This is a genomic window from Actinomyces bowdenii, from assembly GCF_017592395.1.
Classification (GTDB): domain Bacteria; phylum Actinomycetota; class Actinomycetes; order Actinomycetales; family Actinomycetaceae; genus Actinomyces; species Actinomyces bowdenii.
Genome location: NZ_JAGFOU010000001.1, coordinates 114,070 through 171,390, shown reverse-complemented (window position 1 = coordinate 171,390; position 57,321 = coordinate 114,070). Strand labels below are relative to the sequence as shown.

Annotated in this window: 45 protein-coding genes (1 of these 45 only partly in view); 29 read left to right on the top strand and 16 right to left on the bottom strand. The window is 73.5% G+C overall.

What is annotated here, in order from left to right; translation table 11 throughout:
• Nucleotides 1–439 precede the first annotated feature (439 nt).
• The 7 genes from J5X07_RS00710 (at nucleotide 440) to J5X07_RS00680 (ending at nucleotide 11,201) form a co-directional block, all read left to right on the top strand.
• A complete protein-coding gene (locus tag J5X07_RS00710; protein ID WP_243896156.1) occupies nucleotides 440–5,605 on the top strand; it encodes a DUF4011 domain-containing protein in 5,166 nt (1,721 codons plus the stop codon).
• 18 nt (nucleotides 5,606–5,623) lie between these two features.
• Complete coding sequence (locus tag J5X07_RS00705) at nucleotides 5,624–5,842, top strand: SNF2-related protein (RefSeq protein WP_341769360.1); 219 nt, start codon at nucleotides 5,624–5,626, stop codon at nucleotides 5,840–5,842.
• 151 nt (nucleotides 5,843–5,993) lie between these two features.
• The gene (locus J5X07_RS00700; protein ID WP_243896154.1) at nucleotides 5,994–8,183 is read left to right on the top strand and encodes a DUF1800 family protein; all 2,190 of its coding nucleotides are present in this window, start codon (nucleotides 5,994–5,996) and stop codon (nucleotides 8,181–8,183) included.
• A 16-nt stretch (nucleotides 8,184–8,199) separates the two neighbouring features.
• Nucleotides 8,200–9,657, top strand: a complete 1,458-nt coding sequence (locus J5X07_RS00695; RefSeq protein ID WP_208478337.1) for a DUF1501 domain-containing protein — start codon at nucleotides 8,200–8,202, stop codon at nucleotides 9,655–9,657.
• A 466-nt stretch (nucleotides 9,658–10,123) separates the two neighbouring features.
• On the top strand, nucleotides 10,124–10,297 hold the full coding sequence (locus tag J5X07_RS00690; RefSeq protein WP_243896225.1) for a DUF4244 domain-containing protein: 174 nt from the start codon (nucleotides 10,124–10,126) through the stop codon (nucleotides 10,295–10,297).
• A gap of 98 nt (nucleotides 10,298–10,395) precedes the next feature.
• Nucleotides 10,396–10,710, top strand: coding sequence for a TadE family type IV pilus minor pilin (locus J5X07_RS00685; RefSeq protein WP_124934195.1), 315 nt, complete (start codon nucleotides 10,396–10,398; stop codon nucleotides 10,708–10,710).
• A complete protein-coding gene (locus J5X07_RS00680; protein WP_208478336.1) occupies nucleotides 10,707–11,201 on the top strand; it encodes an Rv3654c family TadE-like protein in 495 nt (164 codons plus the stop codon). The genes J5X07_RS00685 and J5X07_RS00680 overlap by 4 nt, the downstream gene beginning before the upstream one ends.
• Nucleotides 11,202–11,303: 102 nt before the next feature.
• On the opposite strand, the gene J5X07_RS00675 is transcribed toward J5X07_RS00680, so the two are convergent.
• The 3 genes from J5X07_RS00675 to J5X07_RS00665 all read right to left on the bottom strand — a co-directional run bounded on the left by J5X07_RS00675 (nucleotide 11,304) and on the right by J5X07_RS00665 (nucleotide 18,054).
• Nucleotides 11,304–13,370: an ABC transporter ATP-binding protein gene (locus J5X07_RS00675; protein WP_208478335.1), complete on the bottom strand. Its 2,067-nt coding sequence runs from the start codon at nucleotides 13,368–13,370 to the stop codon at nucleotides 11,304–11,306.
• On the bottom strand, nucleotides 13,367–15,100 hold the full coding sequence (locus tag J5X07_RS00670; RefSeq protein ID WP_208478334.1) for an ABC transporter ATP-binding protein: 1,734 nt from the start codon (nucleotides 15,098–15,100) through the stop codon (nucleotides 13,367–13,369). Before J5X07_RS00670 ends, J5X07_RS00675 begins: the two co-directional genes overlap by 4 nt.
• Nucleotides 15,101–15,510: 410 nt before the next feature.
• Entirely contained in the window at nucleotides 15,511–18,054 is a 2,544-nt protein-coding gene (locus J5X07_RS00665) for a DEAD/DEAH box helicase (protein ID WP_341769355.1), read from the bottom strand.
• Nucleotides 18,055–18,848: 794 nt separating this feature from the next.
• On the opposite strand from J5X07_RS00665, the gene J5X07_RS13200 reads away from it, so the two are divergent.
• The 3 genes from J5X07_RS13200 to J5X07_RS00655 all read left to right on the top strand — a co-directional run bounded on the left by J5X07_RS13200 (nucleotide 18,849) and on the right by J5X07_RS00655 (nucleotide 19,901).
• Nucleotides 18,849–18,977, top strand: a complete 129-nt coding sequence (locus tag J5X07_RS13200; RefSeq protein ID WP_279595965.1) for a hypothetical protein — start codon at nucleotides 18,849–18,851, stop codon at nucleotides 18,975–18,977.
• Nucleotides 18,978–19,091: 114 nt separating this feature from the next.
• On the top strand, nucleotides 19,092–19,604 hold the full coding sequence (locus tag J5X07_RS00660; protein WP_208478332.1) for a hypothetical protein: 513 nt from the start codon (nucleotides 19,092–19,094) through the stop codon (nucleotides 19,602–19,604).
• Between the two features lie 90 nt (nucleotides 19,605–19,694).
• Nucleotides 19,695–19,901 (top strand): hypothetical protein, encoded by a 207-nt coding sequence (locus J5X07_RS00655; protein ID WP_208478331.1) that lies wholly within the window; start codon nucleotides 19,695–19,697, stop codon nucleotides 19,899–19,901.
• A gap of 251 nt (nucleotides 19,902–20,152) precedes the next feature.
• Here J5X07_RS00655 and J5X07_RS00650 read toward each other — a convergent pair whose 3' ends face one another.
• The 4 genes from J5X07_RS00650 to J5X07_RS00635 form a co-directional block, all read right to left on the bottom strand.
• Nucleotides 20,153–20,992 carry a hypothetical protein gene (locus J5X07_RS00650; RefSeq protein WP_208478330.1) on the bottom strand — a complete coding sequence of 280 codons (840 nt, stop codon included), beginning with the start codon at nucleotides 20,990–20,992 and terminating at the stop codon, nucleotides 20,153–20,155.
• 11 nt (nucleotides 20,993–21,003) lie between these two features.
• On the bottom strand, nucleotides 21,004–21,189 hold the full coding sequence (locus tag J5X07_RS00645; protein ID WP_208478329.1) for a hypothetical protein: 186 nt from the start codon (nucleotides 21,187–21,189) through the stop codon (nucleotides 21,004–21,006).
• A gap of 469 nt (nucleotides 21,190–21,658) precedes the next feature.
• Nucleotides 21,659–22,687, bottom strand: coding sequence for a metallophosphoesterase (locus J5X07_RS00640; protein WP_208478328.1), 1,029 nt, complete (start codon nucleotides 22,685–22,687; stop codon nucleotides 21,659–21,661).
• A 10-nt stretch (nucleotides 22,688–22,697) separates the two neighbouring features.
• On the bottom strand, nucleotides 22,698–24,818 hold the full coding sequence (locus J5X07_RS00635; RefSeq protein ID WP_124934204.1) for a transglycosylase domain-containing protein: 2,121 nt from the start codon (nucleotides 24,816–24,818) through the stop codon (nucleotides 22,698–22,700).
• Between the two features lie 356 nt (nucleotides 24,819–25,174).
• On the opposite strand from J5X07_RS00635, the gene J5X07_RS00630 reads away from it, so the two are divergent.
• A complete protein-coding gene (locus tag J5X07_RS00630) occupies nucleotides 25,175–25,510 on the top strand; it encodes a WhiB family transcriptional regulator (protein WP_124934205.1) in 336 nt (111 codons plus the stop codon).
• 119 nt (nucleotides 25,511–25,629) lie between these two features.
• The gene (gene sp36, locus J5X07_RS00625) at nucleotides 25,630–25,794 is read left to right on the top strand and encodes a Sp36 family protein (protein ID WP_124934206.1); all 165 of its coding nucleotides are present in this window, start codon (nucleotides 25,630–25,632) and stop codon (nucleotides 25,792–25,794) included.
• Between the two features lie 216 nt (nucleotides 25,795–26,010).
• Here sp36 and J5X07_RS00620 read toward each other — a convergent pair whose 3' ends face one another.
• Nucleotides 26,011–26,688 carry a Crp/Fnr family transcriptional regulator gene (locus tag J5X07_RS00620; RefSeq protein WP_124934207.1) on the bottom strand — a complete coding sequence of 226 codons (678 nt, stop codon included), beginning with the start codon at nucleotides 26,686–26,688 and terminating at the stop codon, nucleotides 26,011–26,013.
• A 402-nt stretch (nucleotides 26,689–27,090) separates the two neighbouring features.
• Here J5X07_RS00620 and nth point away from each other — a divergent pair, with 402 nt between their 5' ends.
• A complete protein-coding gene (gene nth, locus J5X07_RS00615; RefSeq protein WP_208478395.1) occupies nucleotides 27,091–27,726 on the top strand; it encodes an endonuclease III in 636 nt (211 codons plus the stop codon).
• A 25-nt stretch (nucleotides 27,727–27,751) separates the two neighbouring features.
• On the opposite strand, the gene J5X07_RS00610 is transcribed toward nth, so the two are convergent.
• The 5 genes from J5X07_RS00610 to J5X07_RS00590 all read right to left on the bottom strand — a co-directional run bounded on the left by J5X07_RS00610 (nucleotide 27,752) and on the right by J5X07_RS00590 (nucleotide 33,401).
• Nucleotides 27,752–28,657: an alpha/beta fold hydrolase gene (locus J5X07_RS00610; protein WP_124934208.1), complete on the bottom strand. Its 906-nt coding sequence runs from the start codon at nucleotides 28,655–28,657 to the stop codon at nucleotides 27,752–27,754.
• A gap of 103 nt (nucleotides 28,658–28,760) precedes the next feature.
• Nucleotides 28,761–29,084 (bottom strand): branched-chain amino acid transporter permease, encoded by a 324-nt coding sequence (locus J5X07_RS00605; protein ID WP_208478327.1) that lies wholly within the window; start codon nucleotides 29,082–29,084, stop codon nucleotides 28,761–28,763.
• Nucleotides 29,078–29,794, bottom strand: coding sequence for an AzlC family ABC transporter permease (locus tag J5X07_RS00600; protein ID WP_208478326.1), 717 nt, complete (start codon nucleotides 29,792–29,794; stop codon nucleotides 29,078–29,080). Before J5X07_RS00600 ends, J5X07_RS00605 begins: the two co-directional genes overlap by 7 nt.
• 54 nt (nucleotides 29,795–29,848) lie before the next feature.
• The gene (locus J5X07_RS12760; protein ID WP_243896152.1) at nucleotides 29,849–32,398 is read right to left on the bottom strand and encodes a hypothetical protein; all 2,550 of its coding nucleotides are present in this window, start codon (nucleotides 32,396–32,398) and stop codon (nucleotides 29,849–29,851) included.
• On the bottom strand, nucleotides 32,388–33,401 hold the full coding sequence (locus tag J5X07_RS00590; protein WP_185732061.1) for a hypothetical protein: 1,014 nt from the start codon (nucleotides 33,399–33,401) through the stop codon (nucleotides 32,388–32,390). Before J5X07_RS00590 ends, J5X07_RS12760 begins: the two co-directional genes overlap by 11 nt.
• 139 nt (nucleotides 33,402–33,540) lie before the next feature.
• Between J5X07_RS00590 and J5X07_RS00585 the strand changes: the two genes are divergently transcribed.
• Entirely contained in the window at nucleotides 33,541–34,605 is a 1,065-nt protein-coding gene (locus J5X07_RS00585; protein ID WP_208478325.1) for a Fic family protein, read from the top strand.
• A 76-nt stretch (nucleotides 34,606–34,681) separates the two neighbouring features.
• On the opposite strand, the gene J5X07_RS00580 is transcribed toward J5X07_RS00585, so the two are convergent.
• Nucleotides 34,682–35,626, bottom strand: coding sequence for an HAD family hydrolase (locus tag J5X07_RS00580; protein WP_124934212.1), 945 nt, complete (start codon nucleotides 35,624–35,626; stop codon nucleotides 34,682–34,684).
• Nucleotides 35,627–36,103: 477 nt separating this feature from the next.
• On the opposite strand from J5X07_RS00580, the gene J5X07_RS00575 reads away from it, so the two are divergent.
• The 6 genes from J5X07_RS00575 (at nucleotide 36,104) to J5X07_RS00550 (ending at nucleotide 43,152) form a co-directional block, all read left to right on the top strand.
• On the top strand, nucleotides 36,104–37,066 hold the full coding sequence (locus J5X07_RS00575) for a cellulose synthase operon protein YhjQ/BcsQ (protein ID WP_243896150.1): 963 nt from the start codon (nucleotides 36,104–36,106) through the stop codon (nucleotides 37,064–37,066).
• A gap of 13 nt (nucleotides 37,067–37,079) precedes the next feature.
• Entirely contained in the window at nucleotides 37,080–38,435 is a 1,356-nt protein-coding gene (locus tag J5X07_RS00570; protein ID WP_185732063.1) for a TadA family conjugal transfer-associated ATPase, read from the top strand.
• Nucleotides 38,432–39,670 carry a hypothetical protein gene (locus J5X07_RS00565; RefSeq protein WP_208478323.1) on the top strand — a complete coding sequence of 413 codons (1,239 nt, stop codon included), beginning with the start codon at nucleotides 38,432–38,434 and terminating at the stop codon, nucleotides 39,668–39,670. Before J5X07_RS00570 ends, J5X07_RS00565 begins: the two co-directional genes overlap by 4 nt.
• 76 nt (nucleotides 39,671–39,746) lie before the next feature.
• Nucleotides 39,747–40,259: a PH domain-containing protein gene (locus J5X07_RS00560; protein ID WP_208478322.1), complete on the top strand. Its 513-nt coding sequence runs from the start codon at nucleotides 39,747–39,749 to the stop codon at nucleotides 40,257–40,259.
• A 111-nt stretch (nucleotides 40,260–40,370) separates the two neighbouring features.
• Complete coding sequence (locus tag J5X07_RS00555) at nucleotides 40,371–41,981, top strand: DUF7059 domain-containing protein (RefSeq protein ID WP_208478321.1); 1,611 nt, start codon at nucleotides 40,371–40,373, stop codon at nucleotides 41,979–41,981.
• 220 nt (nucleotides 41,982–42,201) lie between these two features.
• Complete coding sequence (locus J5X07_RS00550; RefSeq protein ID WP_208478393.1) at nucleotides 42,202–43,152, top strand: phosphatase PAP2 family protein; 951 nt, start codon at nucleotides 42,202–42,204, stop codon at nucleotides 43,150–43,152.
• 106 nt (nucleotides 43,153–43,258) lie between these two features.
• Here J5X07_RS00550 and J5X07_RS00545 read toward each other — a convergent pair whose 3' ends face one another.
• Together J5X07_RS00545 and J5X07_RS00540 are read right to left on the bottom strand one after the other, a co-directional pair.
• On the bottom strand, nucleotides 43,259–44,989 hold the full coding sequence (locus J5X07_RS00545; RefSeq protein WP_208478320.1) for a sensor histidine kinase: 1,731 nt from the start codon (nucleotides 44,987–44,989) through the stop codon (nucleotides 43,259–43,261).
• A gap of 17 nt (nucleotides 44,990–45,006) precedes the next feature.
• Nucleotides 45,007–45,753: a response regulator transcription factor gene (locus tag J5X07_RS00540; RefSeq protein ID WP_124934218.1), complete on the bottom strand. Its 747-nt coding sequence runs from the start codon at nucleotides 45,751–45,753 to the stop codon at nucleotides 45,007–45,009.
• Between the two features lie 416 nt (nucleotides 45,754–46,169).
• On the opposite strand from J5X07_RS00540, the gene J5X07_RS00535 reads away from it, so the two are divergent.
• From J5X07_RS00535 to J5X07_RS00495, 9 genes are all read left to right on the top strand, one after another.
• Nucleotides 46,170–47,528 (top strand): PAS domain S-box protein, encoded by a 1,359-nt coding sequence (locus J5X07_RS00535; RefSeq protein ID WP_124934219.1) that lies wholly within the window; start codon nucleotides 46,170–46,172, stop codon nucleotides 47,526–47,528.
• Nucleotides 47,529–47,692: 164 nt separating this feature from the next.
• Nucleotides 47,693–49,027: a PAS domain-containing protein gene (locus tag J5X07_RS00530; RefSeq protein ID WP_208478319.1), complete on the top strand. Its 1,335-nt coding sequence runs from the start codon at nucleotides 47,693–47,695 to the stop codon at nucleotides 49,025–49,027.
• Between the two features lie 215 nt (nucleotides 49,028–49,242).
• Nucleotides 49,243–52,143, top strand: a complete 2,901-nt coding sequence (topA, locus tag J5X07_RS00525; protein WP_124934221.1) for a type I DNA topoisomerase — start codon at nucleotides 49,243–49,245, stop codon at nucleotides 52,141–52,143.
• A 168-nt stretch (nucleotides 52,144–52,311) separates the two neighbouring features.
• Nucleotides 52,312–52,794, top strand: coding sequence for a DUF3060 domain-containing protein (locus J5X07_RS00520; protein ID WP_208478318.1), 483 nt, complete (start codon nucleotides 52,312–52,314; stop codon nucleotides 52,792–52,794).
• Nucleotides 52,795–52,810: 16 nt separating this feature from the next.
• Nucleotides 52,811–53,536 carry a response regulator transcription factor gene (locus J5X07_RS00515; RefSeq protein WP_208478392.1) on the top strand — a complete coding sequence of 242 codons (726 nt, stop codon included), beginning with the start codon at nucleotides 52,811–52,813 and terminating at the stop codon, nucleotides 53,534–53,536.
• A gap of 284 nt (nucleotides 53,537–53,820) precedes the next feature.
• Entirely contained in the window at nucleotides 53,821–54,909 is a 1,089-nt protein-coding gene (locus J5X07_RS00510; RefSeq protein WP_341769354.1) for an ATP-binding protein, read from the top strand.
• A 10-nt stretch (nucleotides 54,910–54,919) separates the two neighbouring features.
• Nucleotides 54,920–56,191, top strand: coding sequence for an OmpA family protein (locus tag J5X07_RS00505; protein ID WP_208478317.1), 1,272 nt, complete (start codon nucleotides 54,920–54,922; stop codon nucleotides 56,189–56,191).
• A gap of 174 nt (nucleotides 56,192–56,365) precedes the next feature.
• Nucleotides 56,366–57,028 carry a DUF3060 domain-containing protein gene (locus J5X07_RS00500; RefSeq protein ID WP_208478316.1) on the top strand — a complete coding sequence of 221 codons (663 nt, stop codon included), beginning with the start codon at nucleotides 56,366–56,368 and terminating at the stop codon, nucleotides 57,026–57,028.
• Between the two features lie 124 nt (nucleotides 57,029–57,152).
• Nucleotides 57,153–57,321 carry the beginning of a DUF3060 domain-containing protein gene (locus J5X07_RS00495; RefSeq protein WP_208478315.1) on the top strand. 512 nt of this gene lie beyond the right edge of the window, so 169 of the gene's 681 nt are visible here — the first part of the coding sequence; its start codon is at nucleotides 57,153–57,155; its stop codon lies beyond the right edge, outside the window.

The following is a 57,321-nucleotide window of genomic DNA, read 5'->3' as shown; positions in this document are numbered from 1 at the left end:
GGGCGAGTCCTGGCTGGCGGGTGGTGGGGAGGAGGGCGGGGATTCCCGGGTTGTCTGCAGATTGCCGGGGAAGTCAGCAGAGCGGAGGGGTCCCAGGGGTGCGGAGCACTGACAGGACCTGCGGTTTGCAGACAACCCCGGCAATCTGCAGATAACCCCGGCGACGTGGCCCGGTCCCCACCGATGGCGGGGGAGGCACCGCCGACGGCGGGCGCCGCGGCCCGGCCGCCCGAGGACCTGCTCGGGCAGGCCGATAGGGCCCTGCTCCTGCTGGCCCGGGGAGGCCGGGGATGCCGCGGTTCGAGCCCGGCGGAGGTCGAGGGCCCGGAATAGAGCGCGGTGCGATACCTCAGGGTAATCTCGCGCAGAGACCCGGCACGGCCGGGAGGCCCTACGTTCGGCAGCTTGGTGCAGGACCTCAGCGAGTGAAGAAAAACCTATGAGACGAGACAACCGCGACCTGGTGATCCGGGCTGCCCTGAGCATCCTGCCGGCCCACCTGGAGCCCTACGTCCGTTCCACCGTCAGGGGCCTGGCGCCCCAGGAGCAGCGCCGCCTCATCGAGGCCGTCCACATCACCTCCCCCCATGTGGACATCGGAGACGTGACCACCCAGATCCGCGTCCTCACTGCCCGCGATGACGACGGTCACTACCTGCTCCCGCTGCCCCCGGGCCTGGGCAGCGGGCTGCAGGAGGTCCGCCGCCTCCACGACGCCGCCGCCCACGGCCGGTCCTTCGACCCCGAGGCCGCCCTGGCCGCCCTGGTCGCCGTCGGCGAGGTGCTGCGGCGCATCGGCGCGGACGACGGCGTGGCCGAGCTGCGCACCCTCATCGCCGCCATCGACGACGGCCAGCAGGGCCCGGGCCCCGATCCGGCCTCCGCCCCGGAGACCCGCGCGCAGGCGGGCCCCGGGGCTGGCAGCGGCAGCAGTCCCATCATCATCGCCCGGGCCGAGACCGCACCCGTCATCAGCTACGCCCACGCCGTGGCCCGCCTCGTGCCCCGCGTCCGCCTCCGCCTGACCCTCCACAGCCTCCTGGACGAGGATCCCGAGCCCCAGGGAGCCGCCCCCACCATCACCGTGAGCATCATCGAGGAGGGCGAGGGCAACGAGGTCGCGGGTCCCACCGGGCTCGACCCGGCGCCGCAGTGGCAGTGGGAGGACGGCTCCCAGGAGCTGAGCGCCACCATCGACCTGCCCCTCCAGCGCGACCGGCTGCTCCACATCTCCCAGCCCTGCCCCTCCCACATCCGCGTCGAGCTGCGCCTGCCCGACGGCGCCACCCAGGTGCGCACCCTGCCCGGCCCCACCGTCCTGCCCGTGAGGCAGTGGACCCTGGCGGGCCCGGCGCAGTGGTCCGGGGCCTCCCTGGCCACCTTCGTCCAGCCCGCCCAGCCCGCGCTCGCGGCGCTGGAGGCCGCGGCGCGCCGCCAGGACCGCCCCGAGGCCCCCGAGGCCGGGGCCTGGGGCCCCGCACCGGCAGACGCCCTGGTCGGCGCCGCCTGCGCCGCCCTGCGCATCCAGGGCCTGGGCATCCACGCCCCTGAGGGGCCCTGGGCCGGCGCTCCCCAGTCGATCCGCTCCGCCGAGGCCCTCATGGACACCCGCCGGGGCACCACCCTGGACCTCGCCATCGCACTGGCCGGGCTCCTGGAGCGCCTGGAGATCCCGGCGCTCCTCCTGCTCACCCCCGGCTGCGCCCTGGTCGGCTACTGGCGGGGCGGGCCGGCGCCCGAGGCCCCGCCCCAGGACCCCGAGGCGATCGCCGATCTGGTGGCCCAGGACCTGCTGGGCATCGTCGACCCCGGCCTGGTGATGTCCTCGGAGCGGCCCGTCCTCCACCTCCTGCCCGAGGCCGCCCGCCTCCAGACCGCCTCCGCCCTGGGGGACGCGGCCCTGGTCCTGTGGCTCGGGCAGGCCCGCGCCCAGGGCGCCGCCCCCCAGCCCCTCCTGGAGCGCGACGCGGACGGCGTCGTCCACGAGACTGGTCCCGAGGCCCTGGCCGGGCCTCTGGCCCCGGCGGCCGAGGCTCCGCCCGCCGCCCAACCGCCCGCCGCCCAGGCCGGTGGCGCCGACCAGGAGGTCCCCGCGCTCGTGCGCGAGTGGAAGCAGCGCCTCCTGGACCTCACTGCCCACAACCCCCTCATCGACCGCAGCCGGCAGCAGGCCATCCCCCTGGCACTGCCCCCCGGCCTCATCAGCGGCATCGAGCGGATGGTGCTCGCCAAGGACCTGGTGGTCCTGCGCCCGGACGCCGGGCGGGAGGCAGGGGGCGAGGATCCCCAGGAGCGGGCCGCCCGACTGCTGGCCCAGGAGCGCGCCGTCGAGGTCGACCTCAGCGCCGAGGACTACGGCTCCCGCCTGCGCGCCCTGGCCACCAAGGCCCGCGTCATCGTGGAGGACACCGGGGCCAACAACCTCTACCTGGCCTTCGGGACCATGGAGTGGCAGATCGGCGGGCGCCGGGCCCTGTCCCCCCTGGTCCTCATCCCCGTGACCCTCCACCCCTCCGGCGAGCACTACGGCCTGGTCCTGGACGAGGCGGGGGAGTCCACCCCCAACCACTCCTTCCTGGCCCGCTTCGCCGCCGACACCGGCATCGACCTGTCCGAACCGGTCGAGCGGCTGCGCCCCGAGCGCGAGGAGGACTTCCTGGCGGCCCTGGAGGAGATCCGCCAGCGCCTGTCCCAGGCGGGCCGGCCCGAGGAGGTCTCCCCCACCGTCCACCTCGGCCTCTTCCAGTTCTCCACCTACCGCATGTGGAAGGACCTGGAGGACTCCTGGCGGCCCATCGCCGACAACCCCCTGGTGCGCTACCTCATCGAGATCCCCGACCCCGCCGGCCGGCCCTTCATCGACCCCGTGCAGCCCGACGGCGCCGAGGATCCCGAGGGCCCCGAGCCGGCCGGCATCGACGAGGTGGTGGAGAACCTGCCGCTGACGGCCGACGCCACCCAGGCCCGGGTCGTGGCCGACGCCGTGGCCGGGCGCAGCCTCGTCGTCGAGGGGCCGCCCGGCACCGGCAAGTCCCAGACGGTCGCCAACCTCATCTTCCGGGCCCTGGCCACCGGCCGCACCGTCATGTTCGTCGCCGGGAAGCAGACCGCCCTCGACGTCGTCGCCCGCCGCCTGCGCTCCGAGGCCGGCATCGGCGACCTCCTGCTCAACCTCCATGACAACGGCATGAAGCCGGCCCAGATGAGCCAGTCCCTGCGCCGGGCCCTGGAGTTGCGGACCGAGAGCATCGACCTGGGCGACCTGGAGGAGCGGCGCCGCACGGTGCGCGAGCTGCGCGCCCGGCTGGAGGACTACCGCCGCGGCCTCCACGGGCCCGCCGACTCCGGGCGCTCCCGCTACGAGGATTACGAGGCGGCTGTCACCGCCGGCGAGCCGGGGGAGCCGGGCGAGCCCTTCGACGCCGCGCGCCACGACCAGCTGGTGGAGGACTACCGCCGGGCGGTGGCGCGGCTGCGCCAGCTGCTGCCCGCCGAGCTGCTGTGCGCAGTGCTGTCCCACCGCGACCAGGTCCTGACCCGGGACACCGAGCGGACCCTGGCCCTGCACCGGGAGATCAGCCGCCGCAAGGGCTCCATGAGCATCCGCCAGATGCTGACGAGCTACCCCGACCTCATCACCGCCATCACGCCCTGCATCCTGGTCTCCCCCGACTCGGTGGCCCGCTTCTTCCCCGCCGGGCGCAGGTACGTCGACATCGTCATCTTCGATGAGGCCTCCCAGATCCCCGTGCCCGATGCGGTGGGCGCCATCGGCCGCGGCCGCTCCGTGGTCATCGCCGGGGACCCCAAGCAGATGCCGCCCACGAGCATCGCCGCTTCCCTGGGCATCCAGGCCGTCACCCATGACGACCTCGTCGGCGTGGAGACCCAGGAGGAGGCCTCCATCCTCACCCAGTGCCTGAGCGCGCGGATGCGCCACTACCGCCTGCCCTGGCACTACCGCAGCCGGGTGGAGTCGCTCATCACCTTCTCCAACCAGCGCTACTACGACGGCGCACTGCGATCCTTCCCCAGCCCGCTGGCCATGGCCGCCGGCCCTGATGACTCCCCGGGAGGGCACGGCATCATCCTGCGCCGCGTCCAGGGCCACTACTTCCGGCCCGCCGATGCCCAGGGCCGCGGCAAGGCCCGGCCTCGGACCAACCCCCATGAGGCCGAGCAGGTGGTGGCCGAGGTCCTGCGCCACTTCGAGGCCTCCCCCCACGCCACCCCCTCCCTGGGCGTCATCACCTTCAACGACAAGCAGCGCGATCTCATCGAGGAGCTGCTGCGGGACACGGGATCCCCGCGCATCCAGGCAGCCCTGGAGGAGGACGACGGCCTGCTGATCAAGAACCTGGAGAACGTCCAGGGCGAGGAGCGCGACACCATCCTGTTCTCGGTGACCTTCTCCCCCAACTCCCGGGGCGACCTGCCCCTGACCTTCGGGCCCCTGAGCTGCGAGGGCGGCCAGCGGCGGCTCAATGTGGCCATCACCCGCGCCCGCAGGCAGATCATCGTCTTCTCCAGCTTCGACCCCGAGCAGCTCCGGGCCGACCGCTCCAGCCACCAGGGCGTCAAGGACCTGCGCGACTACCTGGAGCAGGCCCGGGAGGCCGGCGCCCCGGCGGCCCTGGCCCCGGCGGGCCCGGCCCCTGACTGGTACCGCCACGCCATCGCCGAGCAGCTGCGCGCCGCCGGCCTGGACGTCCGCGAGGCAGTGGGCCAGTCGAGCTTCACGGTCGACCTCGTGCTGGCGCCGGCCGGCCGGCCCGAGGAGCCGAGGGTCGCCGTCATGCTCGACGGCAGGCAGTGGAACCGGCGCGAGACCGCCGCCGATCGCGACATCATGCCGGCCGATGTCCTCGGCGCCATGGGCTGGCCCCGGGTCGAGCGCGTCTGGGCCCCGCAGTGGGCCGCCGACAAGGAGGCCGTCATCACCCGCCTGGTCGAGGCCTGCGGGCTCAGCCGCGCCGAGGCCGCCCAGGAGGCACCGGCCCAGGGTGCCGCGACGGGCCAGGGGACGCCCGACGGCACGGCCCCCGGTGCCCCGGGGCGCCAGGCGATCCCCGAGTACCGCGAGTGGGTGCCCGATCAGGTCCGGCCCCAGTCGGTGCTGGACGAGGCCGAGGCGGACTCGGCCTCCCGCAATGAGGTGCGGCGCCTGGCCCGCAGGATCTGCGAGGTCGAGGCGCCCCTGAGCCGCCACCGCCTCGTGGTCCAGGTGTGCCGGGCCTTCGGCCTGTCCCAGGTCCCCGCCTCGCGCGAGGACTCCGTGCGCCGGATCCTGGGGGAGGCCTTCGCCCATATCGACGAGCACGATTTCGTGTGGCTGCGCAGGGACCAGGTGCACACCGCCCCGCCCTACCGGCGCCGGGCCATGGACTACGTGGGCATCGAGGAGATCCACCCGCGCGAGCTGGCCGGGGCCATCGAGGCCGTGCGCGTCTCCTCCAGCGCCTGGACCTCGCGCGAGGACCTCTTCCGCCAGGTGCTCACGCACCTGAGCACCACGCAGCACCGCCTGACCCCGCGCGTCTGGGAGGCCCTCAACCGGGCGCTCGCCCTGGCCGACGACGCCGGGGGGAGTCAGGAGGCGCTCTAGCGGCACTCCCCTGGGAGGCTGTCGGCCCTGGCCCGCCTGCGGAGCCGGATGCGGCCCTTCCTGCTGCGGCGCGCCGAGGAGCAGGTGGCCGCCGAGCTGCCCGCCAGGACCGAGCAGGTCCTGAGCGTGGAGCTCGACCCGCGCCACCGGCAGGCCCAGGGCCGCGCCATGACAACGCTCTTGACGAAGCGAACAAGATCACATTTTCCTCGTTGTAGGACCTGCGAGAAAGCGTGACATCGGGGCCTTCCTGCGGCGTCATCGGACAATCCAAGATCGCTGACTAAATCCTGAGCACATGCTGTGGTGATTTCGTTACAGTAGGGTCGAAGGCAGTGAAAAACCACAGGAGAAGACCCGTCTTCTCTGAGATATCTGAGAGACTGCCATGCCTGAACTCGACCCGGACCCCCTGACCGGTCATGACCCGAGCGCCGGTCGTGCGCCGCAGCGCCCGGCGGGCCCCGAGGGCCCAGTGCCGCACCCCTCCCCGGCCGCCGAGACCGCCCGGGATGCTCGCCGCGCCCCCTCCCCCGGCTCGCGGCGCGCCGCCCTGTGGGCGGTCGGCCTGGGAATGCTGGGAGCCGCTGGCTGCACCATCTCCGGGGGCTCCGGCGCCGGCTCCACCCAGGGCGCCGGCGGCAGCGGCTCGGCGGGATCGGGCGGCTCGACCGGTTCCGCAGGGCCCACCGGCGGCCCCGGGGCCGGGGGCGCCGCGCCGTCGCCGGGGGCGGCTCCGACCCCCGGCAGCGGAACGGTGACCGGCAGCCTCAGCCAGCCCAAGGCGGGGGCCGCCGAGGACGACCCCTCCGACATGGATCCCGACCCCTTCTCCGGCAAGCAGCAGGCCGCAGACTCCGTGGCCCAGCAGTCGGCGGAGCAGTCCTCCGGGGGCGGCCGGCCCGACGGCGGCGCGCCCCAGGGCGGCACCGGCCAGGACGGTGCCGGCGGCGGCAGTGCCGATCAGGGGGGCGCTGGTGACGGCGGTGCTGGCGAGGGGGGCGCCGGCGCGGACGGCTCCCAGCAGCCCGGGGCCTCCGGCCAGCCGGACGTCTACGGCAGGACACCGCCGTCGGCCAGTATCGACAGGAGCACCGAGCTCGCCCCGCAGATCACCCTGCGCACCTCACCGGCCTGGCACCTGGCCCGGCGGGCCGCCGCCTGCTCGGCCACCGCGGAGATCGCCGCCCAGATCGAGTCCATGGGGGCCGAGGCCTGGATCGATGCCCAGCTGGCCCCCGAGGGGATCGAGGACTCCCGGGCGGAGGGCTACATCAGCGCCTACTTCCCGTGGGCCAATCTCACGACCGCCGAGCTCGTGGGCCCCACCGGCGGGGAGATCCACAAGGGCTCCAACGCCGCCACCCTGGCGGTGCTCACCCGCCTGCGCTTCGGCAACCGGGTGCTCCAGGAGTCCGTCGTCGAGCTCATCGGCGACCACGTCTACGTGCCCATGCGCAATAAGGCCCAGTCCTTCATCACCGAGTTCGACCAGATCCTGCGCACCCGCTGCCTGGGCCGCTACGCCGACCTCCTCCTGGCCGCCCTGACCCACCCGGCCCTCCTGCTGGAGCTCGACAACGCCGCCTCCACCAAGGACAGCCCCAATGAGAACCTGGGACGCGAGCTCCTCGAGCTCTACACGGTGGGGCGCGACGCCTACACCGAGGAGGATGTCAAGAGCTCCACCATCGTGCTCACCGGGCACGGCATGACCTGGGAGGACCTCGGCGCCTCCAATGCCGCCCCCTACTCCTACGTCTACCGGCCTGAGCAGCATGCCACCGGGGCGGTGAGGGTCCTGGGCTTCGAGGATCCCAATGCCGACCCGGCCGCCGGCCCGGACCTGCTCAAGCGGTACGTGGAGCACCTGTGCGCCCGCGAGGAGACCGCCAAGCGCCTGGCCCTGCGCATCGCCCGGCGCTTCATCGCCGACGAGCCCAGCCAGGCCGTCGTCGACCACATCGCCAAGGCCTACCTGGACAACGACACCCGGATCGCCCCGGCAGTGCGCGCCGCCCTGACCCACCCCGAGTTCGCCGAGTCCGTGGGCAAGAAGTGGCGCCGCCCCATGGAGCTGCTCATGACCATCGCCCGCGCCGCCCACGTGGAGGCCATCAACCCCCGCGGGCGCGTGGACGGCGATGATGCGGGCAACCTGGGCCTCTACGGCTGGCTGCTGGTCAACGCCGGCCACGAGCCCCGCATGCATGCCACCGTCGACGGCTACCCGGACACCGCGGAGCACTGGATGTCCTCCAGCCTCCTGATGAACCTGTGGAACGCCACCCAGACCGCCGTGCGCGGGGACGTGGAGGAGTCCGGTCGCACCGACTGGTCCCGGGTCCTCCAGATCACCCCCGGCGCCAGGGCCAAGGACACCGCCGCGCGCATCGCCTGGCACCTGACCGGCTACGCCTGGCCCGACAACCACCTGGAGCCCGTGGCGGCCCTGCTCGCCGGCGTCCCCGACTCCGGCGGCATCGAGGAGTGGACCGTGGCCGAGGCCGCCCTCATCGACAACGCCGAGCAGGCGGTCCGCCTGTGCTTCGCCAGCCCCTACGGCTTCCTCCGCTGACCACTAAGGACCACCGATGGATCGTTCACGCAAGACGCGCTTCACGCAGGGCTCGGCCCTCATGCGCGAGGACATCGTCACCCCCATGCACCACCACGATGAGTCGCAGGACGCGCTCCTGGTGGAGGTCGACGGCGTCACCCGCCATATGACCGGCTGCCAGGCCGACGGCTACATCACCGAGAAGCACGGCCTGCCCGAGCTCACCGAGGTCGAGCACGTCGAGGGCGGGCCCCGCAATGTCAAGCGCCGCCACATCCTGGCCGGTGCAGCGGCGGGCTTCGGGGCCCTGCTGACCACGACGGCGATGCCCCGCTACTCCTTCGCCGCCCCCTCCACCGGCTCGACCGGCCCCCAGGAGCTGCTCGTGTGCGTGTTCATGCGCGGCGGCTTCGACGGGCTCTCGGCCGTGGTGCCTGTGGGCGACCCCGCCTACTACGCGGCGCGCCCCTCCATCGCGGTGCGGCCCGAGCAGACCCTGGGCCTGGACTCCACCTGGGGCCTGAACACGCATATGAAGGCGCTCAAGCCCCTGTGGGATGCCGGCCAGATGGCTATCATCCAGGGATCGGGCTCCCCGGATGTCTCCCGCTCCCACTTCCAGGACCAGGTCACCGTGGAGCGGGCCGCCCCCGCCTCGGTGCGCAGCGGGTGGCTGGGGCGCCACCTGCAGACCGCCTCCTCGCAGACCGGCACTTTCCGCGGCGTGAGCATCGGGACCTCCACGGTCTTCTCCCTGACCACCAACGCCCTGGACACCCTGGCGGTCTCCCGCATCGACTCCTTCGAGCTGGAGGCCTGGAGCGCTGAGAAGGTCAAGTCGCGGGTCTCCTCGGCCCTGGAGGAGATGTACGGCGGCGCCGGGGGCCAGGCGCAGGAGACCGCGGCGGCGACCTTCGCCGCCGCCTCCACCCTGCGCGACCTGCGCGCCGCCCAGCCCTCCCAGGCCCCCGGCGGATACCCCGACTCCACCTGGGGCAGGGGCCTGGCCGAGATCGCCAAGCTCGCCAAGGCCAATGTGGGCATCGAGGTGGCCTGCATCGACATCGGCGAGTGGGACATGCACGCCTCCCTGGGCACGGCCGCCGATGAGCAGGCCTGGTTCTCCCGCCGGGCGCGGGACTTCGCCGAGGGCCTGGCGGCCTTCCGCGAGGACCTGGGGGAGCACTGGGCGCGGACCACGGTGGTGACGATGAGCGAGTTCGGGCGGCGCGTGGCCGAGAACGGCAGCGGGGGCCTGGACCACGGGCAGGGCAACACCATGTTCGTCATGGGCGGCGGGGTCAAGGGCGGGCGCGTGCTGGGCACGGTGCCGAGCCTGGAGGAGGCCAACCTGTCCCTGGGGGACGTGCCCATCACCCTGGACTACCGCCAGGCGCTCTCGGAGATCGTCTCGACCAAGCTGGGCAACGGGGCCTCCATGGCCGAGGTCTTCCCCGGCTTCACCCCCGGGGAGCCCCTGGGCATCGTCTGAGCAGCCGCCACCACTGCGCCGGCATGCTGCCCGCGATGGTGGCGCCGCATCACGGGCCCACGGAGCGGCTGGGCCGGTTGGGCTGAGCCTGTGCCCGGGGGAGGCGCAGTGCCCCGGGATGGCGGGCCAGGGCCGGCGATCTGATGGCCCGGCCTGCCGGGAAGGCGCGGTGGGCCGGCGCTGAGGCCCGCAGCCGGGGAGGGCTGACGGCGGATCGATAGGGCGGCCGACGGCGCCATCGGCCGGGCGGTCGCCGGGGCGGTCGAAGGCGTGTTGGAGCGCCGTGCTCCACAAGCGGCCGATTGCAGGGCTCCTCCACAGGGCCGAGCGGCCGCTCAGCGGGGAGGACCCGCCTGGGCGAGCCTGGGCCTGCGGGCAGGGCGCCCGCTGGGGCCCGGCAGCAGCGGGCCCCATGATCGGGGAGGAGACCCCCATGAGGAACACCCTGCGCTCCCTGCGCACCTGCATGATCCTGGGCCGCAGCACGGACCTGTCGGCCGAGGAGGGCATGGCCACAGCCGAGTACGCCATCGGCACCCTGGCGGCGGCCGCCTTCGCGGGCCTGCTGCTGGCACTCATCAGGTCCGGCAGCCTGACCGGCATGCTCCAGTCCATCATCGAGTCCGCGCTGTCGGTGTGATGTGCGGCCGCCCCGCACCAGGCGGGTGCGCAGTCCCCCGCCCTGGGCCCGCCAGGCCCCGTCCCGCCCGTTCCCGCAGAGGCTCGGGCGAGGCGGGGATGGTCACCGCCGAGATCGCCGTCTGCCTGCCCGCAGTCGTCCTCGTCCTGCTGCTGGTGCTGGCCGCCATCAGCGCGGGCCTGACCCAGCTGCGGGTGGCCGATGCCGCCCGGGCGGCCGCCCGCCAGGCCGCCATCGGCGACCAGGACTACGCCGGCGCCGCCAGCCGGATCGCCGGGCCCGTGAGCGTGGGGGTGGAGGCCGGGGAGCTGACCTGCGTGAGCGTCTCACGCCCCGTGCCCGGGCCCCTGGGCGGCCTGGGCCTGCACGCCCGGGCACGGGCCTGCGCCTACACCGAGCCGAGCTCCCCATGAGTGCGGCACGCTCCCGCGCGCCCCATCCCCGCCTGGCCGCGAATGACCCGGCCGGACCGGATCCGGCAGGGCAGGGCGCCGAGCGCCCGGTCCAGCCGCGGGGGCGCCCGATCCGGTGCCTGACCCGGCGCCCGGACGGGGATGAGACGGGCGCGGGCACGGTCATGGCCCTGGCCATCATCGCCGTGGCGCTCAGCCTGGGCCTGGGCGCCATCGGCCTCATCCAGGCCCAGGGCGCCTCCGGGCGGGCGCGCTCGGCCGCCGACCTCGCGGCCCTGGCGGGAGCCACGGCGCTGAGCTCCGTGCTCGCACCGGGGGATCCCTGCGCCACCGCTGAGCGCGTCGCCCGGGCCAATGGCGCCCGCCTCACCTCCTGCCGGATCAGCGGCGAGGACGTGAGCGTCGACGTCGTCGTCCCGGTCAGGATCCTGGGGCTGGCCCGGCAGGCGGGGGCCAGTGCCCGGGCCGGCCCGGTCAATCCCCTGCCCTGACGGGGCGCACCAGGCGTGCGGGGCGCCTCCCGCCAGCCGCATTCGCGGAAGGCGCCCCGATGCCTCGGGCCGCAGGATCGCGCCGGGAGGGGCCGGCGCCCCTCAGCCCTCGGGCGCGGCGCCCTCAGCGAACTGGCTGGCATGGAGGCGGGCGTAGGCCCCGTCGCGCTCCAGCAGCTCGGCATGGCTGCCCTGCTCCACGATGTCCCCGTGCTCCATGACCAGGATGAGGTCGGCATCGCGGATGGTGGACAGGCGGTGGGCGATGATGAAGCTCGTGCGGCCCCGGCGCAGCGCGTTCATCGCCTGCTGGACCAGCAGCTCGGTGCGGGTGTCCACCGAGCTGGTCGCCTCATCGAGGATGAGCACGGCGGGGTCGGCCACGAAGGCCCGGGCGATGGTCAGCAGCTGGCGCTCGCCGGCGGAGATGTTCGCCGCATCCTCATCCAGGACCGTGTCATAGGCCTGGGGCAGGGCCCGGATGATGTGGTCGACGAAGCAGGCGCGCGCCGCGGCCTCGACCTCCTCATCGCTGGCCCCCGGGCGCCCGTAGCGGATGTTCTCCCGGATCGTGCCCTCGAAGAGCCAGGGGTCCTGGAGCACCATGCCGGTGCGGCGGCGCACCTCCTGGCGGGGCATGAGCGCCGTGTCCCGCCCATCGAGCAGGATGCGCCCGCCGTCGATCTCGTAGAAGCGCATGAGCAGGTTGACCAGGGTGGTCTTGCCCGCCCCGGTGGGGCCCACGATCGCCACGCTCTGCCCCGGCTCCACCCGCAGGGACAGGTCGCGGATGAGCTCGGTGCCCGGGGAGTAGGAGAAGCGCACATGCTCCAGCTCGATGACGCCGGGCCCGGCGGTCGCAGTCCCGGCGGACTGCCCGGCCGGCTCATCGGTGGGATGCTCGTCGGGGGACTCCTCCTCGGCGTCGAGCAGCTCGAAGACCCGCTCGGCGCTGGCGGTGCCCGACTGGACGGCCGTGGCCATGCCCCCCAGCTCGCCCAGGGGCTGGGAGAACTGCTGGGAGTACTGGATGAAGGCCTGCACATCCCCCAGGCGCAGGGAGCCCGAGGCCACCATCGCCCCGCCGACCACGGCGATGGCCACATAGGACAGGTTCCCGATGACCAGCATGATCGGCATCATCATGCCCGAGAGGAACTGGGCCCTCAGGGCCGCGCGGTAGAGCTCCTCGTTCTCCTGGGCGAAGGCCTCGCGCATCGAGGCGGTACGCCCGTAGACGCGCACCAGGGCATGACCGGAGAAGGACTCCTCCACGCGCGCGTTGATCCGCCCGGTGCGGGCCCACTGGCGGGTGAAGGCCCTCTGCGAGCGCGGGCCGATGAACCCGAAGACGATCCCGGTCAAGGGGATGATGATGAGGGCCACCAGCGCCAGCCTCCAGGAGATGGAGAACATCATGCCCAGCACGCCCACCACCGTCAGGATGGAGGTCAGCGCGCCGGACAGGGACTGCTGGAGGGTGTTGGTGATGTTGTCGACGTCGTTGGTCACCCGGCTGAGCAGCTCGCCGCGCTGCATCTGGTCGAAGTAGCTCAGCGGCAGGCGGTGGATCTTGTCCTCCACGGCGGTGCGCAGCCGGTAGACCGCCTTCATGGTGATGCGGTTGAGCAGGAATCCCTGGAGCCACATCAGGAGGGCGGAGACCAGGTAGAGGGCCAGCACGAGCCCGAGGGTCTGGCCCAGGCGGGTGAAGTCGATGCCCGCCCCGGGGGTGAGCTCCATGGCCTCGAGCATGGCGGCGAAGTCGTCCATGCCCCGTGCCCGCAGGCCCTCGACGGCCTGCTCCTTGGTGGTGCCCTCGGGTAGCATGGAGGAGATGACGCCCTCGAAGATGAGGTTCGTGGCGCTGCCCAGCACCTTGGGGGCGGCCACGGACAGCACGACGCCGAGCACGGAGGCCGCCGCGATGACGGCCAGGGTCCCCCGGTAGGCGCCCAGGAGCCCCACCATGCGGGTGAAGGAGGGCCAGAAGGCGGTGGCCCTCCCCGGGGGCGGGCCGGAGGTCCAGTCATCGGAGGCGGCCTGCGCCTCGGCGGCGAGCCTGAGGTCCTCCTCGCTCAGGCCGGGGTCCCGGGGAGCGCCCCGGCCCGGCTTCCCGGCGGGTGCTCCGGTGGCCCCGTCGCGGTTCTTCCTCTCGACGGCGCTCATGCTGCGGCCTCCGCTCCGAGCTGGGAGGTGACGATCTCGCGGTAGACCGGGGAGGAGGCCAGCAGCTCGCTGTGCGTGCCGCGGCCCACCAGGCGCCCGGCGTCCAGGACGAGGATCTGGTCGGCCTGGGTGATGGTGGAGATGCGCTGGGCCACCACCACCTTGGTCACTCCCTCGGTGGCCGGCCCCAGGGCCGCGCGCAGGCGGGCGTCAGTGGCCACGTCCAGGGCCGAGAAGGAGTCATCGAAGATGAGGATATCGGGCCGGCGCACCAGGGCCCGGGCGATGGCCAGGCGCTGGCGCTGCCCCCCGGAGACATTCGTGCCGCCCTGGGTGATGGGCGCCTCCAGGCCTGCGTCCATGGCGGATACGAAGTCCTTGGCCTGGGCGACCTCCAGGGCCGCCCACAGCTCGGCATCGGTGGCCTCCTCGCGCCCCAGGCGCAGGTTGGAGGCCACGGTCCCGGCGAAGAGGAAGGGCTTCTGGGGCACCAGGCCCAGCTGGGCCCACAGGGCCTCGGGCTCTGCGGAGCGCACGTCGGTGCCCCCGATGAGCACCTGGCCCTCGGTGGCGTCGAGCAGCCGGGCCAGCAGGGTGACCACCGTGGACTTGCCCGAGCCGGTCGAGCCCACGATCGCCGTCGTCGAGCCGCGCGGGATGGTGAAGCTGAGGTCCTCCAGGACGCTCGCCTCGGCGTCGGGGTAGGAGAAGGAGACCCCGCGCAGCTCCACAGCCCCGGGGTCGGGGAAATCGGTGACGGGCCGGTCGGCCACCGTCAGGGACGGGTCGGTGGCCAGGACCTCGCTGATGCGCTCGGCGCACACCGAGGCGCGCGGGATGAGGATGGTCATGAAGCTGGCCATGAGGATGCCCATGAGGATCTGCATGAGGTAGGTCATGAAGGCGATGAGCACCCCCACCTCCACGGTGCCGTCGCCCACCTGGTGGCCGCCGAACCAGATGACCCCCACGATCGTGACATCCAGGATGAGCAGCACCAGTGGGAAGAGCAGCACGAAGAGGCGGCCCACGCGCTCGCCCACCCAGGCGATGCCGTGGTTGGCTCCCCCGAAGCGCTCGGCCTCGGCCTGCTCGCGCACGAAGGCGCGCACCACGCGGATGCCGGTCAGCTGCTCGCGCAGGACCCGGTTGATGGCGTCGAGCCGGTCCTGGTAGGAGCGGAACAGGGGCACCATGCGGCGCACGATGAGGCCCACGGCGATCAGCAGCGTGGGCACCGAGACGGCGATGAGCCAGGACAGGCTGGGGGCCCGGGTCACCGCCATGATGATCCCGCCCACGGCCATGACCGGGGCGGTCACCAGCATGGTGCAGCTCATCATCACCAGCATCTGGACCTGCTGGACGTCATTGGTGTTGCGGGTGATGAGGGAGCCCGCGCCGAAGGCGGAGATCTCCCGCTCCGAGAAGGAGCTCACCCGGTCGAAGACCTCGGCGCGCAGGTCCCGGCCCACGCCCATGGCGGCGCGTGCCGCCAGCCAGGTGGCCAGCACGGTGAAGACGCCCTGGGCGAGGCTGACCGCCAGCATGAGCCCGCCGGTGCGCCAGATGTAGGCGGTGTCCCCGGTGGCCACGCCCTTGTCGATGATGTCCGCATTGAGGGTGGGTAGGTAGAGGGAGGCCATCACCTGGGTGAACTGGAGGACCAGGACGCCCAGGAGGATGCCGGTGTAGGGGCGCAGATGGGTGCGCAGCAGTGGTATGAGCACGAGCGCGAACCTAGCAGCATGACGTCGTGTGAGGGCAACGGGGCGGCATCATGCAGTGCTCCTCCTGCGGGGGGCGGCTCCTGCCAACGACCGTGCGCGAGCTCTGCGCTGTGATCGAAGTGACGACGACAGCCGTTATGGTGACCACCACGGCCTCGACCGGCTGAGCCCTGCACCGGCCTTGTCGACCACCGCGGGCGATGGGGCCTCCAGTGGGAGCAGGCCGGCCTCTGCGGTGGATCGGCCTGGGGCCGGGGTAAGGAGCAGACCGGCGCGGCCGCGCATCCCCCGTTGCACATCTTCACGCCCCGATCCACCCACCGGTCCCGCCCTTTCCGCAGAATCCCGCCAGTGATGAGACCCGGGCCGGGCTGAAGATGTGCAGCACCAGGGGCGACGGCGCTGGGTGGTCACTGAGCGGGCTCCCCGCTCTGCCCGGGCTGGGGCGGCGCCCCGGCTCCGCGGGGGGCGGCGGCCAGCAGGAGGCGCAGGAGGGCCGCCGCCCCGGCCTTGTCCAGGGGCTCGTTGTTGTTGCCGCATTTGGGGGACTGCACGCAGCCGGGGCAGCCCGAGGCGCAGCCGCAATCCTCAATGGCGGCCAGGGTCGCCGCCAGCCACTGCCGCCCCGCCCGGAAGCCCCGCTCGGCGAAGCCCGCACCGCCGGCGTGGCCGTCGTGGATGAACACGGTGGGCTCGCCGGTCTGGGGGTGCGTCTGGGTGGACAGCCCGCCAAGGTCCCACCGGTCGCAGGTGGCCAGGAGGGGCAGCAGGCCGATCGAGGCGTGCTCGGCGGCGTGCAGCGCCCCCGGCAGTGCCGATGGCTCCAGGCCGGCCTCACGGCAGGCCTCCAGGGGGATGGTCCACCACACGGCGGCGGTGGGCAGGACATGCTCGGGCAGGTCCAGGGTGTGGGAGGAGACCACCTCCATCCCCGGCAGGGCCATGCGCGTGTAGCCCGTGACCTGACTGGTGACCTCCACCGAGCCGAAGGACCAGCCCACCCCCGCGCCCCAGTCCTGGTGCTGGCGCTCGGCCAGGATGCGCACGCTGGAGTGGGAGCGGGCCCGCGTGCGGTAGTCCACGGCGGCTCGAGCGCGCACGAGGGCCGCCTCCTCGGTCAGCTCCTCGACGACGAAGACCCTCCCCTGGTGGATGTAGACCGCGCCGGGGTGGACCGTGGACTCCGCCGCCGCCCCGTCGACCGTGCCCACGACGGCGCCGGTGCCGGCCTCGACGACCGCCACCGGCCCCGGACCCTCCCCGCGCAGGGAGGTCAGGTCCTGGGGGCGGCCGGGCAGGTGGGTGTTCCAGAACCAGCCGCTTGGGCGGTGCCGCAGGGCGCCGCGCTGCTCCAGCTCGACCAGCAGGGAGTCGTCCGGCAGGCCGAACAGGGCCAGGTCCTCCTGGCGCAGGGGCGACTCGGAGGCAGCGGAGCACAGGTGCGGGGCCAGCAAATAGGGGTTGGAGGGATCGAAGACCGTGGCCTCCGGGGCGGCCATGACCGCCTCGGGATGGCGCACCAGGTAGGCGTCCAGGGGGTTGTCCGAGGCGATGAGCACGGCCAGGCCGCGGCCCCCGGCGCGCCCCGCCCGGCCCGCCTGCTGGTTGAGTGAGGCGCGCGTGCCGGGCCAGCCCGCGATGAGCACGGCGTCCAGCCCGGCCACGTCGATGCCCATCTCCAGGGCATTGGTGGTGGCCAGGCCGCGCAGGCGCCCGGCGCGCAGCGAGGCCTCCAGGGCGCGGCGCTCCTCGGGCAGGTAGCCGCCCCGGTAGGCGGCCACGGTGTCGGCCAGCTCGGGGAGGGAGCGCCCCAGCACCCTGCGCGCGTGTTCGGCGACCGCCTCGGCGCTGCGCCGGGACCGCACGAAGACCAGGCTGCGCGCCCCTGCGGCCAGCATGTCCACGAGCAGCTCGGAGGCCTCGATGACCGCCGAGCGGCGGGCCGAGGGATCCTCCTCGGGGTTGGGCCCGGGGGCGCCCTCAGGGGAGGGCTCCTGGATCAGCCAGGGGTCGCGCAGCGCGGGCTGCCACAGGGCCAGGGTCCGCTCCCCGGCGGGGGCGCCGTCCTCAGTGACCGCGGTGACGGCCCCGGGCTCCACGCCGATGAGACGGGCCGCGGTCAGGGCCGGCTCGGCTGCTGTCGCGGAGGCGCACAGCACCGTTGGGCCCGGGCCGCGCTGCAGGCGGCGGGCCAGGCGCAGGAGGCGGCGCAGTACCAGGGCGACGTGGGCGCCGAGCACGCCCCGGTAGGCGTGGCACTCATCGACCACCACGTAGCGCAGGCCGCGCAGCAGGCGGGTCCACCGCTCGTGGCCCGGCAGCAGGGAGAAATGGAGGAAGTCGGGGTTGGTCAGCACGATATCGGCGTGCGCGCGCGCCCAGTCCCGCTCGGGCAGGGGAGTGTCCCCGTCGCAGGTGCCGGGGCGCACCGTGCGCAGGGAGCCCGCGGGGATACCGGCCTCGCGCTGGACCGCCTCCAGCTCGGCGACCAGGCGGGACAGCGCGGCATCCTGGTCGGCTGCCAGGGCCTTGGTGGGTGCCAGGTAGAGGGTGGTGGGTCGGTGGGTGCCGAGCCCGGGGCCGGTCGGGCGCGCTCGCGGACCGGGGGAGGACTGCTGTGGGGCGACGGATCGGGCCACGTCCCGGTCCTGGGCGGCGAGGATGTCGGAGACGATCGGCAGCCACGCGGCCAGGGACTTGCCCGAGCCGGTGCCGGTGGCCAGGACCGTGTGGTGCCCGGTGTGGAGGGCCTGGGCGGCGCGGGCCTGGTGGGTCCAGGGGCGCTTGATGCGCTGGCGCTTGTAGGCGGCGATGAGGCGGGGGTCGGCCCAGGCGGGCCAGTCGGCCTGGAGGCCCGGACGGGCCGGGGCGTGCTCCAGGTGGACCAGGCGCCCGTCGCGGCCCCCGATGGAGGTCAGGAGCTCGGCGAGGTCGGGTCGGGGCGCGTGGGGCACCGGCCCAGTGTGCCGCAGGGGTGTGGGGTCCATGAGGCGGCGGATGCGTGTCGGTGGGGCCGGGTGCGGTAGTGCTGATCGGCTCAGCAGAAGGAGGCGGGCTCCATGACCGCTACGTCCCGACCGGGAGGGCAAGAGTCCGGGTTCTCACAGACGACGGGCCTCGCCAGCGCCTCCAGGAGGTCACTGAGAAGCTCTCGCGGCGTTTCAGAAGCCTCGATTGGGCGTGTGACCGGGAGAAGGACTGGAACTATGCCGATGAGGAGTCTGTTCTTCTCTCAGAGTCTCATGCGGTGAGATTCCTCCGCGACGACTGATGGATGGGCCGCGAACTCATGATGATCGAGAGCTCGCACTGCTTCCAGTGCAGGGTAACGAGCCGCTCATGAGACTGGAGTGCAACCGCCACCCTCGATCGGGAACCCCGAGTGCGCACCTTCATATCCACGACCATCGTGATGCCTGGACTGACGCCATGACCCGGGATGATGCCGACAGTCCGCGTCGGATGGTTGTGCACAGGGAGGAGGGTCGTGTCCCGCAGCTCTCCGACCTGCATATCCCGGCTGGTGGCCCGAGGCTCCGCCCTGCATTGGAGGAATTCCTCCAGATGCTCATCTGTGATCTTGGTATCGCCCATGGTGAGGATGCGCTCGATATCCTCCAGGACCAGCGGGCTCAATGGCGTGAGGGGCAGGCACGCTCCATGGTCTCCTCAATGGAGGAGATCGCCGCGGATACGCTGCGGGCATCCGGACGGACGGTCACGCCACCAACAGGGCATGAGGCTCGCGATGGGCCTCCGCACTGGCTCAGCCGCTACTGACCTGGCCCGGAAAAATAGTTTCGGCCTCTCGCCGACGAAGCTGCGCCAGGCCTTCGCGGCCGTCTACCGGGGCTTCGGCCCTGCGGGGTCGGCCTGAAGCGGCTTGTGCACCGCTGGAGCTGTGGCCATGGGCTGAACTACCCATGCTGCGCTGCGTTGACAGGTCGAAATGCCCACTCCACCTGCCGAATCCATGTCTATACTGCGCACCATGACTTTCCTTAGCGGCCCCGCTCCCGACCCCGCACATTTCGATCCCAACCTGCCGCCGGGATCCCAGGTCCATCAGCCACCGGTCCCGGATTCACAACCAGTGGTATTCATCCAGCAGTCAGCGCCGATCATCGAGGCTCCCGGCCAGCGGGTGCTGCCCTCGGAGATCACTGAGAGGATCGCCATCGATGTGGGGCTGCTGCTTCTGGGCGCCGTGGCGGGGGCGGCCTGCTTCTACGCTCTCACCAGGTCCTTCGCGGAGCCCCAGTTCTACCTGATCTTCGCCTGCCTGGGGGCCGGCTTCCCCTTCGGCTGGCGGGCGCTGCGCTTTTTCCGGCCTTTCTCCACCCTCCATACGGCATGGGGGTCGAATCTTGTCCTGGTGCTTTTCATCTGGCTCATTCCGATCTTCCTCTTCATCCTCAAGGTCTATGCCGCGCTGATCGTCGGACTGCCAGCACTGGTGTTCGTCGTGATCAGGCATATCTGGCGCGTGGCCCTGGCTCGTTGAGCCCTCGGGCCCGCGCGTCGTAGGGGCGGGACCGTCGGGCCACCATGTTGGGGCCGTCCTGACTCGGTAGGGAAGTGCAGCCGAGGAGGTATGGCGATCAGTGCCCCCGCTGGACACGCTGCTGCTGCGCCTGGCGCGACGACGATCAAGGTGCAGGCCAGTACCGGGGATGGCGCGCGAGCCTTGGCTGAGCGTGAGCTGCGCTTCGTCGACCTCAAGGTTGCGATGGCTGCGAACCCATTGGATGAGTCCTACCGCGCCGAGCTCGCGGACTGGGAGTCGCAGGCGTGGAGTTGAGCGCCCTGGCGGCCTACCCCGCGGACCGGTGGGATAGGGAGGGCTGCGCCCGACCGGCCATCGGAGGTGGGCGGGCCGGGCGGCGCCCAGCACTGGTCGTCCCAAGGCCGGCTACCACGAGGCGGTGACCGCCCTGGTCATCACCGTCCCGGCCACCTCCGTGGATCGCAGGTGGCCGGGTGACATGCGGATCCCTGGTGGTGTTGACCGGGGCGAGGTGGCCGGCGTCCGTGACGGTTGAAGACGTGGTCTCAGATCTTGGTGTCCTCGTCGTCGCGCGTGTCCAGGAAGACGCCCTTGCCGCTGACCAGGAGGGCGACGGGCTCGTTCGTGAACCGGCGGACGGAGTCGATGCCATCGACGAACGGCTTGATCTGCGCCTCCTTGTGCTCGGCGAAGCGCTGAACAGTTCTGATCCGGGAGGCCTCATCGCTGCGGTCCAGCCGTCGGCCCACTTCGATGAGTGCCTCATCTGCGGGGCCTCGCGATAGAATCGGTGCCTTTCCGGTAGCGCTCCCGATCTTCGTGCTCGCCTTGGCGGCGCCTCGTCTGAGGTGCGCATCAATCGTGCGGGCCTTATTCCTCTCGAGCTCCTCCGAGCACTGCGTGTACAGGTCGCGGTAATAGAAGTCCCGCTCCCTGATGTCCTTCTTCTTCTCCTCCAGGTAGGCAGGGTCGTGAGTGCTGCCCAGGACCGCTTCGAGGAACGTCGCGTGCGTATAGAGCTGAAGGGCGAGGCGGTAACTGGTGAACTCGGGCTCGATCGCCTTCAGCGTCTCCGCCACGCCCCACCCGGTTCTGGCCCGCGCGTGCTTGTCCATCGAGGCGACGATCCGCTTGCGGTAGAGATGGGTATTCCCAACGGCGCGCCTCTTGATCTGCAGGGTCTGGGTCAAGGCTGCTATCCGGTACTCCGTGTTGCCGAGCTCGTGGGCAAGGCCGCGGGTGAGATCGCCCAGCAGATACAGGTCGCCACGTGCCTGAGACTCCTTGTCCTGCTGGAGGAAGGAGAGAATGCTCTCCTGGGTCTGCTCGATCCTGTTGAGCTGTTGGGTGACGGCGGCGAGCGAGAGCGTGACTGCGAGCATCATCGGATTGACTCTCACGGGAAGCAGACGGGCCTGCCCAGAGATTCCAGTGCCCCCAGAATAGTGCCGAGAAAGCCGCTCCTGTCCTTCGCGGCGGCCAGGCTGCCGGAGACGCCCTGCGGGAAGACGACGCGGTAGACGCCCTGCCCTCCGGCTGGTGGGCGCGCGAGCTCCAGGAGTGCGGCCAGGCTGAGGCCCATCGTCGGTAGCTCCTTCGCTGTCAGGCGCAGCATGCGCTTGTGCGTCAGCGCGGTCGCCCGCTTAGGCGGAATAGGCTCCAGGAGCAGGTCCGCATGCTCAGGGGATGGGTCAGTAGCGGCAGTCGGCGGTATGGCGACCTCCTGGTCATGGGATGCGACCGCTTGGGCGCGGCGGTCCGGGGGGTGGCAGTGTTCTACCACGCCAGGCGCCGGTGATGCGCCGGCCTCGGGACTCGTGCGCGCGCCCCCGAGCCGAGCGGGCGGAGGACCACGAACCCGGCCTCGACGACGAGGACCGCGCAGTGGGACTGGTGTGGGACGCCCCTCCTAGGAGGACGGCCACCACTGGCATGCCGCGGACCAGGTCACGCACGAGACGGAGCGAAGTGCCCAGGGGACCGGGCCCGGTGACCCCGAGAGCCTCCGCCCATTGCCCGGCTCCTCGGCACGACCGCTCGGGATCCCGGGCTCAGGCCGGGCGCAGGGTCAGCAGCGCCGCCTGGGGCGGGCAGGCGATGCGCACCGGCGTGAAGGGGCTCGTGCCCAGGCCCGCCGAGACGTGCAGGAACATTCCCGGCTGCCCGGCCGCCGCGCCGTCGTCCGCCATCCCGGCGGGAGCCCGTCCGCTGCCGGGCGCCCCAGCGCCATCGGGCCACCGGGACAGGCCGGAGGCGCGCCCGGTGTCCAGATCGCAGTTGGTCACCAGCGCCCCATAGCCCGGAACGCATAGCTGCCCCCCGTGGGTGTGCCCCGCCAGGGCGAGGTCGACGCCGTCGACCACCATCGCATCCAGCACCCGCCGGTAGGGGGCGTGCAGCAGGCCCAGGCGCAGCGTGCGCTCCGAGGCATCCCGCACCGAGGGCAGCGCCGCGGCCAGGGAGCCGGCCTGCACGGGCTGGGCATCGGGGAACCGATCCCGGTCTGCATGGGGATCATCGACCCCCACCAGCTCGATGCGCCGGCCTCGCACCGCCAGGAAGTCCCGCCTGTTCGTCAGGTCCGCCCACCCGCCGCAGGCCTGCAGGTCGCGCACCTCCTCCCAGGGCAGCGCCTCGATGCGCGCCTCCCGATCGGGATCGTTCGCCGTGCGCGGGTCTCGCAGCAGGTAGCGCGAGGGCAGCTTGAACACCGTGGAGCGGTAGTCGTGGTCCCCCATGACGAAGGCGCCCGGAAGATCCAGGAAGGGCTCCAGCGCGCGGCGCAGCGGCTCCAGGCCCGAGGCCAGGGAGAGGTTGTCGCCGGTGTTGATCACGACGTCGGGGCGCTGCCCCGCCAGGTCGCGGACCCACTCCACCAGCCACTCGGTGCGGTCGGTCAGGTGCAGGTCGGACAGGTGCAGGATGGTCAGGGGCTCCTCCCCGCTCGCCAGGACCGGGACGTCGATCCGGCGCAGCACGGGGCGGCGGGCCTCGATGAGGCTGTAGGCCAGCACGGCCGAGCCCAGGGCGGCAGTCGTACCCAGGGCGCCCAGAGCGGCCCTGGCCAGGGAGCGAGGCATGGCGGCCCGCTCAGTTGCCGCTGCGGCCGCCGCCGCCCGAGCCCGCGGGGGTGAAGCTCTCCACGGGCTCGCCCTCCAGTGCCGGGCCCATGTAGTTCCTCCAGATCGGCACCGCCAGGTGGGAGCCGTAGATCGTGCCGTAGAACTGGCCGCCGATGACCTGGTTGTTCAGCGAGCGGTAGCCGTTGGCGTGCCCCACCCAGGTGGCGGTGGACAGCTGCGGGGTGAAGCCCACGAACCACACATTGTCGTTGTCATCCGTGGTGCCGGTCTTGCCGGCCACAGGCCTCCCGATCTGGGCGTCCTTGGCCGTTCCGCCCGATTGGGTGGTGGAGGTCAGGGTCTGGGCCGTCTGGTCGGCGGCCGCGGGACTCATCACCTCCTTGCAGTCCGCGCTGGGCACGGCCATCTCCGTGCCATTGGTGTCGGTCACCGAGTTGATGGCCACCGGCTTGCAGTACACGCCGTGGGCGGCGAAGGTGGCGAAGGCGTTGGCCATGTTCAGCGGAGGCACCTCCTGGGAGCCCAGCACGATGGAGGGGCGGGGCTCCAGCGGGCTGCCATCATTCTTGGCCACTCCCATGGAAGCCGCGAGGTCCGTCACCTTGCAGATGTCCATCTCGTTGAGCATCTGGGCGTAGCCCACGTTGATGGACTGCTTCGTGGAGTCGGTGACGGTGTGGGTGCCGTCCAGGCTCTTGTCCACGTTCTGCGGCGCCCAGCTGTCGGCCAGCTCGGGGGCGCAGGAGATATTCCAGGAGCCGGCGGGGAAGGTGCGCGGCCGGGTGTTGAGGGACTGGCTGGCGGAGCGGCCCTCCTGGAACCACTGGGCCAGGATGAAGGCCTTGAAGGTCGAGCCGGGCTGGAAGCCGCTGGTCCCGGACTCCGACTCCGCGCCGCCGTGCCTGGCATCGGCGGCCAGGACCACCTCGGTGCCATCGACGCTCTCGACCGCGGCGTACTTCGTGTTCTGCGCCATGGCGATGATCTTGCCGGTGCCCGGCTCCACCGAGACCACCGCGGTGTTGGCCCCCGAGGGGTCCCCGGTGGGCACGACGCTCTCGATGGCCTCCTGGGCCTTGTTCTGCTTGTACAGGTCCAGGGTGGTGGTGATGGTCAGGCCCCCGCGCACCAGCAGCTGGCGGCGCTCGGCGATGTCCTCGCCGTAGAGCTCGGAGCCCAGGATCTCGTTGACCACATAGGTGCAGAAGTAGGCGGCATTGCCCGCGGCGCCACAGCCGGCCTCCTCCTCGGGCTTGACGTTGAGCATGTCGGCGATCTGCGTGGCCACGCCCTCGTCGTACTGCTCCTGGGTGATGAACTTCTCCTCCAGCATCTTGGACAGCACCCAGTCCATCCGGTTCTTGGCGTACTCCGGGTAGGCCACCGGGTCGAAGGCGCTGGGGGCGTTGGTCACCCCCGCCATGAGAGCGGCCTCCGCCACCGTCATCTCCGCGGCGGAGTGGGAGAAGTAGTGCTGGGCGGAGGCCTCCACCCCGTAGGTGGAGGGGCTGAAGGGCGCGATGTTGAGGTAGCCCTCCAGGATCTGCTGCTTGGAGTACTTCTGCTCCAGGGTCAGGGAGTACTTCACCTCGCGCAGCTTGCGGGGGATCGTGCTCTCCGTGGCCGCCTGGATGGCGGCGGGGTCGTCCTCCTGGAGCCCGGCCTCCACCAGCACGTTGCGCACGTACTGCTGGGTGAGGGTCGAGCCCCCCTGACGGCTGTCGGACTGGGTGTTGGAGACCAGGGCCCGCACCATGCCGGTGGGGTCGACGCCCTTGTGCTGGTAGAAGCGCTGGTCCTCCACCGCCACGATCGCGTTCTGCATGTTGATGGAGATCTGGTCCAGGGGCACCACGATCCGGTTCTCCGCGTAGAACTCGGCGATGTCGGTGCCGTCCGCCGCCTTGATGACGGAGACCTCGCTGGGCTCCTGGATGTTGAAGTCGCTGGGCAGCTCCTCGAAGAGCTGGGTGGAGGCGTTGGTCAGGGCGGTGGTGACCCCCACGAAGGGCGCCGCGAAGCCAGCGGAGAGGATGCCCCCGGCCGTGGAGAGCAGGAGGAAGACCAGGAGCATCGAGACGACCTGGGCCGGGCTCAGGGAGCGCCCGCGGGCGGAGGATGTCGACATGCCCCCAGACTACGTGGAATCCCCAGGCGGTGGTGTGGCGAGTCCCTCCCATGGGCTGAGAAGAGCCTAGGAGGAGCGTGGGGTGCGGGGCGGGAAGGCGGTGGCCGCGCGCCGTCGGGCTCGCTGACAGAGAACGGCCGGAGAGGGCTCCCCATGCGGGGAATGCCGGTGGGTGTGGTCGGATGTGCGGGCACGCAGGGTGCATGAGCGCAGGTGCCGCAGGGTCCCAGAGGTGAGATGTCTGATGCATGACAGGAATTCGCCAGGGATTTGGCATGTGACGTTCGGTTGCCATACGGTAACGGCTGTGACGCGGCCGACATCGGCACCTGTCGTTCGTCTTAGGGGAGAGACTCATGGCAGCAAACGACCAGACCTGGGCAGCACAGGCCGCTTGCGCGACTGTCCAGCCGGACTACCTCTTCGGGAAGGGCGCCGAGCAGCGCGACGCGCGCTCGGTGTGCTTCGCCTGTCCGGTGCGCATGGAGTGCCTGGCCGAGGCGCTCAACTCGGAGTCGAGCTTCGGCGTCTGGGGCGGGCTGACCGAGCGCGAGCGCCGCGCCCTGCTGCGCCGCTTCCCCGAGGTCGAGGACTGGGGCGTGTGGCTGGAGCGGGAGGACGATGAGCTCGTGGCGGAGATCCACGCCCGCCGGGCCCCCCGCATCCTGGCGCGGGTGCGCTGCGCCTCCTGAGCCCCGGCTCCCGGTTCGGGCGGCGGGCGCCGCTGCGCGGTGTCGGCGGCCGTGCGGAGCGCGTCTCATGCGCCGGGTGCGGGCTTCCGGCCGCGGGCGGGCGACCCTAGGCTGGGGCCATGGCAGCCACGACATGGGAATACGTCACCGTCCCCCTCCTCACCCACGCCACGAAGCAGATCCTCGACCAATGGGGCGCTGAGGGCTGGGAGCTCGTCCAGGTCGTTCCCGGCCCCACCGGCTCGGAGAACCTGGTGGCCTACCTCAAGCGCCCCCTGTCCTGACAGCGCCCCTGAGGAGTGCCCCTCAGGGGCGTCCCGGGGCGGGGCGCCTCCCGCCCCGCCCCAGGGGGACGGCGTGCCGCGGGGCCGCCGTCGCCGGGGTGCGCCGAGCGCGCAGACCGCCCGCCCGACGTCGTGACGATGCCGCATGGGCGCAGGGGCGCCTGCGGCGGGACCCGGGGCGCGGCCCTGGGGCCGGGCCCCTTGGCGCCGGCCCGCTCAGCGGGCCCGGCGGCGCAGGCGGTCGACGTCGAGCAGGGTGACGGCGCGCCCCTCCAGGCGGATCCAGCCGCGGGAGACGAACTCGGCCAGCGACTTGTTCACCGTCTCACGGGAGGCGCCCACCAGCTGGGCGAGCTCCTCCTGGGTGAGGTCGTGGGGCACGTGGACGCCGTCCTCGGTGGGCGAGCCGAAGCGGTCGGCCAGGTCGAGCAGCGCCTTGGCCACGCGGCCCGGGACGTCGGAGAAGACCAGGTCGGCCAGGGCGGTGTTGGTGCGGCGCAGGCGCTGTGCCAGGGCGCGCAGCATGTCCTTGGCCAGCTGGGGGTGGGACTCCACGTAGGCCATGAGCTGGTTGTGGTCCAGGGTGAGCATCTCGGTGGGGGCCACGGCGGTGGCGGTGGTGGAGCGCGGGCCCGGGTCGAACAGGGTCAGCTCGCCGACGATCTCGCCGGGGCCCAGGACGGCCAGCAGGTTCTCCCGGCCGTCGGGGCTGGCGTGGCCCAGCTTGACCTTGCCCGAGAGCAGGATGTAGAGCCGGTCGCCCGGGTCGCCCTCATTGAAAAGAGTCTCGCCACGGCGCAGCGTCGTCTGCGTCATCATGGCGCGCAGTTCCTCCTGCTCCTCCGGGTTCAAGCCCTCGAAGAGCGGGATCCTGGAGATGATGGTGTCTTCCACGGAGGTCCTCCTGGTGTTCTGGTAGGGCTGGCGTCCCGCGTGCGGGAGCCCTCAACGTCTATCCTGCCACGGTCTTGTGACCCAAGGCACGCCGTCGTGCATTGTAACCCTCCTGTGTCGCGTGTCAAAGGCTCGAAGGGCTTGTTATCCGACGTGTGATCCCAGAGCATGTCCTCGGTCGACGACGGCCGGGACCAGCCGGTCCCCACTGCCCGCCGAGGCCCGAACCGGGCCGCACGGGCAGGTGGCTGGGGCCGGGTGTGAGCATGCTGCGAGGGAGGCGTTCGGGTGAGCCCCAAGAAGCCGGCGGGCGCCGCCGGGCGCGCAGGTGCCGACGGTGCCGACGGTGCCGTGCCGGTCGTCGAGGCGCTGGCGGAGGCGCCGGCACCCGCGGCCCGCGCCATGAGCGGACCGCAGCGCGCGGCCGCCGTGGACGACGAGCTCGCCCTGCTCCACCCCGACGCCCACTGCGCGCTCATCCACAGCAGCCCCTTCCAGCTGCTCATCGCCACCGTGCTCTCCGCCCAGACGACTGATGCCCGGGTCAACACTGTCACGCCCGCCCTCTTCGCCCGCTACCCCGACGCCGCCGCGCTCGCAGGCGCCCGGCGCGAGGACCTGGAGGAGATCCTGCGCCCCCTGGGCTTCCAGCGCGCCAAGACCGGGCACCTGCTGGGGATCGGCGCGGCGCTGACCGAGCGCTTCGGGGGCGAGGTGCCCCGCTCGCGCGAGGAGCTGGTGGCCCTGCCCGGGGTGGGGCGCAAGACCGCCAATGTGGTGCTGGGCAACGCCTTCGGCGTGCCGGCCATCACCGTGGACACCCATGTGGGGCGGCTCTCGCGGCGCCTGGGGTGGACCACTGCGAAGGACCCGCTGCGCGTGGAGAGGGACATCGCGGCCCTGTGGGAGCCCCAGCGGTGGACCGACGGCTGCCACCGGCTCATCGAGCACGGCCGGGCGGTGTGCACCGCCCGGGCCCCGCGCTGCGGGGAGTGCTCCCTGCTCACCGCGGGGCTCTGCCCGCAGGCGGGCCTCTGACAGGAGCGGCCCGGCACGCGCGCCCCTACCGGGGGCGGGCGTGCTCCTCCAGGAAGGGCAGGAGCGCCGAGACCAGGTCGGCGGGGGCCTCCTCCTGGGGGAAGTGGCCCACGCCCCGGATCGTCACCTGGTGCAGGCGCTCCTTGACCCGGTGGGTGTCGCGCGCGTAGGCCTGGGCGGGCTGGACGGGATCGAGCTCTCCCTGCACCGAGAGCACCGGGACCCCCACTGGCCTGGCCAGGGCGGCGGCCTCGGCCCGGGACAGGCGCGGACGGCGCAGCGGCTCCAGGGCTGAGCGCGCAGCACCGGGGCGCGCCAGGAGGTCGGCGTAGTAGGCGGCGGGCTGGGCCAGGACCTCGCGCGTGTGGGGGCCCGCCCAGGCGCGCAGGAGCCTGTCCAGACTGCCGCGATGGCGCAGGCGCTTCTCCGCGATCCCGGGGATCTGGAGCCCGAGGTACTGCATCGCTGACCCCGAGAGCAGCCGGCCCCGCAGGGAGCGCATGGCCAGCGGGTGGGGCGCCCCCACCGGGACGATGGCCGAGACCAGATGCGGGGCGACCCCCGGCAGCGCCCAGGCCACCTGGCCTCCCAGCCCCGCCCCCACCACGACGGCCCGCTCCCCGCCCAGGGAGCGCACGACCCCCGCGGCGTCGTGCGCCAGTGAGGCCAGGTCGTAGCCCGAGGGCGGGCGGTCCGAGCCGCCGAACCCCCGCAGGTCCAGGGCCACCACCCGGTGCCCCGCCTGGGAGAGCGCCGGGATGACGCTGCGCCAGGTCCACCAGCACTCGGGGAAGCCGTGGATGAGCAGGATCAGGGCAGCTCCGTCGTCCAGGGCCGGTTCCGCGCCCGCCAGGGCGACATGGAACCGGGTCCCCCCGGCGGTCAGATCGCGGTGGGCCCAGGGGCCCGGGCGGTTGGCAGTGACAGGCATCGGCGCAGTCTACCGCCGGCCCTCGGAGGCGGTGGGCGCGGTCCCATCGCCTCCCGCCACCGGCGGCGCGCCTGGGGCGGGAGGTCGCATCGAGCGCCCCGGCTCAGGCCAGCAGGAGGCTGAGAGCCACATAGGCCCCGGTGCCGCCGATGAGCGATAGGGCGATCGAGCCCCGCCACAGGTGCAGGCCCGCCGTCGCCCCAATGCCGCAGACGGCGGGAGCCCAGCTGGCCGGCGCGGCGCTCACCCCGCTCAGGGTGTAGGCCACCAGCACGACCATGACCCCCAGGGGCATGGCGTGGGACAGGAACTCCAGCAAGGGGCTGCGCCGACGGCCGCGCAGCAGCGCGAAGGGCAGGATGCGGCAGGCGAAGGTGATGAGGGCGACGACGGCCACCGCCACGGCGATCTGCGGGTCGCTCAGCATGCCCCCTCCTCAGGCTCCTCCTGCAACCGGTGCCTGGAGCGCAGGGCGAAGAGCCCTACCAGGCCCAGCGCCAGGGCCAGCAGAGCGGTGAGGAGGATCGCCGAGCCGCCCACCGCCAGCCCGGTCGCGCTGGCGACCAGGGCCAGGCAGACGACGGCGGCATCGGGGTGGTGCCGCCAGTTCTCGATGGCCAGCACCACGAACAGGGAGGTCAGGACGAAGCCGAGCAGCTCGACGCGCTCACCCAGCAGGGCCGCCAGCCCCGTGCCCGCCAGCGCCCCCGCCGTCGTGCCCACCACCCAGGAGGCATGGCTGATGGCCTCCACCGACAGCAGGTAGCGCCCGCTCATGACCCGGCGGTCCCTGGCCGCCAGCAGCGCGTAGACCTCGTCGGTGATCGCATGGACGCCGTAGAGCCGCCGCAGCGGGCCGCCGCGCAGCCGCTCCAGGGGGAAGCCCAGGCCGTAGAAGACATGGCGGCCCGAGACGAAGCACGTGGACAGCGCGATCGCGGCCAGCGGCTGCCCCGCCGCCGCCAGGGGGACCAGGAGCATCTGCATGGTGCCCGAGTAGATGAGCAGGCTCCAGATCGGCGCCCACCACCAGGACAGGCCGGCGGCCGCCAGCAGCATGCCCGCTGCCAGCCCCAGGGTGATGTAGCCGATGATGATCGGAACGGCGTCGCGGGCGGCGTCGCCGACGGTGCTCATGCGCATCTCATCGCCCCTCCCGCCTCCGGCCCGCTGCCGGGGGTGAGGCGCTGCTCATGATCTGCGGTCGAGGGGGCGGCGGGGGCCCGCCGGGTCCCCATCGCCCTCGTGCCGGTCCTGCGCCGCCTGCTCCTGACGCCCGGCCCGGCGGGAGGTGTGCGCGACCAGGCCCACCATGATGATCAGCAGGCCCATGAGGGCCAAGCGCCCCGTCAGCCCATCGGCCATGGCGTACGTGGCCAGCGCCTCGCCCAGCTCGGAGTGCGCCTGGAGGCGCTCCACCGTGGGACCGAGCAGGGATGCCACGGACCCGGGCGCCACGATGAAGGGCAGGCCGATGAGCAGGCTGATCCCGCCCAGGACGAGGGTGCCCAGGGAGGAGCGGCGCGCCATGAGCAGCGCCAGGCACAGGAGCAGCGCGCCCGCCCCCAGCTCCAGGGCCCCTCGCGGCGAGGCCGTGGCGGGCCATGCCGTGGCATCCCCACCGGTCAGGGCGGCTGCGCCGTCGTTGACCAGGAACCAGGCCACCGGGAGCAGGACGAGAGCCAGCAGCACCCCCGCCCAGTGGGAGGCCGTGCGCCTCTGAGGCCGCGAGAGGGAGGAGGTGGCCCCCTCCAGGAGGATGTCCCGCTCATCGGCACTCCGGGGGGAGGCGGTCATCGGCTCGGGATCCGAGCCACGCCCCTGCTGGGCCCCCGGCCGCACCTCGGGGGAGGCCTCCTCGGGCTCGGAGGGGGCCTGCACCTCCTGGAGGGCGGCTGGGGCCTCGGGGGGCGAGGCGGGCACGATGCCCTCCCCGTCGTCCAAGGGGGCCTCCTCCCGGGGGTGGCGCAGCGGCGCCGCAGCGGGCTCAATGGGCTCGATGGGCGCTGCGGGCTCAATGGGGTCAATGGGCTCAATGGGCGCTGCGGGCTCAGCGGCCTGCGAGGGCTCGCGCCGCACCGCCTGCGCCGCAGGGGTGGGAAGCGGCTGCGCCGGCTGATCGGGGTCGGCCTGAGCCGCTGGCGCCTCAGGAGCCAGCGGTCCCTCGCCCGCCCGGGCACCGGGAGCCCGGGTGAGCGGCTCGGGTGCAGTGGCTGGTGCTGATGCGGTGGCTGATGCGGTGACCGGGCCTGAGGCCGGCTCCATCGACGAAGCGGAGGAGGCCCGGGCCGCGGATGGCTCGGCGGCGGGGGCCAGGGGCTCCAGGGGAGCCTCGGGGCCTGCCGCGCCCGCGCGGGGGGAGACGGGCTCGGCGGCCACGGCCTCCTCGGCCCCCACCACCGGGTCGACGACGGGCGTCTCAGCCGGCTCCACGGCCGGCCCGGCCTCGGAGGCCTCCGCCGTCGAGCCCGCACCCGGCGAGAGAGGCGCCGGCGAATCGGCATCCGGGGCAGACCCGGCGCCAGGGCCCGCGACGGGCGGCTGAGCGGCCACCGCGCCGGCAGGGCGCGCTGCGGCGCCGGGCGCCGAGGGCTCCTGGGAACCGGCAGGCTCAGTCTCGGGCCGCGCCTGGTGCGAGGCCGGCTCGCCCGCTGACTCCCGGCTGCCGGCTGCTCCCGGGGCGGCGCCGGACAGCGGGAGCGCTGAGGCGCCCGGTCCGCTCGCCGTCTGCTGGCCGGCCGCTGCCTGGCCGGGGCCGGGCTCCGCCGCCGCGGCCGCCTCCTCGTCGAGGGGCTCCTCGGGCGTGGCCGCATCCATCATGATCGGCTCGGCCTCGGGCATATCGTCAACGATGACGCGACGCTGAGTGGACGGCGCCGGGCGCGGCCCCGCAGGCTCCGGGGCCTGCGCGGGAGCCCCGCTGGGCCCGGCCGGGGCATGGCCGGCCTCCTGCGGCTGCGGGGAGGCCGGCGGGGCCGCGGATGCCTCGGGGGTCGCAGGGGCCGCATCCTCCCTGGAGGAGTCGTCCAGAGTCGGGGTCTGCGGAACCTCGGGCGCCTGGGGGACAGTGGAGGGCTCGGGCAGGCTGGGCACCTCCGGGACATCAGCGGCCCGCGGGACGCTGGGGGTCTCGGGCACACCGGGAGCCTGATGCGGGGACTCGCTGCGGGCCAGCGGGGATGCTGCCCGGGCCTCGGGCATCCGCAGGGCGTAGGGAGGATGGGCCCTGCCCCTGCGGTTGTGGTCCAGGAGGGCGTCGGACTTGGCCAGGGGCTGCGCGATGCCGAGCTCCTCGCCGGGCAGGTGCCTGGAGGCGGTGTGCCCATGGTCATGGCCATGGTCGGCTGACCAGCCGCGAGCCGACGGCGCCGCTGCTCCGCCATCAGCGCTCCTATGACCCGCGCCGGCACCCGTCGGGGCGGCAGGAGGGGAACCGGCAGCGGCCGCGGGCCGGGCTCCCGCCTCCGGGCGCCCGCCGTCCCCGGCCGGATCCCCGGCCCCCCGCGCCACCGGTGCCGAGGGGTCACCGGCCCGTGCCTCCACCGGCGCCCCCGGCAGCGGCACGGGCTCGGGCCGCGCGCCGCCCTCGGGCGCACCGTCGCCGGTGCCCCGCATCTGGGGCATCTGGGGCATGGCGGGGGCCGAGCCCGCCGGGCTGCCGCTCTCCTGCGGCGCCACAGCGGTCAGAGGGGTGGTCGGCGTCGGGGTGTCATCCTGTCCGCGGGGGTGGTCAGTGCTCACGGGTTCCTCCTTGTGTGTGCTCACCGTAGTGGCTGCCCGGCCGCCCCGGAAGGCGGGCCGGGCCCGAGCGCAGGTCGGCGAGCTCGTGGGAGCGGCCCTGACGACGGGCCATATGGGCGCCCCACCCCGCCGTCAGGAGCATCAGCCCGACGGCGATGGCCACCACCGGCCCCGGGCCGTGGGGCACGAGCCGGGCCAGCGGGCGGTACCAGGTGAGAGTGGGATCCACCAGGGCGGGAAGGGCCAGGACGATGATGGCCGCTCCGCCCGCCCGCGCCCCCAGGGAGGAGCGGCCGGTGGAGGCGGCGGCGATGATGAGCAGCACCAGGGCCGCCAGCACCAGGGCGTAGGCGCCCGGGCCGGTCGGGACGCCCGGGCTGCTGACGGTGGCATAGGAGCGGTACAGGAGCGGGACCGCCGCACCCAGGGGCACCAGCACCCAGGGGAGGGACAGCAGGTGGTCGCGCCGTCGGGACGGTGGCGGCACGGGCGTCGTGCCGATCTGCCTGTCGGCCCGCGTCAGGCGGAAGGACGAGCGGCCCTGGAGGTGCCCGCCACGGCGGGCCAGGCGCATCCCCCAGGCCGCGCCCAGCCACAGCCCGGCAGCCAGCAGAGCGGCGCCGCAGGAGACCAGGGCGCGGGCCCAGGCGGCGGGGAGGGTGGCCGCATGTCCCGGCGCCAGCAGGATGGCGATCTGGGCCGCCAGCGCGCTCAGCCCCGCCGCCAGCAGGCCCACCGAGGAGCGGGCCGCGAAGAACAGGCAGGCCGGCAGGCACAGGGCCAGGAGGGCCAGGAGCAGCAGGGCCGCATGCACCGGGCGGCCCTGCGCCAGGGCGGAGGCGGACATGCCGATGAGGGCCAGGGCCGCTGGGCATAGCGCGACACCGGCCAGGGCGGTCAGGATGTGGTCCCAGCGGCGCCCTCGGGGGACGAGGCCCACTCCCGAGGCGGGAGTGGCCGCCGGGTCCGGGGACGAGGCGCGTGGGAGAGGGGAGGAACTCACCCGCCCGAGTCTAGTGGGAGACGGATGCCGCTTCCCTCCCGGGGCGGCGCCCGCATCCCGGCAGGGGCGGCGGCGCGGCCGAATCCGGCCCCCGCCGGCGCGCTGCGCGCCCGCTGCTGGGGTGTGCGACAGTGTGCCCATGGTCAGGATGTCAGTGGGGATCGGCTCTGCCGGGCCCGGCCCGGGGATGCCCGCGCGCAGGCGGCGGGTAGCCGCGCGCCCGGGCGATGACGGCGGTGGCCCCGGTGCGCGGGGGACGGGCGCCGATGCCGCGCTGGCGTCGGGCTCCCGGGGCGCGGCGATGCCCGCGGCGGGGGCGCAGGAGCCCGGGGATGCGATGCTCAGCGCCCTTCGGGCGATCTCCCAGGACCAGCGCGTGCTCCGGGCGGAGGAGGCGGTCCGGCAGGCCTCGGCCGAGCTGCGCTGGCACGGGGCCCTGCGGCGGCGGTGGCGCGAGGCCCGGGCGGAGGCCTCGATCCGTGCCGCGGTGGCCAGCGCGGGGGCGGAGGGCGTCGTCATGCCCGTGGAGGTGCTGAGGGACCATGTGGTGGTCTCAGGCCTGGACGAGGCCCTCACCGGCGATCCGGGACTGGACGCGGCTGCGGGCCTGTGGCGGGCGGGCGTGCAGGTGGTCGGCTGGATGCCCGACCTGGTGGGGCGCGGCCGGCCGGCGGCCCCCGGTGCGCGGGGCCTGCTCAGCGCGCTGCACCGCGATGTCACCGGCCCCCTGGCGGCGGCTGGGCTGATCGGGATGGCCGAGGTTGCCGCCCCGCGCACCGACTCCGCGCCCCGGGAGGGCGGGCCCGCACCGGCCCCCGCGGGAGGGCGGCTGCGCGCGCGTCTGGAAGGGCTGCTCGCCCTCATCGAGGCCCGCCATGCCCCCGCCCTGGTGCGGGCCGCCGTCGTCCATGCCGAGATGGTCGCGCTGCGGCCCTTCAGCTCGGGCAACGCCGCCGTGGGCAGGCTCCTGGTGCGCCACCTCATCACCGCCGACGCGCTGGAGCCCACGGGCACCGCCGTCACCGAGCTGTACGCGGCGCAGGCCCCCGGGGCCTACGCCGAGGCGGCCGCCGCCTACGCCACGGGGACCATGGAAGGAGTGGTGGACTGGGTGGTGTGGCAGGCGGAGGCGATCCTCGTGGGGATCGAGGAGGCCGGCCGGTTGTGCCGCGCGGTGCAGGCGGGCACCTGGCGGGCGGGATGAGCGCCGCGTGACCGGGAGTGGGAATGATGGTGACGGGGCCCAAGGGGCTCCCCCGGCGCTGCCCGCGGGGCGCTGATCAGCTGCGGCCGGTCCTGCGGGCCAGGCGCCGGCCCAGCGGCGCTGCGGCGGCTCGACGCCGGGGGAACCGGGCCACGGCCCAACCCGTGGCAGTGGCCACGGCCAGCAGCAGAGCCGCCTGCAGCACTCCGGAGGCGGGCTGTGGCGGGGCCCAGGAGCGCAGGCGCACGGGCCGGACGAAGTCGCGCACCGGCCATCCCTCCCGGGCGGCCAGGCGGCGCAGCTCCCGGTCGGGATTGGCGGCCACCGGATGCCCCACGGCCCGCAGCATGGGCTCATCGGAGACCGAGTCGGAGTAGGCCCAGGAGCGCTGCAGGTCGATGCCATGGGCGGCGGCGTCCTCCTGGAGGGCCACCACCTTCTGCGCATGGAGCAGGGAGCGCTCGATGCGGCCGGTGAAGCGGCCCTCGTCATCGACCTCCAGGCGGGTGGCCACCGCCCGCCCGGCGCCCACCATGCGCGCCACCGGCTCCACGATCTCACTGGTGGAGGCCGAGACGACGACGACATCGTGCCCCGCCTGCTGGTGGGCGGCGATGAGCTGGAGCGCCTCGGCGTAGCAGGCCGGCTCGATGGCGCTCCCCAGGGCGTCCTCCACCACCTGGCGCAGCTCGCGGCGCGAGATCCCCGCCAGCATCCGGGCCAGGCGCTCCATGATCCGGTTGGCCTGCGGGGTGTCCACGCCGACGAGCAGGTAGGGCAGCTGGACGACCACGCCCCGGGCCACAGCGGTGCGGGAGATGAGGCCCGAGCGGCGCATCGGCTCGCCCAGGGCCAGTGCCGCCGAGGTCGCCAGGATCGTCTTGTCCAGGTCGAAGTAGGCGGCGGTGCGATGCGGCGGGCCGCAGGGCGCGGTGGGCGCCGGGGCGTCCTGGGGCGCCCCGGCCGGGCGCGGGACCTGGGCCCCGCTGGAGGAGGCGGGGGCGGGGGACGCGGGGGACATGGGCTCATCACATCACGGTTCGGTGTCCGGGGCCACTCCGCCTCTCCCCGGGGCGCCGTCAGCGGTGCCTGGTGGGCGCCCGGCGGGCGCCTGGTGGGCGCCTGGCGGGGCCCGTCTGACATGGCCCGGCTGGAGCTTCCCCGTCACCGCGGGCCGAGCCGTGCTCCACAGGGGCCCATTCTGCGGGCTCCATCCACAGGGCCGGGCCCTTCCGGGGGCGCATCCCCGACCGCCGCGGCACAGTGGCGGTGGGCGGCAGGGCGCAGGCCACCGCCCACCCGCAATGCCGTCAGTGCTGGCCGGCACCGGTCCGAGGAGGTCGTGATGTGGATGCCTGAGGCCCCGACACCGCAGGTCCCCGGCGGCGGTCATGAGCCCGCCGTCAGGGGGCCCGCCGGCGCGCTCACCGGCTGTGCCGGCGCGACCGGGCACGCGGACCGCGAAGACCCCTGGCCGGGGGCGCAGGGGGCGGCGGCCATGCGTCCCGCACCGGCGGGGACCCGCCTCCTGGCGCTCACCGGGGCGCTGGGGGGCCTGGGCGTGAGCACCCTGCTCATCCACCTGGCCTGGGCGCTGCGCCGTGAGGGCAGGCGCGTGGCCATGGTGGATCTCGATCCCGCCGGGGGCCTGGGCCTGCTCCTGGGCGATGAGGCGCTGCCGGGGCTGCGCTGGGCGGACCTGCCCGACGAGGAGTCGGCCTTCCGCCCGGGAAGGCTCATCGGCGCCCTGCCGGCCTGGCACGCCATCCCCTTCCTCACCGGCGATGGCCGGGGCGGACCGGCCCCGCCCGCACCCGTGGACGGTGCCGCGCCGCCGGCCGGGTCCTGCCTTCCCGCGGTCCTGGAGGCGCTCCTGTGCGAGCACGACGTCGTCCTGCTCGACCTGCCGCGGGGATGCCCGCCTCCCCCGGGATCGGATGTCCTGCTCCTCAGCGGCCTCGACCTGCGCTCAGCGGTGGCCTGCCAGGCGCTGGTGCCCCGATTGCAGGCCGGGACCGGGATCGGCGGGGCGCGGCAGGGGCCGGGAGTGGGCCTCCTGGTGCGCCAGGTCGGCGAGGACATCTCGGTGCCCGACCTGGAGCTCGTCGCCGGCTGCCCGGTGCTCGCCGCCATCCCCACCGACCGCGCCGTGCGCCAGCGCATCATCCGCGGGGAGGACCCGGTGCGCTCCCGCTCAGCGCTGCGCCGCGCCGTGGGCGCCGTGGTCCGCCGACTGGAGCTGGACGAGCCGGGGGGTGGCGGGCCGCCGTGCGCCGTCGGGGACGCGGCTCAGGGCGTCGTCGGGGGCGGGCCGGGTGCTGCTCCGCAGGCCGGTGTGAGGAGTCCGGGGGCGGGGCGGCCTGCCAGCGGTGCCGGCGGGGAGGCGGAGGACCGCCCCACCATCGCCCGCGACCCGGTGGGGGAGCCCGCAGGCGCAGTGGTGAGCCCCCATGGCCGGTGAGGGCATCGGGGCGATGGGCCTGCGCAGCGAGGCTCGGGGCGTCGCGAGCTCTGAGCTGACCCGCGTGCGCAGTGCCCTGGCGCACGGCAGGAGCATGGATCAGGCTCTCGACGCCGGGGCCTCCCCGGCCACCGGGCACTCGGGCCTGGCCCGTCTGAGCCGGCGCGTGCGGGCGGATATGGAGGGGGCCGGGCCCGACCTCCAGCCGCTCATCGACACCGAGGGCGTCACCGATGTCCTGGTGGGGGCGGGCCGCATCTGGATCGACCGGGGACGCGGGCTGGAGGACGCCGGGGCCGCCATGCCCGAGGACCAGGCGCGAGCCCTGGCGGTGCGCATGGCGGCCTCCGCGGGGCGGCGCCTGGACGAGGCCTGTCCCACCGTCGACGCCACCCTGCCCGACGGCACCCGCCTCAACGCGGTCCTGCCGCCCCTGAGCAGTGAGGGAACGCTCATCAGCCTGCGCACTAGGAGGCGCCGCGGCTACACCCTTGAGGAGCTGGTGGGGGCCGGCACACTCGCCCCCGGTATCGACGTGGTCCTGGCCGCCCTGGTGGAGCAGCGGGCCAGCTGCCTCATCACCGGTGCGACCGGGACGGGCAAGACCACGCTCCTGGCCGCCCTTCTCGCCCGGGTGCCCGGCACCGAGCGGATCATCTGCATCGAGGAGGCCAGTGAGCTGCGGCCCGACCACCCCCATGTCATCCACCTCCAGGAGCGGGGCGCCAATGTCCAGGGCGTGGGGGAGGTGACGATGACCTCCCTGGTGCGCACGGCCCTGCGGATGCGGCCCGACCGCATCGTCCTGGGGGAGTGCCGGGGCCCGGAGGTCCGCGACGTGCTCACCGCCCTCAACACCGGCCACGAGGGCGGCTGGGCCACCCTGCACGCCAACTCCCCGGCCGATGTCCCCGCCCGCCTGACCGCTCTGGGGGCCTTGGCCGGCATGGATGAGGCGGCGCTGGCCGCCCAGGCCGCCAGCGCCCTGGACGTGGTGGTCCACCTGCGCCGCAGCAGTGCTGGGGCGGCCGGGGCGCGCCGTCGAGTGGACTCCCTGGGGGTTCTCAGGCGCCGGGTGTCGCAGGCGGGCCCGGTCCTGGAGTGCCAGGAGGCCCTGAGGGTCGGTGAGGACGGCACGGTGGAGGCCGGGCCCGGGGTGGGGGCCCTGGCCGCGCGCATCGGGCGCCCGCCCGTGGAGGCGGCACTGGGGCGGCCCCTGGGCGCGGGCCCGCGACTCGACCCGGGCCCCGGCCCGGACGGCGGCGCGGGCCCCGGTGCGCGCTCGGCCCAGCATCCCGGGGGCGGCCGTGGTCAGGGGCGCGGAGAGGGATGCGATGGTGTGGGCGGCCTGGGAGGCGGGCTCCCATGATCTCCCTGACTCCTGCGCCTGCCCTGAGCGGCGGGGCATGGGCGGCCGCGCTCCTGGTGGCGCTGGCCGGGGCGGTCCTGTCCCTGCCCGCGCGCAGGGGGCGGCCCCAGTCCCTGGGGCCCGCGCGCCGGGCCGCAGCCCCGCAGGAGGCGGCCGGGGGAGCGTCGCGGCGCGGGCCGCAGGCCGGCCGAGGCCTCCCGGAGGTTGATATCGGCCTGCTTCTCATCGAGGTCGCCGCCGTCCTGCGCGCGGGGGCCGCGCCGGCCCAGGCCTGGGGGCGGGCCCTGGGGCGGGCGGGCCTGGCCTGGGGCCTGGAGCCCGATGAGGACGGCGTGCCCCCGGCCCTGCGCGCCCTGGGCGGCCGCGGGGACGGGTCCTGGCTGCCCCAGTGGGCCTCGGGGCGGCCACACTGGCGCCCGCCGCCCCGAGGCCGGAGCGCGCTCAGACTCCGTGCCGCCCAGGCCGCGGTCCCCGGTGCGGTGGCCTCCTGCCGCCTGTCGGCCACCCTGGGCGCGCCCCTGGCCGAGATCCTGGAGGCAGTGGCCGAGGGGGTGGCCGAATCGGGCCGCGCGGAGTCCTCGCGCGCCGCAGCCCTCACCGGCCCACGCACCACTGCGCGCCTCCTGGCCGGCCTGCCCCCGGTGGGACTGGCCCTGGGGGCCCTGGTGGGCGCCGATCCCGCCCATCTGCTTCTCGACGGCGCCTGGGGCTCGGCCCTGGGGGTGGTGGGCGTCGTCCTCATGATTGTCGGGCACCGCGTGACGGCGCGCCTGGTGCGTGCAGCCACCGCATCCGCGGACCGCGTCGATGAGGCGCTGGTGCTGGACCTGGCCGCTGCCTCACTGCGGGCCGGCGCCTCCGTGCCCGGACTGCTGGTGGCCCTGGGGCGGGCGCTGGAGGAGGAGCCGCTGGCCGTGGTGGGGCGGGCCCTGCTGCTGGGGGCCGGGTGGGAGGAGGCCTGGCAGGCTCCGGATGATCCGGACTGGCGCAGGCGGCGCTCGCGCCTGGAGGCATGCCTGGCCCCGGGGTGGCAGGACGGCGCCTCCCCGATCAGCCTCCTGGCCGCGACTGCGCAGTCGCTTCGGGCCGGCCGGCGCTCCCAGGACGAGGAGGCCGCCCAGAGGCTCGCGGTCCGGCTGGTGCTGCCCCTGGGGGCCTGCTACCTGCCGGCCTTCATCATCCTGGGGATCGTCCCGGTCATCGCCTCGGTGGGCCTGGAGATGCTCACCGCCTGAGCCCCGGTGGCGATGCGCGGGGACCGGCCCCCGCGCCGCTGGTCAGCCCTCCGGGAGCATCTGGCATCATGGGGGCATGCCTGCACCGAGGGACATGCTCAGTCGAGACGAGATCGTGGTGCGCCATACCCGCACCCATATCAAGATCATCCTGTGGCGCATCTTCGCGCAGATCCTCATCGTGGTGGCCGCGGCCGCAGCCTCGTTCCTCATCCCCGACAACTGGGGCCCCTGGGGCGTGCCGGCGATCTGGATCGTGGCGCTCGTGGTGAGCATCCCGGTCTTCATCCTGCCCTGGTTGGCCTGGTGGAGCACGACCTACACCATCACCACCAAGCGGGTGATCACCCGCTCCGGGATCCTGTCGCGCAGCGGCCACGACCTCCCGCTGAGCCGCATCTCGGATGTCCAGCAGGACAAGAGCCTGGGCGACCGCCTCTTCGGCTGCGGCACCCTGTCCCTCCAGACCTCCTCCGATGATCCGCTGCTGCTGGAGGACGTCCCGCAGGTGGAGATGGTGCAGGTGGAGATCTCCAACCTCCTGTTCAACGACCCCCAGGGCGCCATCGACGCCGACCCCCGCAGTTAACCCAATCCCGACTTTCGACAATTTGCATGAGATCGTACTTCTCCAGGCCCGGAGAAGTACGATCTCATGCAAATCGTCGAAGATTGTGGGGGCGGGGGTAGCGTCATGAGCATGAGTGAGGACCCTGCCGCCCCCTCCGCCGCGCGCACTCCACCCCCGCCGCCCATCGCCACCGCCGAGCAGGCGGCCGCGCTGCGCAAGGATCTGGAGGCCACCGGCTGGGGCGTGGACGCCGTCGCCCACCTCCTGGGGCCCACCGCCCAGGGGGCCCTGCGCCGCGAGCTGCGCCTGCCCGCCCTGCGTGCCGTGCGCGCCGCCCTGGAGGAGGACCGCCAGGCGGGCGCCGCGCCCTCCCCGACGGCGATCCTCACCGCGCTGTTCATGCTCGGCCAGCCCGTGGCCGCCGCCGAGCTCGACGCCGTCCTGCCCCGCACCCGCGCCCGCGGCGCCACCGCCATCGGCCTGGTCTCGCCCCCCGACCAGGACGGCCGGGTCCGGGCCCAGGTGGACCTGCGCCCCCACGAGGCCGACGATGATGCCGGTACCGTGCGGTGGTGGGTGGCCTCCGATCTGGGAGAGCTGGTCACCGGCCGGGCCCTGGCCCCCGACCATGTGCTGGGCATCGGCGGCGCGGGCCTGACCCTGGCGGCCCTGACCCCCCGCACCCCCGTGCGCACCGCCCTGGACCTGGGCTGCGGCTGCGGCATCCAGACCCTCTACCTGCTGCGCCACGCCGGGCGCGTCACCGCCACCGACGTGTCCCAAAGGGCTCTGGCCTTCACCGCCTTCAACACCGCCCTGGCCGGGGAGCAGGAGCGCGTCGAGCTGCTGGAGGGCTCCCTCCTCGATCCCCTGGATCAGCGGCGCTTCGACCTCATCGCCACCAACCCGCCCTTCGTCCTGACCCCACCGGCGGTGCGGCGGGCCGGCCTGCCGCTCATGGAGTACCGCGACGCCGGCGGCCCGGTCCTGCCCGGCCTCATGGCCCGCATCGGCGACCACCTGGAGCCCGGCGGCACGGTGGTGGCCCTGGGCAACTGGGAGCACCGGCGCAGGCGCGACTGGCGCGATGAGGTCGCCTCCTGGCTGCCCCGGGATCTCGATGCCTGGGTCGTGGAGCGGGAGGCCCAGGACCCGGTGGAGTACGCCACCATGTGGCTGCGCGACGGCGGCCTGGCCCCCGAGCGCGACCTCGGCGCCTTCGAGGCCGCCCTGGGGGCCTGGATCGGGGACTTCGAGGAGCGGGGCATCGAGGCCGTGGGCTTCGGCTACCTCATCCTGTCCCGGCCCGCCGACGGGGGCCGCGCCCCCTGGCGCGTCCTGGAGGAGGTCGCCACCAGCGGGCAGGGGCCCCTGGGGCCCCACCTCGCCCGGGTCCTGGCCCTCCAGGACCGCCTGGCCGGCCTCGACGACGACGCCGTGGCCGGCCTCGCCCCGGTCCTGTCCGCCGATGTCACCGAGGAGCGCCACCACCTGCCGGGCAGCAGCGAGCCCGCCGCCATCATCCTGCGCCAGGGCGGGGCGCTGGGCCGCGCGGTCCGGGCGAGCACCGTGACCGCCGCGCTCGCGGGCGTGGCCGACGGCGAGCTGAGCGTGGCCCAGATCGCCGCGGCCGTCGCCTCCCTGGGCGGCCTCGACCGTGACGGGGCCCTCCAGGTCCGGGCCGAGATGGTCGAGGCCGTGCGGGACCTGGCCCGCAAGGGCTTCCTGACCCTGCGCTGAGCGGCCGTCGCGCATCTTCAGAGGCCCCGGATGAGCCAGGGGCGCGGGATCATGCGGCTCGGGTGAGCCTGACCTCCGCACCCGGTGCCGAAGATGTGCAGCGGGAGGGCGGCGGCCGGCCGGGCCCGGATGCGGGGCCGGATTCCGAGACGCGGACCACCGGGAATCGCGGCCGGGCACCTGCCCGATCGGCCCCCGGTGCCCCTAGCATGTGGCGGTGATGATCTCCTCGCGCTCAGGCGCCCCCAGGCGCAGGTGGCGGCTCGCCATTCTGCTGGCCCTGGCCTGCCTGGCGGGGGTCGTCGCCCTGTGGGCCGTGTTCGTGCTCACCTACAGCGGCCAGTACCTGGATGCGGCCGCGCTGGAGGGCTCCCAGATCGGGGCGCACTACGTCTCGCCGCACGCCCGGCCCCTGCTGAGTGTCGTGTCCATGCCCGCCGCGGTGACCCTGGTGGTGGTCATCCTCATCATCGGCCTGCTGCGCCGAAGCCACCGGCGGGCCCTGTGGGCGGTTGTCGCCGTGGTCGGGGCCAATATCAGCACCCAGCTGGTCAAGCACTGGATCCTGTGGCGGCCGGACTACGGCATCACCGAGCGCTTCGACAATGCCAACACCCTGCCCTCGGGGCACACGACCATGGCGGCCTCGGCGGCCGTGGCGCTGGTGCTGCTGGCCGGGCCGCGGTGGCGGGCCGCCGCCGCGTGGCTCGGCGCCCTGGGGACGGCGGCCATGGGCTACTCCACGCTGGTCATGCAGTGGCATCGCCCCTCGGATGTCCTGGCGGCGATCCTGCTGCCCGTGGCCTGGGGCGCCATCGCCGTGGCCGCGGGGGCCTGGGCCGACGACGCCGACCCGCGCGCCCGGGCGCTCAGGCCGCGCAGGGACGACGGCGCCGGGCCCGCCCCGCGGTCGGCTGCGGCGCGTGGCCGACTGCGCCGCCAGCAGGCCTGGAACCGGCTCCTGGCCCTGGCCGGGGGGCTCGGCTGCGCGGGCGCCGCCATTGCCGGGATGCGGGTGTGCCAGGAGGCCAGCGAGGGGCTCTACCGCTGGGACTACTTCGCCGCCTACGCCACGGGGGCCATGGCGACGGCGGGTCTGACCTGCCTGGCCCTGTCCGCCCTGGTCTCCCTGACGATCTGGGAGACCGGTCGGGAGCAGGTCGCGCGGTAGGGGCCTGCCACCAGTGCCGTCGGGCCACCGGGGCGGGCGGCGTCGGGCCCGGTGATGGGCCTCCGGGACCTCTGGGCGCATCCGGGCCGGCGGATCCCGTCCAGGGTCAGTCTGGGCTGGCCGCGGGCAGGGCGATGGTGAAGGCGGTGCCGTGGTCGATCCCCGTGCTCGACTCCACGGTCAGGCTCCCGCCGTGGGACTGCACGATGGCCAGGGCGATGGACATCCCCAGCCCGGTGGAGCCGGTGCGGCGCTCCCGGGAGGAGTCGGCGCGGGCGAAGCGCTCGAAGAGCCGGTCGCGCACCGCCGGGTCGATGCCCGGCCCGTCGTCGGCGATCCTCACCAGCAGCATGGGGCCGCGGCGCGAGACCGTGGTGACCACCCGGCTGCCCGCGGGCGTGTGCACGCGCGCATTGGCCAGCAGGTTGACCAGTACTTGGTGCAGGCGCGCCTCATCGCCGATGACCAGGGCCGGCTCGGGGACGAACTCCTCCTCAGGGGCCTCCAGGCCATCACCGCCCGCATGACCCGCCGGGGGCTCCAGGACCTCCAGGCCGAGCTCCCAGTGGTGCTCGGGCCCGGCCGCCCGGGCGTCGGCCACCGTGTCGACGACCAGGCCCACCAGGTCGACCTCCTCGCGGCGCAGCTCGCGACCCGCGTCCAGGCGGGCCAGGAGCAGCAGGTCCTCGACCAGCGCGGTCATGCGCAGGGACTCGGAGTGGACGCGCTCCAGGGCGTGGGTGGCCTGTGGCGGCAGCGCCGTGTGTGCGCCCTCGCGCTGGATGAGCTCGGTGTAGCCGCGGATGGAGGCCAGGGGCGTGCGCAGCTCGTGAGAGGCATCGGCGACGAACTGGCGCACCTGGGTCTCGGAGCGCTGACGCGCCGCGAGAGCGCCCTCCACATGCCCCAGCAGGGTGTTGAGGGCGCCCCCCACCTGTCCGACCTCCGTGGAGGAGGCCAGGTCCTCCACGGGCACGCGCTCCTCGATGGAGACCTCCCCGCGCTCCAGCGGCTGGGAGGCCACGCGCCGGGCGGTGCGGGCCACCCGCTCCAGAGGGGCCAGGGAGGAGCGCACCATGGCCCGCCCCGCCAGGGCGATGACGACGGCGCCCGCCAGGGCGACGACCGTCTCGATGAGCAGTTGGCTGCGGATCAGGGCGTTGTCCCCCTCCATGGACAGGCCGATGATGACGGTGTCGCCACTGCGCGGGTCCCGGGAGGCCATGGCCCGGTAATCGCCCAGGGAGTCGAGGCGCACCGTCTCGGGCCTGCCATCGGCGGTCAGCTCCAGCAGCACCCGGCTGTGGCGCTCGCCCAGGGCCGTGTAGTGGCCCTGGGTGTCGATGTAGGCGGCCTGGATCGAGGGCGCGGCGCCGGAGTCCTGGGGCTCCCCGGAGACGATGACCGTCAGGGTCCCGGTGGATTGGCCGGCTGCGTCCAGGCCCGGCGGCACCTTGGCCTCCTTGGTCAGCGTGCCGTCGCCGTCCTGCGGGCCGTCCTGGTCCTTGGCGGAGTCGGGGGGCGGGGCCTGCTCCTCGTGCTCCGCCTGCGGGTCCTGCGCGCCCTGCGTGGATGACTGCGGCCCGGCCTGGGGGTCCGCGCCGGTCTGCTCGACGCCGTGCCGCCGATTCGCGGCGCGCTCGGAGGCCGCGATGAGCTGCTGGTCGAGACGGTTCATGAGCGTGTGGCGCAGGGCCAGCGTCGATAGGGCGCCCATGACGGCCGCGGTGATGAGGACGAGGCCCAGCACCCCCACGACCAGGCGGGTGCGCAGGCTGCGGGGGCGGGAGCCGCGCCCCGGGGAGGGGGCGGGCGCGGGGTGGTGGGAGTCGGCCATGTCCGGGCCCGTGGGTGCTAGTGGGAGGCGGTCTCGGCGCCGGGGGCGGGCTTGAGGACGTAGCCGACGCCGCGCATGGTGTGGATCATGGGCTCGCGGCCCTTGTCGATCTTGCGGCGCAGGTAGGAGATGTAGAGCTCGACGATGTTGGCCTGACCGCCGAAGTCGTAGTTCCACACCCGGTCGAGGATCTGGGGCTTGGACAGGACGCGGCGGGGGTTGCGCATGAGGTAGCGCAGCAGCTCGAACTCGGTGGCGGTCAGGCGGATCTCGTCCTGGCCGCGCCAGACCTCGTGGGAGTCCTCGTCCATGCGCAGGTCCCCCACCTCCAGCAGGGAGGCGGGCTTGTGCTCACTGGCGCCCGAGCGCCGCAGCAGGCCGCGCAGGCGGGCCACGACCTCCTCCAGGGAGAAGGGCTTGGTCACGTAGTCGTCTCCTCCGGCGGTCAGTCCCGCGACACGGTCCTCGACGGCGTCCTTGGCGGTGAGGAACAGGACGGGCACGGTGGGGCTGTGGCTGCGGATGCGGCGCATCACCTCCAGGCCGTCGAAGTCGGGGAGCATGATGTCCAGGACGATGACGTCCGGCTCGATCTCCTGGGCGGCCTTGACCGCGGAGATCCCCGTGCCTGCGGTGGTGACCTCCCAGCCCTCGTAGCGCAGTGCACTGGCCAGGAGATCGGCCAGCATCTGCTCGTCGTCGACGACGAGGACGCGGACGGGGGAGCCGTCCGGGCGGGTCAGAGTCTCTGGGGCAGTAGTCATGTTGCCCATTCAACATGAGCGGGCTGGAGGTGACCAGGGGGCGACCTGTGCTGACGCTGTGTTACCAGGTTGAAACCACCGAGGGGGCCCGCCCCGCGTGGCGGTGTGACATGCTTGGGCGGTTGCGTCGCAAGATCGGGGGTTTGCTCCTGGGCACCACCCCCGATGAGTGCTGACAGGCCGCTCGGCCGGATGCGAGAGGCGGCGCAGGAGAGGACGACGGTCGCAGTGGGTGGTATCGGGGCTGGTCCCGCAGGGCCGGGCTCCCGGATGCCGGAACCGCGCATGTGCCGCAGGCCTCTCCTGGCGTAGCCTCTCAGTATCCATCTGATTGCTGTCTGCGCTACGCGACACGCTGATACCGTCGTCGGTCATCGGGCCGCCGCCACATCCCCTACCCGCATCTCAGGAGTGTCATGGAATACGTCGAAGGCAAGGAGCGCCGCTTCGGCGCGGAGGACCTGTTCTTCTCGACGACTGACGCCAAGGGTGTCATCCGCAGGACGAACCGGGTCTTCGACTCCCTGTCCCGCTACAGCGCTGAGGAGCTGGTGGGGGCGCCCCACAACATCATCCGCCATGACGACATGCCCGCGGGCGCCTTCAAGCTCATGTGGGATGAGCTGGCGCAGGGCAGGCCGGCCTGCGTCTACGTCCTCAACCGGGCGAAGGACGGGCTGGACTACTGGGTCTTCGCCACCGTCGCCCCGCTGGCCGACGGCTACCTCTCGGTGCGCGTGCGGCCCAACAACCACGCCCTGTTCACCCCGGTCAAGGAGGTCTACCAGCGGGTGCGCGCCGCCGAGCGCGAGTACGCGGAGCAGGGCCACGGCCGCCGCGAGGTCGCCGAGCATGGCGCGGACCTGCTGGCCCAGGAGCTGGCCGCCATCCAGTTCCGCGGCCTGTACTCCTTCGCCCGTGCGGCCCTGCCCCGCGAGCTGGCCCTGCTGGTGGTCGAGGGGGTGCGGGTCCCCCGCCGCGCCGAGACCGACAGCCCCATGTCCTCCATCCTGTCGGCCGTCTCGGCCATCGAGCGCGACACCGATGAGCTGGTCTACCAGCTCGGCGAGTACCAGGACCTCATCAACGGCCTGGGCTCGTGGGCCTCGGGCGTGCGCTCGGTGATCGAGCGCGCCACCCGCGTGGGCGCCCTCGTGGGCGAGGTCACCAGCCCGGATGAGGAGTCCTCGGTCCCCACCGTCGGCGAGCGCGTCAAGGAGCGCAGCGCCCAGGCGGTCGAGGTCCTCCAGCAGCTCAACTCCTCCCTGGTGGCCCTCTACGAGACCGCCTCCGAGGTGCGCTTCCGCTCCTCGATGATGCGCCTGCACACGCTCATGGTGGGCATCTTCGCCGCGGCGGTGCTCGATGAGGTGGAGACGGAGGAGGCCTCCGAGGCCATCGGCGACCTGGCCGAGGCCCTGCTGGCCGACCTGGAGCCCCTCATCCCCTCCTGCCAGAAGGCGGCCGACCTGGCCGAGCGACTGGATGCCGACCTGCGCTCCGTGGTGAGCAACCTGGACCGGGTCAAGCGGCCCTTCCAGCGGTGGATCCGCGCGCTCAGCGATGAGGGCGCCCAGCCGCTGGCCGAGGGCGTGGATGCGCAGGCCGTGCTCCAGGAGGCCGTCGAGCTCGGCGATCAGGGATTCCCGGAGACGGCATCCCTCGCCGAGCTGGCCGCCAAGGCGCGCGGTGTCGTGGTGACCCTCGATGAGCCGGTCATCCGCGAGCGGGTGGCCACGGTCCGCCAGTCCCTGGGGCAGATCAAGGCCGAGTGACACCCCGGTCGCAACTGGGTGTCACTCGGTGACAATCAGGTAAAACACCTGGTAGCCGCTGGGATTGACCATTAAAGTTCCCCTGGCCTTGCCGGCTTTGGGGGTTTTGATCAAGTACTGCGCCCCCGAGGTGGGCATATTCTACTAACCAGGCGGAGAGCATCATGGAATCGCAGATCGGATACGAGCGGCTGTTCGACCCGCAGGACATCTTCTTCTCCACGACGGATCTCAAAGGTGTCATTCAGAACACCAACAGGACCTTCGACGTGCTCTCGCGCTACTCCCGTGATCGTCTCATCGGGGCGGCGCACAACATCATCCGCCACCTGGACATGCCGGCGGGGGTCTTCCGCCTCATGTGGGACGACCTCCAGGACCGCAAGCCGGTCTGCGCCTACGTGACCAACCGTGCGGTCGATGGCCTGGACTACCGGGTCTTCGCCACGATCGTGCCGCTGCGCGAGGGCTACCTGTCGGTGCGCATCAAGCCGATGGACACCGCCACCCGCACCACGGTGGAGGAGGCCTACCGGCGGGTGCGCGCCAAGGAGCGCGACCTGGCCGCGCGGGCCGCCTCCCGCTACCAGGTGGGGGAGTACGGCGCTCAGGAGCTGAGCGCGGAGCTGCGGTCCCTGGGCTTCGCCTCCCTGCATGAGATGACCCTGATGAGCCTGCCGCGCGAGGTGGGCCTGCTGGTGGGCGCGGGCGTGCGCGTGCCCGCGGCGGCGCCCGAGGGCCTGGGCCCGGTGGCCAGGATCCTCAACTCCGTAGCCGCGATCGAGCGGGACACCAATGCCCTGGTCTACGAGCTCGACGAGTACATGCGGCTCATCACCACCATGGAGGCGGCGCACGGCTCGGTGACGGGGGTCCAGGGGCGCATCGCCCGCATCGGCCAGCTCGTCGCCCAGGAGGGCGGCGGGACGGCCCGCACCAAGGCCCAGGCCCTGGCCGAGCGGATCACCGAGTTCGCCTCGACGGCCAACAACGAGCTGGCGGGGCTGCCCAACCGCCTGCACACGATGCACGACGCCGTCACCCAGCTGCGCTTCGCGGTGGCGCTCATGCGCCTGCTGACCCTCATGGTGGGGCGCTTCGCCCAGTCGATCCTCGATGGCTCGGAGGAGGACGCCGTCCACTCCCTGACCGACCTGTGCGAGGCCCTGGAGTCGGGCTTCGCGGGCCTGGCGCCGGTGCTGCGGACCGTGTCCACCCAGGTCGGCGAGCTCGACGACGCCCTGCGCACCGTGACCTCCAGCCTGGACCGCGCCGCCCGGCGCCTGGGCCAATGGGTGGATGCGCGCGGCGGCGGCGCCGGGGCCTCGGGCTCGGCGGTGGTCGACGAGGTGGCTGCGCTGACCGCCCAGGGCTTCCCGGAGGTCCGCTCCCTGGCGCAGCTGGCGGCCGAGTGCCGGGGGCTGGGCCTGCCCTACGACGCCGAGGCCACGGACCAGCGCCTGCTGACGATCCGCCGCTCCCTGTCCGAGCTTCGCTGAGCCCTTGCCGGTGCAGGGCGCCGGGGGCATGGGGCGTCCTGTCCCGGAATGACCATCGGGGGCGGACGCCGGGTGCGTTACAGTCGCCCCAATGCCGGCTCGTGGCGGCCTCGTGCCGCCACGGCCCCCGTCCTCTCGTCCCCGTGGCTCGGACCCGCCCCTCGGGCCCGGCCCGTGGCGCGGCCCGCTGCGCCCTGTCGGTAAGGAAGATCTGCGTGTCCACCAAGCTCGTCATTGTGGAGTCCCCCAACAAGGTGCGCTCCATTGCCGCCTACCTCGGCGATGACTTCGAGGTCGAGGCCTCGGTCGGGCACATCCGGGACCTGCCCCAGCCCTCGGAGCTGCCCGCCTCCATGAAGAAGGGCCCCTACGGGAAGTTCGCCGTCGACGTCGAGGACGACTTCACGCCGTACTACGTCGTCAACCCGGACAAGAAGAAGACGGTCGCCCAGCTCAAGAAGGCCCTCAAGGGCGCCGACGAGCTCTACCTGGCCACCGATGACGACCGCGAGGGCGAGGCCATCGCCTGGCACCTCCAGCAGGTCCTCAAGCCCACGGTGCCCGTGCGCCGCATGGTCTTCACCGAGATCACCCGCGAGGCCGTCACCCGGGCCCTGGACAACACCCGCGAGCTGGACATCCACCTGGTCGATGCCCAGGAGACCCGCCGCATCCTGGACCGCCTCGTGGGCTACGAGGTCAGTCCGGTCCTGTGGCGCAAGGTGCGGGCCGGGCTGTCGGCCGGCCGGGTCCAGTCCGTGGCCACCCGCCTGGTGGTCGAGCGCGAGCGCGAGCGCATGGCCTTCCGCTCCGCCTCCTACTGGGGGGTGGAGGCCCGCCTGACCACGGTGCTCTCCGCCGTGGACATCCCCGCCCGCGAGGCCTCCTCCTTCACCGCGCGCCTGACCTCTCTCGATGGGCGGCGCGTGGCCACGGGCCGTGACTTCAAGGATGACGGCGAGCTGCGCCCGGCGGCGCTCAAGGCCTCGGTGGTCCATCTCCACCAGGTGGGGGCCACGGCGGTGGCCGAGGCGATCGGCCGGGGTGAGCCGCGGGTGGCGGGTCTGGAGGAGAAGCCCTACCGGCGCCGCCCGGCGGCCCCCTTCACCACCTCCACGCTCCAGCAGGAGGCCTCCCGCAAGCTGCGGATGAACCCGCGGGAGACGATGCGCGTGGCCCAGGGCCTGTACGAGAACGGTTTCATCACCTACATGCGCACCGACTCCACGGCGCTGTCGGGTCAGGCGGTGGCCGCCGCCCGCGCCCAGGTGGCCGAGCTCTACGGGGCCGATTACGTTCCCGACAAGCCGCGCATCTACGCCTCGAAGTCCAAGGGGGCCCAGGAGGCCCACGAGGCCATCCGCCCCGCCGGGGACCACTTCCGCACCCCGGCGCAGGTCTCCTCCCAGCTCACCGGCGCCCAGTTCCGCCTCTACGAGCTGATCTGGAAGCGCACGGTGGCCTCACAGATGGCCGACGCCGTGGGCTCGACCGCCACCGTGAGCGTGGAGGTGCCGCTGACAGCGGCCGGCGGGGAGTCGCGCGACGCCGGGCCGACCTTCTCGATGGCGGGCCTGAGCGCCTCGGGGACGGTCATCACCTTCCGCGGATTCCTGGCCGCCTATGAGGAGGGCCGGGACGCCGAGCGCTACCAGGAGGACTCCGGGGCCTCCTCCAAGGACAGCAGGGACATGCGCCTGCCCTCGATGATCGCGGGCCAGGAGCTGTCGCCCATGGGCGTGGATGCCAGCGGGCATGAGACCACCCCGCCGCCGCGCTACACCGAGGCCTCCCTGGTCAAGGCGCTGGAGGAGCGGGAGATCGGCCGTCCCTCGACCTATGCGGCCACGATGTCCACGATCTCGGATCGCGGCTATGTCGAGCACCGGGGCCAGGCCCTGGTGCCCACCTGGCTGGCCTTCGCGGTCACCCGCCTGCTGGAGGAGAACTTCACCGAGCTGGTGGACTACGACTTCACCGCCTCCATGGAGCGGGACCTGGACCGCATCGCCGCGGGCCAGGAGGACCGGGTGAGCTGGCTGACGCGCTTCTACAACGGCTCCCGGGGCGAGGGGGGCCAGGAGGCGCCCCCGGAGGCCACCGGCCGGGCGGGCCGGGAGCTGACTGAGCGCGGCCTGCGGGGCCTGGTCGCGGGCCTGGGGGAGATCGACGCCCGGGACATCAACTCCATCCCCATCGGTGAGGGCATGACGCTGCGCGTGGGCCGCTACGGCCCCTACCTGGAGGATGCCGAGGGCAGGCGCGCCAATGTCCCGGCCGACGTCGCCCCCGATGAGCTGGATGTGGACAAGGCCCGCGAGCTGTTCGCGCGAGCCGCCGACGACGGGCGCGAGCTGGGCCTGGACCCCTCCACCGGGCACATGATCATCGCCAAGGACGGGCGCTACGGGCCCTACGTCACCGAGGTCCTGCCCCAGCCCGAGGAGGGGGCCGTGCAGGCCGCGCAGGCGCCGGCCGAGGCGGCCAAGGGCGGGACCGGGCGCCGCGCGGCCAGGGCGGCCAAGGGCCCGAAGCCCCGCACCGCCAGCCTGCTGAAGTCCATGGACCTGGCCACGGTGAGCCTGGAGCAGGCCCTGGACCTGCTGAGCCTGCCGCGCGTGATCGGGCAGGACCCGGACTCCGGTGAGGACATCACCGCCCAGAACGGGCGCTACGGGCCCTACCTGAAGAAGGGGGCGGACTCGCGCTCCCTGGAGACCGAGGAGCAGATCTTCTCGGTGACCCTGGAGCAGGCCCTGGAGCTGTTCTCCCAGCCCAAGCGCCGTCGGGCCCAGTCCACCCGTGGCCCGCTGCGCGAGCTGGGGACGGACCCGGCCACGGGGCGGCCGGTGGTCATCAAGGACGGGCGCTTCGGCCCCTACTTCACCGATGGCCAGACCAATGTGACGCTGCGCCGCGATGACGACCCGGCCACGGTCACCCCCGAGCGCGCCTACGAGCTGCTGGCCGAGAAGCGCGCCAAGGGCCCGGCCAAGAAGCGGACCACCCGCAAGACCACGGCGAGGAAGACCGCGAAGAGGACGACGAGGACGAGCGCCAAGGCCTCGACGGCCAAGGCGCCGGCCGCGGGCGCCGGGGGCGGGGACGGGGAGTAGCCCGGTGCCGGGCGGCACCCGCTGAGGGCCCGGGGCCGGTGGCGGGCGCTGATCGTCCCAGGTGGGGGCGGTCGCAGGACTGCGATGATCCGGCGACGCCCCGGCCACACCAGTGCCGTATTGTATGACCTGTACAATTTCCCTGCACCGCTCCGAGAGGAGATCCCTATGGGTCCTCAGCCGTCCCGTCGCGCCGCGCTCCTGCTGCCCCTGGCTCTATCCGCTGCCCTGAGCTCCTGCTCCGTGAACCTGGGCTCTGATGACTCGGGGGGCTCCGGCGACTCCGGGGCGCCGCAGGCCGGGGCGCCGTCCGGGAGCGCCACTGCCGGCATCAGCGATCCCGCCTGGCTGGGGATCCTCCAGGACGGGCAGCACCAGGAGGTCTCGGGCAGCTACACCGTGGCCAGCTCCGACCAGGTCCTCAATCTCACCGGTGAGCTCGAGACCCTGCTGGTCATGGGCTCGCAGGTCTCCGTCGCGGCTGAGAGCGCCGAGTCGATCACGATCCAGGGCTCTGATGTCGTGGTCTATGCCCGATCGGCGCAGACCATCCAGGTCATGGGCTCGCGGGTCACGGTCCGCTACCTGGAGGGATCCCCGGTGGTGGTGGATCTCGGCTCGGACAACTCCATCGAGAAGCTCGAGCAGTGAGGCGGCCGTGAGCCAGATGCCCACCACCCCCGCCGGGGCGCCCGCCACGGTGCTGCTCGTCGACGACGAGGCCCCCATCCGCCGATCCCTGGGCCCCTACCTGGAGCGCAGCGGCTACCGGGTGATGCTCGCCTCCGATGGGGCTGAGGCCCTGGACATCCTGGGCTCCTACGAGATCGACATCGTCGTCTCCGATGTCCTCATGCCCCGCATGGATGGGCGCGAGCTGGTGCGCCGGGTGCGCGGGACCGGGGCCTGGACGCCGATCATCCTGCTCACCCAGGTCGATGCCTCCTATGAGCGGGTCTCGGCCCTCGACGATGGGGCCGATGACTACCTGTCCAAGCCCTTCGACCCCGCCGAGCTGGCCTCGCGGATCCGCGCGGTGCTGCGCCGCACCCGCGGCTCCGTCCAGCCCCTGACCTCGGCCCCGCGGCTGAGCGCGGGGGAGCTGGTGCTGGACCGGGCCTCGCGGCGCGTGACCCTGGGCGGCAGGGAGCTGGCGCTGACGCCCAAGGCGACGATGCTCCTGGACTACCTCATGAGCCACCCCGGTGAGCTCCACTCGCGCGAGTCCCTGCTGGCCTCCCTGTGGGGCATCGACTTCGCCACCTCCACGCGGGCGGTGGACCACCGCATCCGCGAGATCCGCCAGGCCCTGGGGGACGACGCCTCCCACCCCACCTATATCGAGACGGTGCCCAGCGTGGGCTACCGCTTCCGCGCGGGGGTCCATACGTGAGCGCGGCGGGGGCCCAGGGCTCCGGGCCCGGGGCCCGCCGGCCCCGCAGCAGGCCCCTGCCGGGGACCATCCCCCCGGCGACCGGGGCCGCCTCGGCGCGCCGGGCCGCGCCCGCCCAGCCGATCCCCCCGGCCGCGCCCGCGCTCACCCCTCCCGGGACGCCGTCGCCGCCTGTCCCGGGGCCGGCCACGGAGCGCCTGACCAGCCGGCCTTCGCCGGGTGCGCCGTTGCCGGTGGCTGCTCCCGCGCAGTCCCCGCCCGCGGCTCCGGGGACGCCCCTGCCGGTGGCTGCTCCCGCGCAGCCCGGGCCGGCGGTGCCGGGGGCGCCCTCCCCCGTGGCCCCGGCCGCCTCCTTCACCCCGGAGTCGGCGCCGCAGGCCCCGGCGCCCGGTCCGGTGGGAGATGGGGAGGCGGCTCCCGGCGGGCGCCGGGGATGGCTGGTCTGGGCGGCTGCGCTGGGGCTCACCGTCCTGGCGGCGGCCCTGGCCCACCTGCTGGTCGGGCAGGGCCGGATGATCATCGCGGTGTCCCCGGCGCTCCTGGTGGCTGAGGCCGGGGCGCTCCTGACGTCTCTGGCCGCCGCCGTGGTGGCCGTGCGGCGGTGGGGCGGGCGCGTGGGCCGGCGTGCCCGCCTCCAGGCCCAGCGCGAGGCCTGGTCCCAGCACCAGCAGTTCCTGCGCCGCCTGGACCACGAGCTGAAGAACCCCCTGACGGCGGTGCGCGCCGCCGTCGCCGACATGCCCCAGGCCAGCCGCGCCGAGCGCAAGGCCCGTCTCGAGGTGGTCGATGCCCAGGCCCGCCGCATGGGCCGCCTCATCACCGACCTGCGCAAGCTGGCCGAGCTGGAGACCGCGCCCCTGGCCCTGGAGGACGTGGATCTGGCCGAGACCGTCACGGATGCCGTCCAGGCCGTCAGCGAGGAGATCGCTGCGGCGGGCAACCACACCCTCATCCGCCTGGACCTGCCCCAGGTGCCCTGGCCCCTGCCGCATGTGAGCGGCGACGGCGACCTGCTGTACTCCGCCATCTACAACGTGCTGTCCAACGCCGCGAAGTACACCCCCGCCGGCGGCAGCATCGAGGTGCGCGGTCGTGAGGAGGCCGGGACCGTGGCCATCGAGGTCGCCGACACCGGGATCGGCGTGCCCGCCGCGGACCTGCCGGTGGTGTGGAGCGAGCTGGGGCGGGCCGGCAATGCCCGGGGCCTGCCCGGATCCGGGCTCGGCCTTCCCCTGGTGGCCACGATCGTCCGCCGGCACGGGGGTCGGGCGGGCATGGCCTCCCGCCAGGGCGTGGGCACGCGCGTATGGCTGTCACTGCCTGTCGCAGGACCGCGACAGGCTGGGGACAGCCGGGCGACAGCCGACCAGTAATCTTGCCGTTATGACGCACATGATCCCCGCGCGGCGCTCCCTGATCCTCGTCTGCGCCGCCGCCACCGCCCTATCCCTGTCCTCCTGCGCCCTGAGCCTGGGGGGCTCCTCGCAGGGCGGGGCAGCAGCCTCTCAGGAGGCCGTCGAGACCAGCACCAGCACCGGCGCCGGTACCCAGGCCTCGGCATCCGGCGCTGCACCGTCGTCGACCGCGGCCGCGACCGCGAGCGCGACGGCCTCCGGCCCCACGGTGCCCGGCTACGCGGTCGGCGAGATGCCCCCGGTGCCCCTGTTCGCGCTGCCCGATATCAGCGTGCTCACGGACTCCGGCAGCGCCTTCACCCCCGACCTCACCCGCTCCATCGCCTCTGTCCCGGGCATCACGGTCACCCCCGCCCGCTGCGATCAGCCGGGCGTGCTGGCCTCCAGCACCACGGTCCTGGGCGAGGGCTCGATCACCCACTCCTCGGACAGCGGGTCGGTGACCAACCACGGGGACGGCTCGGGGACCTACTCCGACGGCCAGGTCTCCATCACCAACCACGGGGACGGCTCGGGCACCTACACCAACGGCCAGGTCTCCATGACGGTGCACGGGGACGGCTCGGGCACCTACTCCGATGCAGCCCTGTCGGTGACGGTCCACGGCGATGGCTCGGGGACCTACTCCAACTCCCTGACGGGGGAGTCGATCACCATTCACGGTGATGGATCGGGCACGTACAGCGCGGGGAAGGTCTCCATCACCAACCACGGGGACGGCTCGGGGGTCTACAACGATGGCACGATCTCCATCGTCAACTACGGTGATGGCTCCGGCCTGGTCAACACCGAGGAGGTCTCGATGAGGCCCCTGGCCAAGGTCGGCAGCATCGGGGACTTCCCCACGATCGACGCCGTCAAGCCGGTGACCTCCTGCGGCACGGTCATCACCCTGGAGGATGGGGTGCTCTTCGACTTCGGCTCGGCGCAGGTGCGCCCCGATGCCGCTACCACCCTGGGCAACCTGGCCACGGTGCTGCGCGACTCCGGGGCCCCCAGCATCCAGATCCACGGGCACACCGACTCGGTGTCCGACGACGCCTTCAACCAGACCCTGTCCGAGGATCGCGCCCGGGCGGTGATGACGGCGCTCCAGGGCGACGGGGTGAGCGCCTCCATGGAGGCCACCGGCTATGGCGAGACCCGCCCGGTGGCCGCCAATGAGAACCCCGATGGCTCCGACAACCCGGCCGGCCGCCAGCTCAACCGGCGGGTGGAGGTCTTCATCCCCGCCTTCTGAGCCGCCGCTGGCGCGGCGGGGCCGGTGGGAGAGGGCGGCGCCTCGCCCCCCACCTGCCCCGGTGCCCCGCCCCGGCACTCCCGCCTCATCCCGATCCCCCGCACGACTCCTCGCGCGCTTTCGCGCCACCTTCCTACCCCTTCGCACCTCATTGCCAGTTCTTCAGGAGTACCCATGAGCATGTCCACCCGCCGCTGCCTGACCGTCGTCGCCGCCACGGCGCTGTCCCTGAGCCTGGGCGCCTGCGCCATCAGCCTGGGCGATTCCCAGGGCTCCTCGGCCTCCGAGCAGGCCTCCGGTCAGCAACAGGCGGCGACCTCGGCACCCGAGGTGGCCCAGGAGCCCGCCTCCGCCGCGTCTGCCCCTGAGGGCGGCCAGCCCAGTGCCCAGCAGCCCGCCGACCAGCACTCCGCGGCGGTGGGAGACCCGCAGGCCGGGGCGGCCGGCAGTGCGGGCGGTGCCGATACCGCTCCCGCCTCGGGGGACCGCCCCGGGGCCTCGGCCACGATCACCGACTCCGACTGGCTCAGCGCTCAGGGCTACATGGACAAGACCATCCAGGGCTCAGGCGCGGTGCTTATCGATGGCGCCAACGAGTACACCCGAGTCGAGGGCGATGTCGCGACACTGACGATCACGGGCGGCAACGCCACCATCATCGCCGACCACGTCGACACCCTCGTCATCAAGGGCGCCAACGCCGAGGTCTATGTCCGTGATGTCAACAAGGTCGTCCTCCACGGCAACAACGCCGAGGTGGTCTGGGCTGGCCGCACCCCGCAGGTCGAGGACTTCGGCGCCAACAACGAGACACGTCTCCAGGGTACGGGGGATTGATCCTGGCTCCGGCCCCGCCCTCCCCTGCCCGGGCGACGCAGTAGTGGTCGGCCCGGCCGCCGCCTGTCCTGCTGCGTCCCTCTCCATGCATCTGCTCACCACCATCGTCCTTCTAGGAGCTCTCATGATCCCCTCCCCCCGTTGCTCCCTCGCCGCCCTGGCCGCCGCCGCGCTGTCCCTGAGCCTGGGGGCCTGCGCCATCACCCTCGGCGGCTCCGGGGGGTCCTCGCAGGCCTCCCAGGCCTCGGGTTCGGCTGATACCCAGAGCACGCCCGCGAGCACTCTGGAGACTC

Coding starts and splice junctions, on each gene's coding strand:
- J5X07_RS00690 (WP_243896225.1), top strand. CDS start 10,124: ATGATCCTGGGCCGCAGCACGGACCTGTCGGCCGAGGAGGGCATGGCC.
- J5X07_RS00640 (WP_208478328.1), bottom strand. CDS start 22,687: ATGCCTCGCTCCCTGGCCAGGGCCGCTCTGGGCGCCCTGGGTACGACT.
- J5X07_RS00505 (WP_208478317.1), top strand. CDS start 54,920: ATGACGCACATGATCCCCGCGCGGCGCTCCCTGATCCTCGTCTGCGCC.
- J5X07_RS00660 (WP_208478332.1), top strand. CDS start 19,092: ATGACTTTCCTTAGCGGCCCCGCTCCCGACCCCGCACATTTCGATCCC.
- J5X07_RS00570 (WP_185732063.1), top strand. CDS start 37,080: ATGGGCCTGCGCAGCGAGGCTCGGGGCGTCGCGAGCTCTGAGCTGACC.
- J5X07_RS00710 (WP_243896156.1), top strand. CDS start 440: ATGAGACGAGACAACCGCGACCTGGTGATCCGGGCTGCCCTGAGCATC.
- J5X07_RS00585 (WP_208478325.1), top strand. CDS start 33,541: ATGGTCAGGATGTCAGTGGGGATCGGCTCTGCCGGGCCCGGCCCGGGG.
- J5X07_RS00550 (WP_208478393.1), top strand. CDS start 42,202: ATGATCTCCTCGCGCTCAGGCGCCCCCAGGCGCAGGTGGCGGCTCGCC.
- J5X07_RS00575 (WP_243896150.1), top strand. CDS start 36,104: ATGCGTCCCGCACCGGCGGGGACCCGCCTCCTGGCGCTCACCGGGGCG.
- J5X07_RS00700 (WP_243896154.1), top strand. CDS start 5,994: ATGCCTGAACTCGACCCGGACCCCCTGACCGGTCATGACCCGAGCGCC.
- J5X07_RS00500 (WP_208478316.1), top strand. CDS start 56,366: ATGAGCATGTCCACCCGCCGCTGCCTGACCGTCGTCGCCGCCACGGCG.
- J5X07_RS00600 (WP_208478326.1), bottom strand. CDS start 29,794: ATGAGCACCGTCGGCGACGCCGCCCGCGACGCCGTTCCGATCATCATC.
- J5X07_RS00520 (WP_208478318.1), top strand. CDS start 52,312: ATGGGTCCTCAGCCGTCCCGTCGCGCCGCGCTCCTGCTGCCCCTGGCT.
- J5X07_RS13200 (WP_279595965.1), top strand. CDS start 18,849: ATGGGCCTCCGCACTGGCTCAGCCGCTACTGACCTGGCCCGGAAAAAT.
- J5X07_RS00635 (WP_124934204.1), bottom strand. CDS start 24,818: ATGTCGACATCCTCCGCCCGCGGGCGCTCCCTGAGCCCGGCCCAGGTC.
- J5X07_RS00655 (WP_208478331.1), top strand. CDS start 19,695: ATGGCGATCAGTGCCCCCGCTGGACACGCTGCTGCTGCGCCTGGCGCG.
- J5X07_RS00645 (WP_208478329.1), bottom strand. CDS start 21,189: ATGGGCCTCAGCCTGGCCGCACTCCTGGAGCTCGCGCGCCCACCAGCC.
- J5X07_RS00555 (WP_208478321.1), top strand. CDS start 40,371: ATGAGTGAGGACCCTGCCGCCCCCTCCGCCGCGCGCACTCCACCCCCG.
- J5X07_RS00515 (WP_208478392.1), top strand. CDS start 52,811: ATGCCCACCACCCCCGCCGGGGCGCCCGCCACGGTGCTGCTCGTCGAC.
- J5X07_RS00680 (WP_208478336.1), top strand. CDS start 10,707: ATGAGTGCGGCACGCTCCCGCGCGCCCCATCCCCGCCTGGCCGCGAAT.
- J5X07_RS00560 (WP_208478322.1), top strand. CDS start 39,747: ATGCCTGCACCGAGGGACATGCTCAGTCGAGACGAGATCGTGGTGCGC.
- J5X07_RS00610 (WP_124934208.1), bottom strand. CDS start 28,657: ATGCCTGTCACTGCCAACCGCCCGGGCCCCTGGGCCCACCGCGATCTG.
- J5X07_RS00535 (WP_124934219.1), top strand. CDS start 46,170: ATGGAATACGTCGAAGGCAAGGAGCGCCGCTTCGGCGCGGAGGACCTG.
- J5X07_RS00540 (WP_124934218.1), bottom strand. CDS start 45,753: ATGACTACTGCCCCAGAGACTCTGACCCGCCCGGACGGCTCCCCCGTC.
- J5X07_RS00685 (WP_124934195.1), top strand. CDS start 10,396: ATGGTCACCGCCGAGATCGCCGTCTGCCTGCCCGCAGTCGTCCTCGTC.
- J5X07_RS00565 (WP_208478323.1), top strand. CDS start 38,432: ATGATCTCCCTGACTCCTGCGCCTGCCCTGAGCGGCGGGGCATGGGCG.
- J5X07_RS00605 (WP_208478327.1), bottom strand. CDS start 29,084: ATGCTGAGCGACCCGCAGATCGCCGTGGCGGTGGCCGTCGTCGCCCTC.
- J5X07_RS00630 (WP_124934205.1), top strand. CDS start 25,175: ATGGCAGCAAACGACCAGACCTGGGCAGCACAGGCCGCTTGCGCGACT.
- J5X07_RS00675 (WP_208478335.1), bottom strand. CDS start 13,370: ATGAGCGCCGTCGAGAGGAAGAACCGCGACGGGGCCACCGGAGCACCC.
- J5X07_RS00580 (WP_124934212.1), bottom strand. CDS start 35,626: ATGTCCCCCGCGTCCCCCGCCCCCGCCTCCTCCAGCGGGGCCCAGGTC.
- J5X07_RS00530 (WP_208478319.1), top strand. CDS start 47,693: ATGGAATCGCAGATCGGATACGAGCGGCTGTTCGACCCGCAGGACATC.
- sp36 (WP_124934206.1), top strand. CDS start 25,630: ATGGCAGCCACGACATGGGAATACGTCACCGTCCCCCTCCTCACCCAC.
- J5X07_RS00650 (WP_208478330.1), bottom strand. CDS start 20,992: ATGATGCTCGCAGTCACGCTCTCGCTCGCCGCCGTCACCCAACAGCTC.
- J5X07_RS00695 (WP_208478337.1), top strand. CDS start 8,200: ATGGATCGTTCACGCAAGACGCGCTTCACGCAGGGCTCGGCCCTCATG.
- J5X07_RS00545 (WP_208478320.1), bottom strand. CDS start 44,989: ATGGCCGACTCCCACCACCCCGCGCCCGCCCCCTCCCCGGGGCGCGGC.
- nth (WP_208478395.1), top strand. CDS start 27,091: ATGAGCGGACCGCAGCGCGCGGCCGCCGTGGACGACGAGCTCGCCCTG.